This window comes from Bacillus sp. SJ-10 (genome assembly GCF_002843505.1).
Taxonomy (GTDB): Bacteria; Bacillota; Bacilli; order Bacillales; family Bacillaceae; genus Bacillus; species Bacillus velezensis.
This window is the reverse complement of sequence record NZ_CP025258.1, coordinates 174187-231857: the sequence shown is the minus strand read 5'-3', so window position 1 is coordinate 231857 and position 57671 is coordinate 174187. Positions and strand designations below refer to the sequence as shown.

The window sequence follows — 57671 nt, the reverse complement described above, 5'->3', positions numbered from 1 at the left end:
GGAAGCTTTACAAGTCAGCACAAGAACCGTTCACCGCGAGTTGAAAACAATCAAACCGATGATGGAATCATTCGGTCTGGCACTTGATAAACAGCCCGGCAAAGGACTGAAAGCGGTAGGAAACCCGGAGGACAAACAAAAACTCCTGTCAGACCTGTCCTATGAACAGCATGAATACAGCGCTGAGGAGCGGAAACTTTTAATTCTATGTTCACTATTAGAATCTCAAGAGCCGATCAAGCTCTACAGTCTGGCGAACGAACTGCAAGTGACAAACGCGACGATCAGCTATGACCTGGATGAGCTGGAGACTTGGATTGCGCCCTTCGGCTTGACGCTGATCCGAAAAAGGGGCTTCGGCATTCAGCTGACGGGGCCGGAAAATGCGAAACGGAAAATCGTCGGCAATCTCATCGTCAACCGCCTTGATATTCAAAGCTTTTTGGAAGCGGTTGAATTGAATATTAAAGGAAAACCGGACGATGCTGAAAAAATGTTCGGCGTCGTAAATAAAGCGGAACTTTTGAAAATGGACCGGCTCTTAATTCAGCTCAAGGAAAAAATCGCGATCGCCTTATCTGACAGCTCATACATGGCGCTTGCGGTTCATTTAACCTTTGCGATGGACCGGATCAGGCTCGGAGAAACCATCACGATGGAGGCTTCAGAACTAAAAGCGCTGCAGCAGACGAAGGAGTACGGCTCTGCGCTGGAAATGGCAAAAGAGCTTGAAAAAGCGTTCGGCGTTTCAATTCCGGAAGCTGAGATCGGTTATATCACCATTCATTTGCGGAGCGCCAACCGCAAATACAAAACGGAATTCAAACCGGAAGACATAGAGGTTGAAACGGCCTTGCAAACGAAGCAGCTGATCGGCTTCATTTCTGAAAAAATTAAAATTGATCTGACGGAAAACGGTTCTTTATACGACGGTTTAATCGCCCATCTGGAGCCTGCGATCAACCGGGTAAAAGAAAATATCGACATGTACAACCCGATGACCGAGCAAATTAAACGCGACTACTTTCTGCTGTACATGGCCGTAGAAGAAGGAATGGAAAAATTCTTTCCGGGGCTTCTTTTCTCTGATGATGAGATCGCTTTCATTGTTCTTCACTTCGGCTCCGCTCTGGAAATCAAACGGGAAGAAGCGAAGATCAAAGCGCTGATCGTCTGTTCTAGCGGCATCGGGTCGTCCAAAATGCTCGCATCCAGGCTGAAAAAAGAGCTTCCGGAAATCCGTTCCTTTGATATGTCTTCCCTCATCGAACTGAAGGACCGAGACACCGCTGCGTATGACATGATCGTATCCACTGTTCCGATCCCGTATGAAAACATTGATTACGTCATGGTCAGTCCGCTTTTAAACGAAGAAGACGCTGATCAGGTCAAGCAGTACATCAAAAGAAAAATTCCGCTGATTCTTGACAAAAAAAGAAACGGTAAAAGAGAAGAGAAGCAGCCGGAGACGCCTGATATGCTGGAAGCGGCCGGCCGTATGGCGCATTACGCGGCGGTTATCCAAAGCGTGCTGCGGAACTTTTCGGTCAAATCCATTGATTCAAACACGGCGTATGAGCTGTTTTTGAACCGTATGTTTGACATGCTGGAGCAAGAAGGATTGGTTCATAATGCCCAAAAAACCGCACAGCGCCTTGCTGAGCGTGAACGACAGGGCGGACTCGGCATTCCGGGAACGGCGATGGCCCTGTACCATCTCAAAAATGAAGAAATTGTCACGCCTTTTTTCAAAATTTATGATTTGACAGCTCCATGCAGTGTCAAAGGCATGGACGGAAATTCCCTGACCGCCGACCGCGCTTTGGTGATGATGGCGCCGGCTGATATGCCCGCTGAAGGGTCGGAAATACTAAGTGCGGTCAGCTCGGCCATTATCGAGTCTGAAGACAGTATAAAAGCCTTCCAGACTGAGGATGAGGCCGATTTATACAAACGTTTAAACAAGCTGTTTTATCATTTTATTCAGGAGAAAGGACAGCGGTAAACAGGAAGTGCACACCTCATGTGGGGTGTGTTTTTTTGTGCATGTATGAGGGTAAGGGGAAGGGAAGAAACTAAAAACACGGGACTATTGTATCATTCACTGATGGAATAGTTCTAAAACAAAATAGTTTTACAAGTTATATTTTTTGGTTTAAAATGGGTTGCGTGAGAAAGAAAATCTGACAGAGTTTTTTTGTGATTTATCATTATGGGAGATGAAAATATGGAGACATTACAGCATCTGATTCTGCATGACATTTCAAATAGCGAAGAGATCGAAGCTGTAAAAAGCGGTGCGTATACCCTGACCTACGCGGAATATCGAAAACGAATCAACCAGCTTGCACAAGCGCTTCTTGATAAAGGAATAAAAAAAGGCGACAGAGTGGCGATGCTTTGCAAAAACGGCCACGCGGCATCCATTGTCATGTTTGCGGCACTCGAAATCGGCGCGGTGGTTGTGCCGGTCAGCTGGCAATTAACACCTTACGAAATGAAAGGCATTTTAGCAGCCTGTGAACCGAAAGCTGTTTTTTACAGCACTGAATTTAAAGAGATCATGGAAGAAGTGCTTCCTGCGCTTGCATCTTCTCTTAAACTGAAGGTCGTAACAGGAACAGCTGCGGAGACAACGCCTGAGTTTGACGCTTTATTGACAGGCTCCGGTGATACACCGGATGTCGAAACGGTGTCTGAAAACGATACGGCATTGCTGATGTTTACCTCAGGTACAACCGGCAATCCGAAACGCTGCATGATCACTCACGGCGGCATATACAACTACGTAAACGCGACATTGGCATACACGGGGAGAATGCAGCATGTCCGCTTCTTAGCATGCCATCCGAATTACCATACGAGCGCGATTATCTGCCAGATGGTCGGCACGATGAGCGGAACGACATTCATTATGACAGACAATCAGGACCCTGTGGAAAACTTGAAGCTCATCGAAAAAGAGAAAATTCAAACCGTGATGGCGCTGCCTGTCTATTACACATACCTGCTGAAAGCATGGGAAACGCATCAGACTGACATGTCTTCTATCGTTTATATGATGACGGGAGGCACAAAGGTGCCAAGCAGTCTGATCCAGCAGTATCTCGACATCGGCATCCCGCTCATGCACGGATACGGAAGCACGGAAGCGTGGGGCATCAGCTCTTGGAATCCGCAAATGGGAATGGATAAAGCCGCTTCCGCGGGTAAACCGATGGAAGAAGTGGACGTCCGCGTTGTAGATCCGGAAACAGGCGAAGTCCTTCCGCAAGGCTCAATCGGAGAAGTCGTTGTGACAAGTCCGTTTTTATTCAAAGGCTATGAAGGTAACGAAGAAGCGACACGAAAAGTGCTGAAAGACGGCTGGTTCCATACCGGCGATTCCGGCTATGTGGATGAAGACGGATTTATCTTTATCACCGGACGTTATAAAGATGTCATCATCTACGGCGGCGACAATATTTATCCCGACCAGATTGAAGAGGTCATTCAGCAAGTGCCTGGAATTCTCGAAACGGCGGTTGTCGGTATCCCTGATCCGCTCTACGGCGAAAAGCCGAAAGCGTTCATCGTGACAAACGGCAGAGAAGGCCTGACAGAAGAAGAAGTGACCCGATTCCTTCAAGAACGTCTTGCCGCCTTTAAAATTCCGGAAATTGAGTTCGTCAGCGAACTTCCGAAAAACAACCTTGGAAAAGTGAGAAAAGACGTGCTCCGCAAACAAGCGGTACGTTCATAATAGAAAATAAAAACCCGGCTGCCAGCCGGGTTTTTTTCTTGCGTTCCATGTGAAACATTTTTCTCCGAAAACGTTTTGAACTGTCTCATTCATGTTTATCCAAAAGACAGCCGAGGTAGACAAGAAATATGAGATCGAACAAGAAGGAGGAACTTGACATGGAAAACTATCCGAAGGAATTCCCGGCGGAATCACAAAACCGCCAGCCGGGCATTGAGAGCGAAATGAATCCGGCGCCTGTTTATGAATACAAAGAATATAAAGGCGCTGATAAATTAAAAGGGAAAACCGCACTTATCACAGGGGGCGACAGCGGTATCGGACGCGCCGTAGCGGTTGCTTACGCGAAGGAAGGCGCAAATGTCGCGATCGTCTATTTTGATGAACACGATGATGCGAAAGATACAAAAAAACGAGTGGAAGAAGAAGGCGTAAAATGTCTGTTAATCCCCGGCGATGTCGGTGAGGAAGACTTTTGCAATGAAGCCGTTGAAAAAACGGTTGAAGAATTCGGGCGTCTTGATATTCTCGTGAATAACGCCGCGGAACAGCATCCGAAAGAAAGCATTAAAGACATCACAAGCGAGCAGCTTCACAGAACCTTTAAGACAAACTTTTACTCACAATTTTATTTGACTAAAAAAGCGATTGATTACATGAAGCCGGGCAGCGCGATCATCAATACGACATCCATTAATCCTTACACAGGCAATCCGCAGCTGATTGACTACACGGCTACGAAAGGCGCAATTAACGGTTTTACGAGATCCATGGCGCAAGCGCTCGTCAACGATGGTATCCGTGTCAATGCCGTGGCGCCGGGGCCGATCTGGACACCGCTCATTCCGGCGACATTCTCAGAAGAAACAGTCGCTTCCTTCGGTCAGACTACGCCGATGGGCCGGGCAGGCCAGCCTGTTGAACATGTCGGCTGCTATGTGCTCTTGGCCTCAGATGAATCATCTTATATGACCGGGCAGACGCTGCATGTCAATGGCGGCGGATTTGTAAACACATAAGGGGGCTGGAGCATGACGATATCGAAACATGACGTGAATGCATACTATCAAAAAGCGGGAATCGTTCTGACTGATGATGAAGTCGAAGACATTCAAATCATGGATTACGGCTTAGGCAAGCTTGAGGAAACCGGGCTTCAGCTGTTTATTTACGTGAATACCGACCGCTACTGTTCGAAAGAATTGGTGCTCTTCCCGCGCCAGACATGTCCCGAACACCGCCATCCGCCGGTCGGCAGCGAGAAGGGAAAACAAGAGACATTCCGCTGCCGCTGGGGGAAGGTGTATCTCTACGTGGAAGGCGAAAAGACAGAGAACCCAAGCGTCCTCCCGCCGGAAGAAGACAAGGAATACTACACCGTCTGGCATGAGATTGTGCTTGAGCCGGGCGGACAATACACCATTCCGCCGGATACGAAGCATTGGTTTCAAGCGGGAGAAGAAGGGGCGGTCATTACGGAAATGTCATCGCCAAGCACGGATGATCACGATGTTTTCACCGACCCGCGCATTTAAGGATGAGGCTGCACGCCTCATCTTTTTTTGTATGGAAAAAAGTGAATTTACCTGTATAATGGCTAATAAAGGAAAGAAGGTGCGGTCGTGTTTTCCTGTCAAATCCGGGAACATCTGACGATCAGATTGCTTGCCAAAGAAGATACGGACGAATTGTATTCTGTTATGAAGCGAAATCAAAACCATCTCAGCGAATGGCTCAGCTGGGCGGAAGAACTGGCTGATATCGATACGTACCGCGATGTGATCATCCCCGAATGGCGCTATAAATACGCGGAAGAGAATGGGTTTGACGCCGGAATTTTTGTGAAGGGCCGGTTTTGCGGCATGATCAGCATCCATAATGTTGATACAGCCAATCAAAAAGCCGAGATCGGCTACTGGCTGGATCGAGAGCATGAAGGATTCGGCATCATCACCGCAAGCTGCCGGGCGGTCATCACCCATGCATTTCAGGATCTCGGCCTGAACCGTATCATGATCAGCGCGGCTGAAAAAAACACGAAAAGCAGGGCGGTGGCGGAACGGCTCGGATTTCAGAAAGAAGGACTGACGAGAGAAGGCATTTTCGTACAGGGCGCCTATCATGACACGGTGACCTACAGCATGCTGAAGCGGGAATGGAGCGAAGATCGGCAGAAGAGCACATTTCTTGGTTTAAATGTCTCCCCAATGTGGAAAAGTAACAGCGGAGACGTTAAAAAGGAGTGATTCTTCATGAATCAAAATGAAATCAAAGAAAAAGTGCTTGAAGTACTGGATCATCATAAAGTCGGTTCGCTTGCGACGGTAGAGCAAGGCAAACCGCATTCACGCTACATGACATTTTTCCATGACGGCTTAACGATTTACACGCCGACGAGCAAAGACACTCATAAAGCGGAAGAAATTGAAAACAATCCGAATGTTCATATTCTGTTAGGGTATGACTGTGAAGGATTCGGAGACGCTTATGTGGAAGTGGCCGGAACCGCCAAACTGAACAACTCAGCCGATTTAAAAGAAAAGCTGTGGGATCCGAAACTGGAACGCTGGTTTGACGGAAAAGACGATCCGAACCTGGTGATTCTTGAAATTGAACCGAAGCAGATCAAGCTCATGAACGCGGGTGAAAAAACGCCGGCCGAGCTGGAACTTTAAAAATCATTTGATCATTCAGGGGCAATCTGTTATACTTAATTGCTAAGTGACAACATGCAAATAAAAAAGAAAGTAAACTTCTTTTTTCTGTTTTGATATAGAAGCTTCAGGCTTCAACGGACAGCTTGAAAAAAAGCTGAGCTTATTCTTTTCCTTCTGACATTCGCCCCTAACGAAGAGATGGAAAAAAGACTTTTTGTTTTACAATTCACACCGGCGCGGCTTCGGAGCCGCAGTGACGATTGAGAGGTAGGGCTTTCGTTGTCTTGTGTTCAAGAACTTCCATGGTGTTTACTTTCGAAGAATGATTCTGTCGGAACTGTTAATACGAATCACCCGCGGGCTAAGGCGGGCAACCATATATTATTTATTTGCGTAAGAAAAGAATAAGACAAGACCGCGCCGGACATCCGGGCGGTTTTTTTATGCAACCGGCCGAAACCTCGCCGCAGTCTGCAGAGTCTAATCAGTAGAAAAGATTTGGAGGAATCATACATTGCACGTTATTACTTCACAAGTACTGTTTATCTTCTGTTTTCTGCTGCTGATACATTCGATTGAAACGCTTGCCTATGCAACACGCCTTTCCGGCGCGAGAGTCGGTTTTATCGCGTCAGCGCTGTCATTATTTAATGTCATGGTCATCGTGTCGCGCATGTCAAACATGGTTCAGCAGCCGTTTACCGGACATCTGATTGATGCCGCCGGATCAAACGCCCTGTCTCTTGTGGGCGCCCAGTTTCGATTTTTAATATTCGGCTCCACGGTCGGAACGATACTCGGCATCTGTCTTTTGCCGACATTCGTCGCGTTATTCACCCGGGCGATTATACACTTGGCGGACGGAGGAGGCTCCGTTATGCAGGTATTTAAAAAAGGATTTTCACTGAACGGGCTGAAGCATGCGCGTTCTTATATCAGACTGCCGTCAGTCTCCTATTTAAAGGGGCTTCAATTCCGAATGATCCCGAAACGCTTGTTTGTCATTAATATGGTCATTACGTCTATTTACACGATCGGTGTTCTGTCCGCTCTGTACGCCGGCCTTCTGGCGCCTGAGCACAGCACGACGGCCGTGATGGCATCAGGCTTAATCAACGGAGTTGCGACTATGCTGTTGGCTGTGTTTGTTGATCCGAAAGTTTCCGTACTGGCAGACGATGTGGCGAAGGGCAAGCGCAGCTACGTCTCCTTAAAATGGACATCATTGACGATGGTCACATCAAGGGTCGCGGGCACGCTTCTCGCCCAGCTCGTATTCATCCCCGGCGCTTATTATATCGCCTGGGTGACGAAATGGATGTAACGCATGAAAAAAGCTCCTCTGCAGAAGAGGAGCTTTTTTATTGATAATGTCTCAGGCCGCGATCATAAATAAAATTACCGAACGGAATAAAGGCCGCGATAAAACCGGCGGCTGACCATTTCACATGCCATTTGACAGTAAACGCCGCATACGCCAGCACCGCCAGATAAATGATAAACAAACAGCCGTGAATGGAACCGGCAATGGTGACGGCGAGCGGATGATGAGCCCAATACTTCAGCGGCATCGCGATAAACAGCAGCACCAAAAGCGACATTCCTTCAATAAACCCCATCGTGCGAAGTCTGCCGATCGGCGTGTGTAACATACAGCTCCCTCCTGTCGGACATCTTTTTTCCTCTATACTATAAGCAAAGGGCAGTCCTAATATGACCATTTCGCGTCTGTTCCTAAAAAACCTGCATGATTTCAGCCTGTTGTTCTTGTCATTTTTCGGATTTCTCTTGATAATATAGCCAAAAGGGTAAGGAAGGACTACAGTCATGAAACTAGATAATGTTGATCTGAGCATCATTAAAGAGCTGCAGCGGGACAGCCGCCTGTCCATGCGGGAGCTTGGCAGAAAAATCAAATTGTCAGCCCCGTCCGTCACAGAGCGTGTCAGACAGCTTGAATCCTTCGGCGTTATTAAGCGCTATACATTGGACATTGATCAAAAAAAGATCGGACTTCCCGTTTCCTGCATTGTCGAAGCGACGGTGAAAAACGGAAAATACGATCAATTCAAAACCTACATTCAATCCATTCCCAACATTGAATTTTGTTTTCGGGTCGCCGGCGCGGCGTGTTATATGCTGAAGATGAACGCGGACAGCCTGGAAACGATCGAACAATTCATTAACCGCACCTCTCCGTATGCCCAAACCGTGACCCACGTCATTTTCTCAGAAATTGACACAAAAAACGTCCTCGATTAGAGAGAGCGTGAGGAAGTCTGTTATAATAACAGGATGATTGTGAAAGAAAGAGAAGTGAAAAGCATGTCAAAAACAGTTGTATTAGCTGAAAAACCTTCAGTCGGCCGGGACTTGGCCCGCGTGCTGAAGTGTCATAAAAAAGGAAACGGGTATCTTGAAGGCGACCGCTACATCGTCACATGGGCGCTCGGACATCTGGTAACGCTCGCTGACCCTGAAGGATACGGCAAAGAATTTCAATCATGGCGGCTTGAGGATCTGCCGATTATTCCGGAGCCTTTAAAGCTCGTCGTCATTAAAAAAACAGGAAAACAGTTCAATGCGGTCAAAGCTCAGCTTGTCCGGAAAGACGTCAGCCAGATCGTAATCGCTACAGACGCAGGACGGGAAGGGGAGCTTGTGGCCCGCTGGATCATCGAGAAGGCAAACGTCCGCAAACCGATTAAGCGGCTGTGGATTTCTTCTGTGACAGATAAGGCGATTAAAGAAGGATTCCAGAAGCTCCGCAGCGGCAAAGAGTACGAAAACCTGTATCATTCCGCGGTTGCCAGAGCGGAAGCGGATTGGATCGTCGGCATCAACGCGACCCGCGCCCTGACGACGAAATTTAACGCACAGCTGTCATGCGGACGCGTTCAGACTCCGACACTGGCGATGATCGCCAAGCGTGAAGCGGATATTCAGGCGTTCAAACCCGTTCCTTATTACGGTCTCCGCGCGGCGGCTGATCAGATGACGCTGACATGGCAGGATAAAAAAACAAAGCAGACAAGAACGTTCGATCAGACGGTGACCGGCCGTTTGACAAAAGATCTGCAAGGAAAGCCGGCAGTCATTTCAGAATTGAAAAAAACGGCGAAGAAAAGCTTCGCTCCCGGTCTTTACGACTTGACGGAATTGCAGCGGGACGCTCATAAGCGCTTCGGTTTCTCCGCAAAAGAGACGCTGTCCGTGCTTCAAAAGCTGTATGAACAGCATAAGCTTGTCACTTACCCGCGGACGGATTCCAGATTCCTTTCCGCAGACATCGTGCCGACTTTAAAAGACCGTTTAAACGGCATGGAAGTTAAGCCGTACGCACAGTACGTCAATCAAATACTGAAGCGGGGCGTCAAGGCGCATAAAGGATTCGTCAATGATGCGAAAGTATCGGATCACCATGCCATCATTCCGACAGAGGAGCCGCTGATCCTTTCAAGCCTCAGCGACAAAGAACGAAAACTTTACGATCTGATTGCCAAACGTTTTCTCGCCGTGTTAATGCCGGCGTTCGAATACGAAGAAACAAAGGTTACAGCCGATATCGGCGGCGAAACATTTACCGCAAAAGGGAAAACGGTTCAATCGCCGGGCTGGAAAGCCGTGTATGATATGTACGAGGATGACGACGATCATGAGGAAGACAAAGACCAGACGCTCCCGGATCTTCAGCAGGGTCAGCGCCTCACTGTCTCATCACTGAAAGAAACGAGCGGACAGACGAAACCGCCGGCGCGCTTTAATGAAGGCACGCTGTTATCCGCAATGGAGAACCCAAGCGCCTTTATGCAGGGAGAAGAGAAGAACCTTGTGAAAACATTGGGTGAAACCGGCGGACTCGGAACAGTCGCCACCCGCGCTGATATCATTGAAAAACTGTTCAACAGTTTCTTAATCGAGAAAAAAGAAAAAGATATTTTCATTACGTCAAAAGGGAAGCAGCTCTTACAGCTCGTCCCGGAAGATTTAAAATCGCCGGCCTTAACCGCTGAGTGGGAGCAAAAGCTCTCCGCCATCGCAGCGGGCAAACTGAAATCCGCCGTGTTCATTAAAGACATGAAAACATATGCGGGCAAAACGGTGAAGGAAATCAAAAACAGCAGCCAAACTTTCAGACATGACAACATTTCAGGCACCGCCTGCCCTGATTGCGGCAAAATGATGCTTAAAGTCAACGGCAAACGCGGCACGATGCTCGTATGTCAGGATCGTGAGTGCGGCAGCCGGAAAACGCTGGCAAGAAAAACAAACGCCCGCTGTCCGAACTGTCATAAGAAAATGGAGCTTCGCGGCCAGGGTGAAGGCCAAACCTTCGCATGTGTATGCGGCCACCGGGAGAAACTGTCCGTCTTTGAAAAGCGCAAGGCGAAAGATAAATCCGGACGCGCATCCAAGCGGGACATCAACTCTTATATGAAAAGCCAAAACAAAGAGGAGCCGATGAACAACGCGCTGGCAGAACAGCTGAAAAAACTCGGCCTGGATAAATAAATCAGAGAAAGGCAGCATTTGTAACGAAATGCTGCCTTTTTTTGTGTTTTTTACTGTAATGGGAATACGATCCTGTGAAGAGGGAAAAGGTGAGCAGGCGGCGCTCCCATTTAAAATTTCCCAATGTGAAAAAATGCTAGTATTCTTTTATCGTTTCCTATATAGTAAAAATACTTTGTGAAAAAATAAGATATGGGTCTAAAAAAGGATTTGTAAAATAGGAGGATAGACTGTGAAGCAATTCGTTTTTCGTCTGATTATCCTTTTGATTTCAATCGTTCTGACGGCAGGGTGCGCGGAGGCCGGCACTGAAAAACAGGCGGCGGCCGAATCGTCCGGACCGCTTCAGCCCGCAGAGCATTTTATTTATCATAAATTGATGAACGGGCGGGGGATGATCCGGACGAACATATCCGGTGAGCCGGAATATTTATCTGAGTCTCTCGGACTATGGATGGCATTTTTGCTGAACAGGAAAGATGAACGGCAGTTTCAAGCGCAATATCAGCTTCTCACCGATTCGTTTCTGACGAAAAACGGGCTCGTGTCGTGGAAGATTGACGGGAATAAAGCGAGCGGCATCAATGCCTTAATTGATGATTTCAGAATCATGAACTGTCTGAATGAGGCCGGAACCCTGTGGGGTAACAGTGAATACGGGAAAACAGCGGTGCAGATCGGGAAGGCGCTGGAAAAATACAATACGAATGACGGGTATTTTACGGATTATTATGATGCCGCTTCAAATGCCGCATCAAAGACCGTGACGTTGTCCTATGTCGACCCCGGCGCCTTACAGATGCTCAGAGAAAAGGGGATTATCGATGAGAAAACGGAAAACCGGAACCTTGATGTTCTCAATCTTGCGCCCCTGAAAAATGGTTTTCTGCCGAAATCGTTCAATACTGAAACAAAGGAATACAAATATGACAGCGAAGTGAATGTCATCGACCAGCTGTACGCCGCCGTGAATCTGAAGCGGGGCGATGACAAAGCCGCCGTGCTGTCAAAATGGATCATAGAAGAATGGAAGTCGCGCGGACAGCTGTACGGACGGTACATCGCAGACACGAAGGAGCCGGCGGTTCAATACGAATCACCGTCCGTTTACGCCCTGGCCGTTCTTTTTTTAGCAGAACAAAAAGCTGATCCGGCTGTCATCAAGCCGCTTTATGAAAGAATGACTTCATTTGAAACACTGGACACGCTGAAACCTGATTACGGCGGCTATATGAGCGGGGGCGATACACATTCTTTCGATAACCTGCTGCCGCTTCTGGCTGAAAGGAAATTGTTTAATGAAAATATCATTCAATGAATCACAAAAACTGTGCAGCTACACAGCAGTTATGCTGGTGCTGCTGTCTTTTTTTATTTACTATGCGTCTCAGCAATCCGCAGGGCTTCTGATAACCTGCATCACATTGCTTGTCACGGGAGCCGGCATATGGTTCGGGGCAATCTACGCGCTCGTCATCACCTTACTCGTCTTATTTGTTCTCGGCAGCCTGCTCCTGTGGTTTCAGACCGGGGGCTTTATGGCGTCTGCCGGTGCCGAAAGTCTGCAGGTGCTGGTCATTTGGGGGATTGCGCTGCTGCTCTTTTCTTACATAGCGGGAAGGATTCACGAGTTGGCGAAGGGGCTTGAGCGCTCAGTGAAACAGCTGCGTGAAGAGATTACGAGCTTTGTCGCCGTCGACAGGGTGACCGGCTTTGACAACCATCTGCGGATGAAGCTGGAGCTTTCTGAGGAAATCAAGCGGGCGGAACGCTACGGCAATTCCTTCGTCTTTTTGCTGCTGCACATGCATTATTTCAAGGAATTCAAATCCCTCTACGGAGAAAAAGAGACCGACCGCCTGCTGGCATTTATCAGCCGCCAAATCCGGTCAAGCGTTCGGGAAACAGACAAAAAATTCAGGCCGTCCGCCGAACGGTTCGGCATCGTGCTGACCCATACGCCTGAAGAAAACATGCCAGCCGTTCTGGCGAAGCTGAAAAAGGAATTGGATACGTACCGGCTGCAAAACGGTAAATACGTCTCCATCACCTTCCGTGTATGTTACTTGGCGTACCGAAAGGATTTACAAACGGCCGAGCAATTTTTAAATGAACTGGAAAACGAGATGATGATGAATGAACTCTAAATGGATACGTCTCTTACTCTCGGCGCTCTTCATGATTTCGGCGGTTTATGTTCCCCTTACGGCGGAAGCAAAAGACAAAAAGGACGGCATTCTCATTATTTATACAAGCACGGACGGCAAAGAAACCGCTGAGGTCAAAATGCTTGATCTGACCGCGGGCCATTTCTCATCAGCCGTCACCGTGAAAAGCGACGGAGACATCACAGCCGCGGACCTCAAAAAGAATCGGCGCGTCATCTATTACGGCGTCACGAAAAAAAAGCTCAGCACATCATTTGTGTCTCTGATCAGCAGCATGCCGCAGCAGCTTATCAGCATCGGCTATAACGCCGGACAGTTCCGCCAATTTGCGGGTTTGTCCCTGACAGAGAAAGAAACTGTATACCGCATTTACAGCAAGAAAGAAAAAATAGACATGCCGCTTGAAAAAGGAATGTCCGTGCTCGGCGTATCGGGAGTAAAAGGAAAGCCCCTTTATACATACCGGTCCGGTGACGGCAGCACCCGCCCTTTTATGTGGAAAACGGCGCGCTCTGACTATTATTTCGGTGTGACGAGCCTGTTAAATGATTCGTTTCTGACGGCGAAAGCGCTGCGCAGCGCTTTCGGAGAATCAGAAGGCGGCACCCTCCTTTACTTGCGGCTTGAAGACATCAGTCCGATGTCAGATGAAACATTGCTTTACGAAGCGGGCGCTTACCTGCATAAAAGACACATTCCGTTTATTCTGGCGGTCATTCCGGTCTATCTCAATCCGGAAAACGGAGAAAAAGTATACCTGGCGGACAAGCCGAAAATGGTCAGCGTCCTGAAAAAACTTCAGCAAATGGGCGGCAGCATCATTATTCACGGCTACACGCACGCATACCGATACAGCGAAACGGGAGAAGGCTTTGAATTTTGGGATGCCAAAGCGGATCAGCCGATTACGTCAGAAAATGCGGATGATACTCCGGTCAAGCTTGAAAAGGAACAGGATTTTCCGAATGAAAAAGCGTACCGGGCGTATGTGAAGCCTTTCCGTGAAAAAGAAAACATCTACACGAGAACGAAGCTGGAGCAGGCGATTGACGATCTGACAGAGCTCGGCCTTTACCCGCTGTCATTCGAAGCGCCGCACTATACGATGTCTGAAGAAGGCTACAAAATCGCATCTTCTTATTTCTCCAGCATTTTCGGACAAGTGCAGCTCAGCGGCACGACGTGGAAAACCTCGGGCGCCCCTCCGTTCGTCTCAAAGCCGGCTATGCTGGACGGGATGACGCTGTACCCTGAAACAATCGGTTATGCCGATAACTCAAAGGAAAATCCGCTCGGAGATATGGAGAATCATATTTCGCAGATGATTGATTTCGGCGGCGGAACGGCGGGCGGTTTCTACCATCCGTATCTCGGCATGAAATACCTCCCCGAGCTCGTCAATCAGATGGAGCGGATTCCCGGCGGCGAGTGGCTCGATCTGAAGAAAACGAAGCAAACGGTAACGTCGGACAGCGTCAGGATCAAAACGGACGGGGACGGAACCATTCATGTGGAAAACAAGATTCATCCGATAACGGCCTTTTTCAATCACCATCAGCAGACGCCTCTGGAAAAAGCGCTTTGGATTCTCTCCGGCGTGGTGTTATTGTTTATCATCATGTTCGCCTGCTACGTTCTTTATTTGCGCGCCACATTAAAAAAACGAATCTTTAAGGAGAGAAGAAGCCTTGAGTAACATTCTGTTTTTTATCTCATTAAGTTTAATATGGGTGATGCTTCTCTATCATATGTTTCTGATGCAGGGCGGATTCAGGCATTATATGACCTTCGAACGGAACATTCCGAAATGGCGCGCAAAGATGGGGGAGCTCCCGAAGGTCAGCGTGCTCATTCCCGCGCATAATGAGGAGGTCGTCATCAGGCAGACGCTGAAGGCGATGGTGAACCTGTATTATCCGAAAGACAGGCTTGAGATCATCGTCGTTAATGATAATTCCTCCGACCGGACGGGAGACATCGTCAATGAATTTTCCCGTCAGTATGACTTCATTAAAATGGTCATCACAAAGCCCCCGAACGCCGGAAAAGGAAAATCTTCGGCGCTGAACTCAGGGTTCGCGGAATCGAACGGAGACGTGATCTGCGTGTATGATGCGGACAATACGCCGGAAAAAATGGCGGTGTACTACCTGGTTCTCGGTCTGATGAATGATGAGAAAGCGGGAGCGGTTGTCGGGAAATTCCGTGTCATCAACGCGGCCAAAACGATCCTGACGAAGTTTATCAATATTGAAACCATCTGCTTTCAGTGGATGGCGCAGAGCGGCAGATGGAAATGGTTCAAAATCGCCACCATCCCGGGGACAAACTTCGCGATCAGGCGGAGCATTATCGAACAGCTCGGCGGCTGGGATGATAAGGCGCTGGCGGAGGATACCGAGCTGACCATCCGCGTGTATAATCTCGGCTACCATATCCGCTTTTTCCCGGCGGCCGTGACATGGGAGCAGGAGCCTGAGACATGGAAGGTCTGGTGGCGTCAGCGGACAAGATGGGCGCGGGGCAACCAATACGTGGTTCTCAAGTTTTTATCCCAATTTTTCAAGCTGAAACGCAAGCGGATCATCTTCGATCTGTTTTATTTCTTTTTTACGTATTTTTTGTTTTTCTTCGGTGTGATCATGTCAAACACGATTTTTATCATCAATCTTTTTTACGACCTGCATCTGGCAGTCGGGTTTTTGGCGATGATTTTGTGGATACTGGCCTTTTTCCTGTTTATGACTGAGGTCATGATTACTTTAAGCATTGAAAAAACAGAAATGAACAAACAAAACTTCTTTATCGTATTTCTGATGTACTTTACATACTCTCAGGCTTGGATCGTGCTCGTCATCTGGTCATTATTCACAGAGATCAAGCACCGCTTGTTCAAGCAGGAAGTCAGGTGGTACAAAACGGAGCGATACAATCAAAATAAAAGCGGGTGACCTTTTTGAAAAAAGCGATCATATTGATAACTGGCCTTTTGCTATTGATGTATAACGGGCAGGCGGCCGCGGCCCGGGAACTGAAAACGGACGGTTCCGCCCTCGGAACAAGCGCCGGCGCAAAAGAGCAGCAGGCGCTGACTGGCGATCTGATGACACTGTACGGGGCGAAAGACAGCGCAGAGCTGACCTATCAGATTCCTGCGGGAGCTTCGAATGCCGATCAGTCGCTTCTGATTGATTACGAGGCGTCAAACTTATTAATTGCCCCGTCTTCTTTAACCATCGCCATTGATGATGAACCCGTCAAATCTATAAAGCTTGACGGCAGTTCCAAGCGGAAAACGGTGAAGCTCAATCTCAGCAAAAGCCAATCCGCCCAAGGCTATCACAATGTATCATTACGATTTTACGGCGTATTAAAAGAGGGCGTCTGCGTCAGGCAGGATACGTCAGGCAACTGGATAAAAATTTATCCGGACAGCCGCCTTGTACTTTCAGAAGCAAGCAAGTCAAAGGGAGCGGATCTCGGCCATTTCCCGTATCCGTTTGCCCAATCAGGCAATACGGGTGAAGAAACCGATATTATTCTTCCTGACAAACCGACCTCGGCGGAAGCTGAAGCCGCAGTCAAAACAGAAGCATTTCTGAAAACGGCAGACAGCAGGCTGAAGGTATCCTATGTAAAAGAATCCGACGCCGGCAAAATCAGCAATCCGTCAATTGTCATCGGCGCTGATCAGCATTGGAACGGGAAAATAAAAGAACTTTTCGAACAGGGGAACATCAAAGCGGAAGACAACAAACTTCTTCTCGCTGAACGGGTTCTGACATCAGGGGACAAACGGCAGCCCGTCCTGTTTGTCACGGCGCAATCAGACAAAACGCTGGCGGATAAAATCCGCGTCATCACAGACAGCGCTTATTCAGCTCAGCTGGGCGGAGATACTTTGACAATCGGCCGCCTTCAGCCCGCTGCGGAAAAGACAGGCAATAAACTGACATTAGAGGACTTCGGCGCGGGAAATGTAACGATCGGATCAAACAAAACGGCGTCAGAGCACTTCTTTTACCCTGCGGCGGCCGCTGTTGATAAAGACGGTAAGGTCAAGCTTTCACTTACATTAAAAACGTCGGAATCGATCCGGACGAAGGCGGATTCAGCAAATGACGCCGAGAGAGCGGAGCTGAACGTCATGGTCAACGGACAGCCGAATGCGGTGCGTCTTGATGATCTCGGCAATAAAGATAAAGACGGCTTTTACCACGTCTCAATCCCGATTGATCCGAAGCTTTTGCGAAGCAGCAGGTACATTGATCTGCAATTTGTCACATCAGGCTTGAAACATAACAATCCGTGTATCGACCGTGACGAAAACAAATGGGTCTATATTGATAAAAGCAGCACGCTGACGTATCCGGTAAGCGATGCGGCGCAGAAAGCTGATTTCGGGCAATGGCCGCTCCCGTTTGCGGGCGGCGGGAAAGAGAAAACAGTGATCGTCATCCCGGATGACGTAAACATGCAGACACTGAAAGAGCTTTCTCTGGTGGCGGATTCATTCGGAAACGGCTTTACCGTAAAGACGGCATCAGACATGAAGGAAGCGGATGCCAAAGGCCGGAATGTTGTGTTTATCGGAGGCCTGCCGCAAATTCCGCTTTTGAAATCAAACGCCTCTAAGCTTCTCGTGCCCTCAGACCGCAGCGGAGCTTACGATGTCTCTTCGTTTCAAATGCTGAATGAGACAACGAAACAAGTCGCGTTTACACAGGAATCACCTTGGGACTCCGGCCGGAGCATCGCTGTTTTTGCTCCGTTATCAGGAAGCGGCGCGTCTGTCACAAAAGAGCTGATCAGCTTTTTAGACAGCACAAGCGATGCCGCAACCGTCATTAACGAAACGGCCGGCCGGCAGCTGTTTTCGAATCATCAGCAAATCAAGTCCGATGACAGCAGTCCGGCGGCTGATACGAAAAGCCGTTCCGCAGCACTGAACGTTACGTATATTGCTGTGTTCGCGGCGCTTATGATCATTGCGGCCGGTCTGATCTGGCTGACGGCAAGAAGGAAAAAAAGAAAAACGGATCATGAAAAAAGCGAAGAGTAATGAAGGAAAAAGAGGCCGTTAACAGGCCTCTTTTTTTGTATTTTCATTTCCATTTTTGGCGGTGATTTTTTTATTTTTGAAACAGCATAAAAGCCCCTTTACAACTGAACGGGACGGGAGTATGATCTCTTTTATAATCTATATCGCTTAATCTGTAATCAGAGCGGGGGAACCAATTTGCGGCGCGTGATGCCGCTTGGGGTGAATCCTTTTTCAGGTAGGGCCAACTCTCATCAGCCCGAATCCGACAGCTAACCTCGTAAGCGTTCATGAGAGGAGATGAATGAAACCTGTGCACGATTATGGCGCAGGGGCATCCGTTTGCCTCTGTGTCTTTTTGCTGTGCTGAAATATGGCATGCAATCGTTATTCGGAGACATCATAGCAGTAAGGGTTTGTAAATCAAACGGAAAATGAAAAAAAGGGGAAAACAACAAATGTACCATTCAATCAAAAGATTTTTGATTGGGAAACCGCTGAAATCACAGGCGGCCGGAGAGCAGAAACTCACGAAACTCAAGGCGCTCGCCATGCTTTCTTCAGACGCGCTGTCATCAGTTGCTTACGGAACGGAACAGATTCTGATCATTTTGGCTGCGGTAAGCGCGGCCGCGTTTTGGTATTCCATTCCGATCGCAGCCGGTGTTCTCATTTTGCTGCTAGCTTTGATTCTGTCCTACAGACAGATTATTTACGCTTATCCGCAAGGCGGGGGCGCTTATATGGTTTCAAAAGAAAACCTTGGTGAGAAGCCGGGTCTGATTGCGGGCGGCTCATTGCTTGTTGATTATATTCTGACGGTGGCGGTAAGCATTTCTGCCGGAACTGACGCCATTACATCGGCATTTCCGGCCCTGCACCCGTATCATTTGCTCATTGCTGTTTTGCTTGTAATTCTGATTATGATTTTAAATTTGAGAGGACTGTCAGAGTCGGCGTCCATTTTGGCGTATCCCGTCTATCTGTTTGTGGCGGCGCTTGTCCTTTTGATCGTCGTCGGACTGTTTAAGCTCATGACGGGCCAGGTTCATCCGGCCGAACACACGCCGATCGGCACACCCGTGGCGGGCATCACGCTGTTTTTGCTGCTGAAGGCCTTTTCATCCGGCTGTTCGGCACTGACCGGTGTGGAAGCCATTTCAAACGCGATCCCGGCCTTTAAAAATCCTCCGGCAAAAAACGCGGCCCGCACTTTGGCCATGATGGGGATTCTGCTGGCGATCTTATTTACGGGGATTACGGTGCTGGCGTACGGATACGGCACGGGACCGAAGCATGACGAGACCGTTATTTCGCAAATCGCCGCGGAAACTTTCGGACGGCATACGGTGTATTATTTCATTCAAGGCGTTACATCCTTGATTCTCGTGCTTGCGGCGAATACGGGCTTTTCCGCTTTTCCGCAGCTGGCGTTTAATTTAGCGCGCGATCAGTATATGCCGAGAATGTTTACGGTACGAGGCGACCGATTAGGATTTTCAAACGGAATCATCTTTCTCGGTATCGCGTCCATCTTGCTCATTCTTTTATTCGGCGGCCGAACGGAACATTTAATTCCGCTTTATGCCGTCGGCGTGTTCATTCCGTTTACGCTGTCGCAGACGGGAATGTGCATCAAGTGGATCAGGCAGAAGCCGAAGGGCTGGGCGGTAAAAATGCTGATCAACTCATGCGGCGCCGCCATTTCATTTATGGTGCTGTGTATTTTATTCGCGACGAAGTTCAATCTTGTCTGGCCGGTGCTGTTATTCATGCCTGCTGTCGTCATGCTGTTTTTCGTCATTAAAAATCACTACACCGCGGTCGGCGAACAGCTGCGGGTCGTTGATCAGCAGCCTGAGGAAATCAGGGGAACCGTCGTCATCGTGCCTGTCGCTGGTGTCACCACCGTCGTCCAAAAATCGATTCAGTATGCGAAATCATTATCGGATCAGGTCATTGCGGTTCATGTTTCCTTTGACAAAGAAAACGAAAAAAAGGTGGAAAAGCGCTGGGAAGAGCTTCATAACGGCGTCCGCCTCGTCACCCTGCATTCCTCATACCGCAGTTTGGTTCACCCGTTTGATAAGTTTTTAGAAACGGTCGAACAAAAAGCGAAAAAAGAACAGTTCTCCGTGATGGTGCTGTTTCCGCAATTCATTACGAAAAAACGCTGGCAGACCATCCTTCACAACCAATCAGCCTTTTTACTCCGAGTCCGGCTGTTTTGGAAGAAGGACATCATCGTCGCCACCCTGCCGTATCATTTTAAAAAGTAACGGCAAAGACCGCAGGCTTTAATGCCGCGGTCTTTTTTGTAAAGGAGGACGCCATGGCTCAAGGCGCTTTTGTCATCATTCAAAATGACGGGCGGGACATATTGCTCGTAAAACGAAAAGACATTCCCTTATGGGATTTGCCCGGGGGCAGGATCGCAGAAGGTGAAACACCTGAATCCGCAGCCGTAAGAGAGGCCTTCGAAGAAACCGGTTATAACGTGACCATCATAAAAAAAGCCGGTGAGTATGAAAGGCCGGCATTTGAAGATACACAACATGTCTTCATCGGAGCCATTACCGGAGGAACACCGCTGATGAACGGGCCGGAAACCGCCGCATTACGCTGGTTTTCCCCAAACCGGCTGCCGCTGTTCATGGTGCCGAACAGAAAACGGCAAATAAAAGACGGACTCAATGGGGCGGCAAATCGTAAGGAAGTCCTTAAAGACCGAAATCTGTTATCCATCCTTGATCTGCTGAGAAAAAAGCTGAGAGTATAGCCTGTGTTTCAACCCGTATGAAAAAGGGGATGAATACAGGTAAAAGGAGGATGCAGTATGCCAAGTAAAACAGCAGGACACGTAATGACGGAGCTGCTTGAACAATGGGGAGTCGGTCATATATACGGCATTCCCGGAGACAGCATTAATGAATTTATCGAAGAACTGAGACATGAACGAAATAACCTGACATTCATCCAAACCCGGCACGAAGAAGTCGCAGCCCTGGCTGCCGCGGCTGAGGCAAAACTGACCGGGCAGATCGGTGTCTGCCTTTCAATCGCAGGACCGGGGGCCGTTCATCTGCTGAACGGTTTATACGACGCCAAAGCGGACGGCGTTCCGGTGCTGGCGATTGCGGGACAGGTGGCTTCCGATGAAATCGGCCGTGACAGCTTTCAGGAAATCAAATTAGAGCAAATGTTTGAGGACGTGGCGGTATTCAACCAGCAAGTACATACGGCAGAAGCGCTGCCCGATCTTCTGAATCAGGCGATCCGCACGGCTTACAGCAAAAAAGGCGTTGCCGTTTTAACCGTTTCTGATGATTTATTCGCGCAAAAAATCAAACGGGAGCCGGTTTACACATCGCCGATATACCTCAAAGCCGATATAGAGCCGAAAAAAGAACATCTCGTGACATGCGCGCAATATATTAACAACGCAAAAAAACCGGTCATTCTCGCCGGCCAAGGGTTAAAATCGGCAAAAGAGGAGCTGCTCGCATTCGCCGATAAAGCGGCCGCTCCGATTGTCATTACCCTTCCGGCAAAAGGCGTCGTGCCTGACAGCCATCCCCACTTTCTCGGGAATCTCGGGCAAATCGGCACAAAGCCCGCCTACGAAGCAATGGAGGAATGCGATCTGCTGATCATGCTCGGTACGTCGTTCCCATACAGGGATTATCTCCCGGATGATACGCCTGCTATTCAGCTTGATTCGGATCCGGCGAAAATCGGGAAGCGCTATCCCGTCAATGCGGGAATCGTCAGTGATGCGGCTCTGGGGCTGAAAGAGCTGACGGAATACATTGAATATAAAGAAGACAGAAGATTTTTGGACGCCTGCACCGAGCACATGAAGCATTGGTGGAAGGAAATCGAAAAGGATGAAACTGAAGCGACTCATCCGCTCAAGCCGCAGCAGGTCATTGCCCGGCTTCAGGATGCCGCCGCAGAGGACGCCGTCCTGTCGGTGGATGTCGGAACGGTTACGGTGTGGATGGCCCGCCATTTTAAGATGAAGAAGCAGGACTTTATCGTCTCAAGCTGGCTCGCCACGATGGGATGCGGGCTTCCGGGAGCCATTGCCGCAAGCCTTGCCGAACCTGAGCGGCAGTCCATCGCCATTTGCGGAGACGGCGGATTTTCAATGGTGATGCAGGACCTGCCGACGGCTGTTAAATATAAACTGCCGATTACGGTTGTCATATTAAACAACGAAAATTTAGGCATGATTGAATATGAACAGCGGGTCAAAGGCAACATTGACTACGTCACCCAGCTGCAAAATATGGATTACGCCGCTTTTGCAGAAAGCTGCGGGGCAAAAGGCATCAAAGTGACGAAACACGAGGAATTGGCTCCCGCTTTTCATGAAGCGCTCAACTCAAATGAGCCGGTCGTCATCGACGCCGTCATCGGCGACGAGCCGCCGCTTCCGGGAAAAATCACTTACGGCCAAGCGAAGGGCTTCAGCAAATACATGCTGAAAAACTTCTTTGAAAACCAAAAAATCGAAATGCCGTCACTCAAGAAAAGCTTAAAACGGCTGTTTTAAGAAGCCGGCGCTTATAAAACGATGGCTGATTAAAAAACTCGTGAAGAATCAATGCAGTTTCATCTCAAGAACAGCCAGAGAGCGGTCACAACAGCGATCATAAAGTAATCTCCATCATTCAGTGTAGTTCCATTTTTGACAAACACAAGTGCCGTCCGGTTTGTACTTTGTCCCTTTGGGGATTTTAAGCGCGCAATGTTCTTCCCTATATTGTAATAAACAATTTTAAACAAATAATATGCCAGCGAACAGAGTAAAAAGAGCAACATGAACTTGCCAATAAACAATATCATGTTTCATTACTCCCTTTTGCAGTTTTTTCGTTTGAATATATGACGGAAAAGTCAGGATGTTATATAAAAGGAGAAGTATTTTACAGAGGCTGGTGTTATTCATTAATGAACGGTTCGCCGCAACATCCCCAGATCCGGAATCATTTCAAAACGAAAGAGAAGCCCGAGGATTATTAAAAAACAGTCCCTAAGTTGTCCGCTTTTTTTTGAAAATTTGATCTAAGATGAACATAAAGAGGGTGAATAAGAAGGACACCGTAATCATATCTATCAGAAATATATTAGGAGTATCTTTTATTAATAGCAGCCATACCACCTGCAAAACTAAAGAAATAGAAAAATAGAATATATATGTCATGATCCTCATATCAGTTACCTCCTTAGCCTAATTTCTCTTTTGTGATCTTATCCAAATTAGTGAAAAGGATATCCAATCCCGAAAATAAGAAAGTGATGAACAATGAAAGAAGAATTTCTCCACCTTGAAATATAGATATGTTCTCAATGATATGATTGGAAACGTATTGAATTGAGAAGTAAACAGCAGCCCATGCAAAAATGAATTCAAGGATATAGGCTGACCAAGCAGGCAATGTCAAAACATGAGTCATTCCTTTTACAATTGCCGTAAGGATTAGCATATAAACTAAAGCTAAAATACTGACGACGACAGAAAATATGTATAAGTCTGAAAGTGAACCATATATGATGTAATCCCCGAAAAAATGATGTATTGTTACAGCTGCAAAACAAATAATCATGCTGGGGACAGTCACAGCGAAGAACAGAGAGAATCCAATAAGTACGATGAATGCTGCATGAGCTAAGCGGTTTGGCGGTGTATCCACGATCTCTTTTTTTAATAGGATCATAAAAATAAGAGATGAAATCACAAGGCAGCATAAGAAAGTGAGCAAAACAGTAAAAAAGACAGTCATGTGACATCTCCAATGAAAAAGTGCTATTAGAGTGAATCTAACAGCACTTTGCATTTACTTCATACGTATTTTCCTGACGATCATTTATGAATGATTTTAAAATGCTTTCATTGCTAAAGTTGTCAAATGAGCGAGGTTTTTAGCCTGGCTGTCAGAAAGTCCGGACTTTTTAAGTGAAAGATAAAGATTCTTTTCCACGTCAGTCCAGCTTAAGGCGACATACTCGTTCAGCATTTTCTTTAAAACCGGTTCTATGTGTTGATTGAAAACGGATTCAAGTTCATTTCTTATTTTCTTTCCTGCTAATTTTTCAACAAGATTGAATAATTTTGTTTTATTTTTCAGCACTTCTCTGATTACATCTTTGACTGGTTTTGACACAGATGCATCGCTTTGTGCTTTAAGTCCGTAGGAAAATTGCGTATCAGTCTGATAAAAAAATGATTTGGTCGTTCCAGTGGCATTGGCAGTATTATTATGATTTTCTTTAGCTAAGGATGCGGGGACAAAAGTAGTAGTTACAAGGGCTAAAGATGCGGCAAACAGAATGCCTTTAGCTGCGTGTCTAATGGGAAATCCTCCTTTAGAAATGTAGTGTAGAGAGAAATGAAAGACTATGTATTTAGGCGGGACCGATATGATCCGCTTTGAACATTTTCCCCTCTCAGATACCATTCTATCAATAGGTATTTTTGGGGTAAATAGGATTTTCATACAGTATTTTTCTTATAATTCAAAATCTTCTTTAGCAGGATTCATTTTGGCTGCAGTTTCGATGATGGGACATGGGCTGAAGCCTATATAACACATGTACAGGCTGATTGAGGCGGAATCACATTATCGGAGCGGTTTATAATTCAGGGTTAATGAATAAAAATAAACAGGCGGCATGCCTGTTTATTTTCGTTTGCGTGAAAGAGCGAAGAAAAACGGGAAGGCGGAGCCGGCCAATAACGTACCGAATAAAAACATGCCCCCGATGAACACATGATAGTTCACCCCGCCGATCCAAAGCCCCGTGATTAAGGAAACGATGCTTAATGCGATCATCAAAAAGCCGGGAATCAGACGTTTCTTACCCGTTGTCCGATAAGCAAAAAGAGAACAGAAGATGCCGATGACAATCGGCACAATCCACAGATAAAAAAGGATAAATACTGACATAAGCAAAACTCCGATTTTTCTTCTATCATACCAAAAACGCCCGGAAAAAGATACGAACGGCACCCGGCGCCAAAAGAAAAACCGGCCGCTATGGCCGGTTTTTTTCTAACGGAATGAATCGTAGATCACAAACAGATTAAGCGCGATCACCAAAACCGCAATCAGCCAGGCGAGAGCCGTCACCCATTTTCGGTTCGTCAGGGCGCCCATCAGGCGTTTGTTGCTTGTAAACATAATCAGCGGCACGAGCGCAAAGGCGATGCCGAATGAAAGAACGACCTGGCTCCATACGAGCGCTTCTGTGGCGTTGACCCCCGAGATAATGATGATCATCGGCGGAATGATGGTAATGAAACGCCGCAAATAAAGCGGGATACGGTAACGGATGAAGCCCTGCATGATAATATCGCCTGACAATGTGCCGACAGAAGAGCTTGAAAGCCCTGCGGCCAGCAGCCCGATCCCGAAGAGAATGGCTGAAGCCGGTCCGATATAGTGGCCGAATTGCTGATAAGCCACGTCTAAATCTTCTACATACAGCCCGTTCTTGAAGAAAAGCGCGGCAGCGACGATGAGCATGCTTGCGTTAATCGCCCCGGCGATCACCATCGCGATAAGTATGTCAATCGTCTCGAATCTAAAAATCTTTTTCCGCTCACTATCCGTTTTTCCGACGACACGGCGCTGTGTCAGTGCGGAATGTAAGTAAATGGCATGCGGCATCACGGTTGCGCCGAGTATCCCGGTTGCCAAGAGCACACTGTCCATTCCGTCAATTTTCGGGATAAACAGCCCTTCGAGAACGGAGGCGGCGTCAGGTTTGGCAAAGAAGGTTTGCAGAGCGAAGGCGATCACCACAACAAACAGAAGTCCGGCGATGCCCGCTTCCAGCGCCCGGTAACCCCTGCGCTGCAGCTCTAAAATCGCGAATGATCCGATCGCCGCGATAATGGCCGCTTCAACCATCGGTATGCCGAACAGCAGGTTGAGCCCGAGCGCCGCCCCGATAAATTCTGCCAGATCAGTTGCCATAATCACCAGTTCACCCTGTATCCACAGCCCGGCGGATACCCATTTCGGATACCGGTCTCTGGCGATTTCCGGAAGGTTTTTACCCGTGGCAATGCCGAGCTTCGCGGAAAGAACTTGAATTAAAAAAGCCATCAAGTTTGAAAAGAGGATGACCCACAGCAGCATATACCCATATTTCGAACCAGCTGAGATATTCGTAGCGAAGTTTCCCGGATCAATGTAGGCAATCGCCGCGATAAAGGCGGGGCCTAAAAAAGGCAGAAGCCGTTTGAATCCCTTGCTTTTGCCGTCAAGTGCATCCTGCACGGCTTTTGATTGCAGTGATTGTGCTGAGATGTCTTTGCTCATTATGTCTCACCTAAATTCCGATAGATTTTTAGCTAAATAACAAAAAGTTTCCTAGATGCAAATTATTTTATCTACATCATAAATCCGCTATTATGAGATGTCAAGTTCTTTATGTTCAATAAACAGGTACATTGATGCCCTGTTTTATCTATGATATGTATCCCGCCGAAGAAAGGTCCGAAAATGAAAACGGCATCGTTCCGGGAAAGAAGCGATGCCGTTCGCAAAGCGTGTTTCCGCGTCCGATCATGCGCGGATGCGTGGAGCGTTTTTTTAAAAAGGTGAAAAGAGGACACTTGCCCATATCACTTCACAACTTTCTGTCCGGTGCAACTGATCCTGAGAAAAAGACGCTGTATTTCCTCCGTTTTCCCGGGTAAATAGAATAATAATGTTTCTTTCCATTGGAAGATAAAACCTTTCTGTACCATTCAAATGACCTCCGGAAAAACTCCGGCCGCTCTGAATAAACGTTTGAATCAACGATATATCAGTGATTCCAGTCCAATAAACCGCTGTTATCTATCAATTAAAGAATCGGCATGGCCACTTGCGAAGAAAAGAAGTTGGAGCATTAGACTTATTTCAGTCTCCCGGGCAAAAAAGTATAATAACGTCAGGAAAGCTTTCCAGCCATATGATAAAAGAGGGGGAATTTTCTTGGTACGTCGTTTGTCGATCATTTCTTTAGCCATGATTTTTGCTGTTTCTTTATTCGCTTTTGGCGGCTCTGCATCAGCAGCAGCTTTCAAACCTAAAGCTGAACCGGACGTTTCCATTTTAGCCAGCGGGGGTACAGTCGGTATTTACGGTGCTAATATGCGCTCATGCTCTAAGGTCAGCTGTTCAACGATCACAACATTCTCAAGCGGTAAAAAAATTACAGGTTCTTGGGTAACCGGAGAATATGTTCAAGGCCACTACACCAATTCTAATAAATGGCTGAAAGTCACGTATGCAGGAGCGACAGGCTACGTTTCAGTCACCACACTATCTTATTATTACGGTTTATAATCAGAAAAACCTCGTTCTCTTGAGAGCGGGGTTTTTCCTTTATTCCGATTCAATTTCCGCGTTTCGTTTCATCATCGTGTTTCATCAGCTGATCGATTTCTTCCTTAGAAGCGTTTTTTTTCCACTCTTTCGCCTGACTTGTCGCAATGGGAATGGCCCGTCCTTCTTCATAACCCTCATCTATCATCGCATTCGCGATTTCGATCGCTTTTTTCTTCACAGGTTCCTCGAGATTCTTCAATGATTGCGGATAATCCTTCATAGACCAAGGCATGTCTATCACTCCTTTATGAAAAGTGTTTCCCGCCTGAAGAAAAAGAAAACCGCCTTATCAAAAAGAATGACAGCTATTTTTATGAGAGACCAGCAATTTCCGAATAAAATATAAAGGATAAAGAAGCAAGTACAGATTGAATGCCCACCACATAAAATCAAAATCGCCGATAAATACCCAAAAGGCAATCGCTTGCAGGCCTGAACAAAAGGTCAGCACAAGTGATATTAATGTGAAAGAGCGCCATAATGCATGTTTCCGTTTATAAAGAAACAAGCTGTACAGCCCGGTTATCGAAATGAAAATATCTAAGGGAAAGAATGACCAGTTCCAGGCCATGATCATGGCGTTATCATAATCTTTAAACACCATGTTTTTTGGAATCCACTCAAAAAAAGTAACAATCCAATAAACGATAAATCCAATATCTGTAATGAGGAAGAGAACCTTTAACCCTTTCATCATCTGTTTCTATCCGTATGAACGCTGATGCCGTTTGATGACGTTTCACTTTCAGAAATAAAGTTTAAGGAAACGACACCGATGATGATCAGAAGAACAGAGACAGCTTTTATGACAGAGAACTGTTCATGAAAGAAAAAAATTCCGATCATGGAAATCAGCACGATCCCCATTCCCGACCAGACCGCATACGCGATGGAGACACTTATATATTTCAAAGTCAAAGTAAGAAAACAAAGGCTGCCGATATAAAACAATAATAATAAAATACTTGGGACAAGTTTTGTAAATCCATTTGATAATTTCATGCTGACCGTACCCAATACTTCAAAAATGATCGCTAAACTTAAATAAATCCATTGCATTCAACATTCTCCTTCAATCGTATTATTCAGAATTATACAATATATAGAATTTGAAGGAAATTAAACAATGAAATGTTTTCCGGATAAAAAATCCGGCCGGGTGTAAAAAGAAAACGCCATAAAGGTATACTATGAACAAAGAAATCAGAAAGGACGTGCAGGACGGGTGACAGAAGAGCGGACAGACCTGGAAAGACAACTGAGAGACATTCAAAAATGGGAAAAGGCGCAGCAGAGGGTGATGTTCTGGCAAACATTCACCCGCTTGCCGTTTCAGCTTTTGGACAAGCTGACACCGCAATTTATTCAGAGGAAAATCGGACTCATTCTCGATGAAACGGGAACGTTTATTCAGTCAGGCGGACAGTACCTTACATCAGAAAAGCGCATCATGAAAAAGTTTCAAAAACGGCTGCCGCACGGTACATGTCAAACGCTTCACGACATCCGCAATGCGCCGCTTGCCGTCATGGACGAAATCGCAGAAGCCATAGCGCGTACAAGCGTAAAGGCCGCGACGGTGCAGGGAGCCGCAACGGGAGTCGGCGGTGTATTCACGCTGGCGGCAGACATTCCGGCGATGCTCGGCCTGTCCTTAAAGACGCTGCAAGATATCGCGGTTGCTTACGGCTTTGATCCGAAAGACAAAAAAGAACGCGTGTTTATCGTCAAATTGCTTCAGCTTGCATCCAGTGACGTCATCGGAAAAAAAGCGATCCTGCAAGATTTACGGCAATATGATCAAAACGACCGCGCCTATCAGCGCGTCGCCTCGCAGATCCAAGGCTGGCGGGAAGTCGTTTACAGCTACCGCGATACGTTCGCCGCGAAAAAACTGCTGCAAATGGTTCCGGCCGCAGGCATCATCTTCGGCGCGTCCGCCAACCGTTCAGCTTTAGAAAGCATCGCGGAAACAGGCATCATGCTTTATAAAAAACGCCGGATTCTAAAACGCATGAAGGATACAGAATAATAAAAAACCACCCGAAAACACATTCAATGTGTTTTCTTTGTTTAGCAGTTCTGAAATCGGGAAACCAACAACCAACACCAATTAAAGGAGGAATTCAAAAATGGCACAAGATAATAACAAAATGAGCAGAGAAGAAGCAGGTAAAAAAGGCGGAGAAGCGACAAGCAATAACCATGACAAAGAATTCTATCAGGAAATTGGTCAAAAAGGCGGAGAAGCCACAAGCAAAAATCACGACAAAGAATTCTATCAGGAAATCGGTGAAAAAGGCGGAGAAGCCACAAGCAAAAATCACGACAAAGAATTCTATCAGGAAATCGGTGAAAAAGGCGGAGAAGCCACTAGCAATAACCATGACAAGGAATTCTATCAAGAAATCGGCCAAAAAGGCGGAGAAGCCACAAGCAAAAATCATGACAAAGATTTTTATAAAGAAATCGGCCAAAAAGGCGGAAACAGACGAAGCAGCTAATAAAAGCATAAAGGCAGAGAACCTGCAGATCAAAAGCGATCCGGCGCATCAGCTGGATCGCTTTTTATTTTGGGAAAATCTTGATCTGAGCCGCCGTTGCGATACAATTAAATGAAAAAGGGGTTTTTCACTCGTGTCTGACATGCTGAATTTGCTCGCTATCGCCAATAAAGTCAAAGAAAAACACGACAATTTTTCAATCGCGGAGATCAATGACCACTGTGTGCGCCTCGCAGTGTTTACGGGAGAATATGACTGGCACCATCACCCTGACTCAGATGAATGGTTCATCGTTCTGGAAGGGGAGCTGCTGATTGATTTTAAGGACAAAGAAACCGCAGTGCTCAAAGCAAATGACAGCCTGCTCATCCCGAAAGGCACGATTCACCGCACCCGCTCTTACGTCAGAACCGTGAATCTCTGTGTCGAGCATGCGCATGCGAAAACAGTCATCACAGAGGAACGGTCATGCTGATCAAAAAGATTGTATGTGAAACAGACGCTGCAAACGCTGAAGCATTTGCGCAAGCACAGTCACAGTGGGGAGCATTATCATGTGTAAATGGCTTCGTCAAACAGGCCGGCGGCTGGCGGAAAAACGCAGACGGCCTGTTCATCGCAGAGATCATCAGCGTTTGGGAGAACAGACAGGCCTATGATGATTTTATGGAGAACGAACATGACCGCATATACGAAGAAAACGAGCAGAAGGCTGCGATTCTTTCAATAGAAGTGATGCTGTACGAAGAGGATGAACCTGTCATTTATAAGCTGTTACATCATCCGGACATCCGATACGAACCGGACTGGACGGTTCTGAAGGCATAATGAAAGCCCAAAACAGTTTGTTTTGGGCTTGTGTCTTTACTCGCGTCCGGGAAGCGTGTTATGGACATACGGCGGGACGGGATCCAGCTTAGCTATTTCGCCGTGCGCTTTCGGTTCCTTTTCGTATTCGAATGGTTCTCCGTCCGGCGCTGTTTCCTTCAGCCAATTTTGTTCAGCGCTTTCTGCTCCATCTGAGAAATGAATAAGCTTATGGGAGAATGACTGTTTTTCCAGCGCCTTCGGGAATGTGGAAGGAACGATCGGACCTTCCTGTTCTTCTAATTCTTTAATGGCCGCAAGCCATTGGTTTTGATGCATGGTATCGCGGGCCAATAAAAAGCTGAGCATATCTTTCACGCCTTTATCATCGGTCATTTCATACAGGCGTGCGACTTGAAGCCTTCCTTGTGATTCGGCGTTCAGATTGGCGCGGAAGTCTGCCAGAAGGTTTCCGCTTGCGACGATATAGCCTGCGCTCCACGGAACGCCCGTGCTGCTCTCCGGCATTGCGCCGAGTCCTGACACGATCGCATGATGCGGATTCATGCCGCCTAAAATGGACCCGATGACCGGATCATCAGCCGCTTTTTCCTGCTCTGCCAGCGGGGCGTCTTCTAACAGTCTCGCAATCATCGTCGCGATCATTTCGACATGGCCGATTTCTTCCGTCGCGGTATCCATCAGAAGATCCTTATATTTTTCATTGCCCCGTGTATTCCATCCTTGGAACAAATATTGCATGGCGACGGATATTTCCCCGTATTGTCCCCCTAAAATTTCCTGCATCTTTTTTGCGAACAGCGGATCAGGACGATCCGGTTTAGCCGGATGCTGCAGTTTTTTCGTATGTGTAAACATGTCTCCATCTCCTTTTTTGATCTGTCCCTATTTACTTCCCCGGCGGGAAAAGGGATGAAACGGAGATGGGCGTATTGGTCCTGCTAAGGCTCGCGGCGCAAGGATAACAAATCCTGCACAAGCCCGCGGCCGATCACCTGTTCATATTGTCCGTAAATCGGGTCGAGGCGTTTCATCCATGTGTTCTTTTCCGCTTTACTCAGCACATGAATATGAATGGATGAATTCTTCTTTATCTCTTCAAGCTGGTCTTTATTCATTTTCTCAGCGGAGGCTTCGTTCCATTCCGTCGTTTCTCTCATCGCCTCCGTTAAGATGGTTCTCGTTTTTTCTGTCTGCGAATTCCAGAAATGCTCGTCGGTCATCACGGCATAACCGAGGTACCCGTGATTGCTGATTGTCAAATAATCTTGAACATTATAAAATTTTTTAGAATAGATATTTGAAATCGTATTTTCTTCTCCGTCTACGAGATTGCTTTCCAAGAGCTGAAACGTGGAATTAAAGGAATCCTGCCGCGGGTGCGCGCCGAGCAGACGGTACTGGTCTTCGATCACGCTGCTCGGCATGATCCTGAGCGCCTGTCCTTTCAAATCGTCCGGAGTGAAGATCGGCCCTTTATTTGACGTGAGCTGCTTAAACCCGTTCGTCCAGTACGCCAGTCCTTTCAAATGATGCTTTTCTAATGAAGCGAACAGGCGTGTGCCGATTTTGCCGTTGAGGCCTTCTTGCACGGCTTTATAGTTTGTAAACGCGTACGGCAGATCCAAAATACCCCATTCGGGAGACAGTGATCCGAGCTTTGAGGTGGAGGGAGCGATGAATTGCACGTCCCCGTTTTGGAGGGCGTTTATTTCTTCATTATCTGAATAGAGGCTCCCGTTTGGAAACACCTCTACTTTAATGGTGCCGCCGGACTTTTGATAGACAAGGTCGGCAAACTTATTCGCCGCCCGCCCTTTTGGCGTGTTTTCAGCAACGACATGGCTGAATTTGAAAACGATTTGATCTTTCAGGCCTTCCTGTTCGTCATCATAATACGGTTCTTCCGTTGAGAAACGATCATGAAAGCCGATGAATAAAGCGGTTCCGATACCGAGTACCATCAGGCTGAGACAAGTCAGCAAGCTTTTCATCGAAAACCCCCTCCGCCATTTTCTATAACAAGCATAATCGGGCGGGCCGTTTTCGTAAAGAGACGGAAAGGAAGAGGCCAATGACGAAAAAAAAGCTCACCATCCGCTGGAAAATCACCATACTTTCGTATATCGTCGTGCTTTTTACCTTTTTGATCGTCGGCATCGTGCTGATCGGCAATATTCAGCATACAGAGGAGCGCGAGCTGAAAAAACGGCTGATGAATACCGCGCGGACGGTATCTGAGATGACCGATGTCAAACGCGCCCTCGAGCAGAAAAAACAAAGGGAAGACGTGCGCCATGCGGTCGAAGAAATAAGGATCATCAATGAAGCGGACTACATCGTCGTTATGGATATGGATCATATCCGCTATTCACATCCCGTCAGCACAATGATCGGAAAGCGTTCAAGGGGTGAGGACGAAGCCGCGGCGTTCGCCGAGCACATTTATTTTTCCGAAGCAAAGGGAGAGATCGGCACCGCCGTTCGCGCTTTTTATCCCATCAAAGACCGGGATTTGAATCAGATCGGCGTCGTTCTGGCCGGTAAAACGCTGCCCGGATTCGGTGAAATTCTTCTTCAGCTGAAACATGAAATACTGTTTATCGTTCTGCTGGCGCTAGGGTTCGGACTGGCCGGCTCCTTTTTGCTGGCCCGCCACATCAAAAAACAGATGTTTTGGCTGGAGCCCCATGAGATCGTGAGAATGTATGAGGAACGGACCGCTACGTTTCATTCGATGAATGAGGGCGTCATCGCGATCGATAATCAGCATCACATCACCATTTTTAATGAAAAAGCGAAGCAGATATTCAATGTAAGACAAGAGACCGATGGCAGGCTGATCTGGGACGTGTTAAAAGATTCGCGGCTCCCTGAGATCGTCGAGCGGAACCGAGCCGTATATAATGAAGAAATCCAAGTCAGCGGAAAGGTGATCATGAGCAGCAGAATTCCGATCGTCATGAAAAAGAAGGTCATCGGAGCCGTCGCCATTTTTCAGGACAGGACGGAAGCGGCGAAAATGGCGGAAGAACTGACAGGTGTGAAAAATTTTGTCGATGCGCTCAGAGTCCAAAATCATGAACATATGAACAAGCTTCACACCATCGCGGGACTCATTCAGCTCGGAAAATCAGAAAAAGCGCTCCAGCTTGCTTTTAAGGAATCATCAGAACAAGAAAGCGTCACCGATTTTCTTCATCAGGCCATTCAGAATGACGCTGCGGCGGGGCTGCTGTTAAGCAAAATCAAAAGAGGAAAAGAGCTTGGCATTTCTGTGAAAATTGATGAAAACAGCAGTTTCTCGGCATTTCCGGAGCATGTCGACCAGCATGACATTGTCGTCCTGCTCGGCAATTTAATTGAAAATGCGTTCGGCGCATTCGAAACAGCGGACACGGAGGACAAACATATTGACATCAGTATCGAGCAAAATGATGAAGTGCTTGCTATATTAATAGAAGACAACGGAAGCGGGATTTCCGATCAGCACATCCCGCGCCTTTATGAAAAAGGGTTTACCGTCAATAAAACGGGAGGAACGGGATACGGCTTGTACCTCGTCAAACAAATCGTCGACAAAGGGATGGGCGTTATTGAAGTCGACACACGGCAGGGACAGGGAACGGCATTTTCTATTTTATTTCCGATGAAGGGGGAGGAATCATTCGATGGACATCAAGGTGCTGCTTATTGAAGATGATCCGATGGTGCAGGAGGTGAATAAAGAATTTATCACCGGTGTTTCGGGGTTCAGCGTCATCGCCACAGCCGCTGACGGAGACGAGGGAATCAGGCTTATTAAAGATCTGCGGCCCGGGCTCGTGGTATTAGACGTATATATGCCGAAAAAAGACGGAATTAAAACGCTCCAGGAAATCAGAAAACAAAAGCTCGAAGTGGACGTCATCATCGTCTCGGCCGCAAAAGACAAAGAAACAATCCAGCTTATGCTGCAAAACGGTGCGGCCGACTATATTTTGAAGCCGTTTAAGCTGGAGCGGATGAGACAGGCGCTCGAAAACTATAAACAATATAAACGGAAAATTGAAGAGCATGACACCATGTCGCAAGAGCAGCTTGACATGCTGCTTAAAATTCCGCAAAATCCGTCCCGGGATCTGCCGAAGGGGTTAAATCATTTTACGATGAATGAAATTTTGACCTATATGAAACAGCAGACGGAGCCGCTTTCAGCTGAAGAAGCCGCCAAAGCGCTCGGAATCGCCAGGGTGACGGCGCGGCGTTATCTTGATTTTCTTGAGAAAGACGGCCAGATTAAGCTCGACATTCAATACGGGGGAGTGGGCCGGCCGGTTAACCGCTACAAATTCGTCCGCTAGCCGAGACCAAAAAGACCAAAATGTCCGTTATGATCATAAGCTTCCCATCTTCGTTTGAAAACGCTATCATTTTCGTATAGACGCAGCGAGAAGCAAGGGGGAGCAGGGATGAAAATTTTTAAAAATCTTACGGTGCAGGTCATCACGGCGGTGATCATCGGCGTCATTGTCGGACTCGTTTGGCCTGAGGCCGGGAAGCAGATGAAGCCGCTCGGCGATACATTTATCAATGCGGTAAAAATGATTATCGCACCGATCATATTCCTGACGATCGTGCTTGGCATCGCCAAGATGGGAGACATGAAAAAAGTCGGCAAAGTCGGGGGAAAAGCATTTATTTATTTTGAAGTCGTGACCACCATCGCCCTTATTATCGGACTTCTGGTCGTCAATATCATGAAACCCGGTGAGGGGCTTGATTACAGCAAGCTTGAAAAAGGGGATGTCTCTCAGTATACGCAAAACGGGGGACAGGGGATTGACTGGATTGAATTTATCACTCACATCGTTCCGTCAAATATGGTTGACGCTTTCGCAAAAGGCGACATTCTTCAGGTCTTATTCTTTTCTGTTTTATTCGGTGTCGGCTTGGCGGCGCTCGGTGAAAGAGGCAAAAGCATTATTGATTTCTTTGATAAACTGTCGCATGTTTTTTTCAAAATCATCGGCTACATCATGCGCGCGGCGCCGATCGGCGCATTCGGGGCCATGGCCTATACGATCGGGCACTTCGGCCTTGATTCCATCAAGCCGCTGGCGAGTCTGATGCTGTCTGTGTACGTTACGATGTTCCTGTTTGTATTTGTCGCTTTGAATATCATTTGCAAACTATTCGGTTTCAGCTTGTGGAACTATCTCCGTTTTATTAAAGATGAACTGCTCATCGTTCTCGGCACAAGCTCTTCTGAGTCCGTCCTTCCGCGGATGATGGATAAAATGGAGCGCTACGGCTGTTCCAAATCGGTTGTCGGCCTTGTCATTCCGACGGGATATTCTTTTAACCTGGACGGCACCTCGATTTATCTTTCCATGGCGACGGTTTTTCTGGCGCAGGTGTTCGGCGTTGACCTTACCATCGGCCAGCAGGTTACGATCATTCTCGTGCTGATGCTGACATCAAAAGGCGCGGCGGGCGTAACCGGAAGCGGATTTATCGTGCTCGCCTCCACTTTATCGGCGCTTCAGGTTATTCCGCTGGAGGGGCTGGCGCTGCTCCTCGGCGTCGACCGCTTTATGAGTGAAGGAAGGGCGATCGTCAACCTGATCGGAAACGGAATCGCCACCATCATCGTAGCCAAGAGCGAAAATGAGTTTGACGAAGTGAAAAGCACACAGGCCGTAAAAGAAATGAAAACGGCGGTATAAAAGGAAAGGAACGGCATGCATCGGGCATGCCGTTCTTTTTTTCGGCCGCCATGAGTAAAAAAGATAAATTTGTTTAAATTTATTAGGAGGTGGACAAAGACCTTAGCGTCATTTTGTTATATAATTTACAATTAGAGAGTGAAAGATGAAATCTAAGGGCTTTTTGTCCTAGCAGGAGTGTATAAATGGCGGCTATTTTTAAATTTTTTCAGCATCCGGGTGTCAGACGTTTTTCGGTTTTTCTTGTTTTGACTGGGGTGTTAGTTGTATTCCGAAGTATGATTAATTTGATTTTGCTTACGTTTATTTTTACTTTTCTGATGGATCGGCTGGAGACTGTCATCCGGCACGTGTTGAACCATTTTTTCCGGATCAGCCAGAGGGTGGTCATCACCGTTTTATATATTGCGCTGGCTGTCGGGGCGACTGTCGGAGGCTTTGTCTTTTACCCGATTGTTGCCAAGCAGATTGAACAGCTGATTAAGCAGATCAAGCACATCGCGTATCATCCCGATGTCATTCCGTTTTATGATGAGATATCGAGCGTGTTCGGCGATATCAATATCGGTTCCTATGTAAAAGAAGGTTTTAATGTACTGTATACATACTTGGCCGATATCAGCACTTTCGGTTTGCAGGTCGTGATGTCACTGATTCTCAGCATGTTTTTCCTGTTCGAGAAAAAGCGGCTCACGGAGTTTATGAAAAAATTTCAGCACAGCAAGCTGTCTGTTTTTTACTACGAACTTGCTTTTTTCGGCAGCAAATTTGCGAGAACATTCGGCAAAGTGCTTGAAGCCCAATTTATTATCGCGCTGGTGAACTGTATCCTCACCTTGATCGCATTGGCGATTCTGCATTTTCCGCAGCTGTTCGGCCTGTCAATCATGGTCTTTTTCCTCGGGCTCATTCCCGTGGCGGGTGTGGTGATTTCGCTCATTCCGCTCAGCATCATCGCGTATACGACGGGCGGCGCTGCGTATGTCATCTACATCGTGCTGGTCATTTTCGTCATCCATGCGATTGAGACGTACTTCCTTAATCCGAAACTGATGTCAGCGAAAACGGAACTGCCGATCTTTTTTACCTTTACGGTTCTGATTTTCTCGGAACATTTCTTCGGCATTTGGGGCTTGATTATCGGAATTCCGATTTTTGTGTTCCTGCTTGATATTCTGGATGTCGTCAATAATGAAGAGAAGGAAAAAAACGGACCGGTCCCGGATAAGACATAACGTCGGCTCCGGCTCTTCACGAATATATGACTAATGTTATAATGCAGACAGTGCCTATGTACGGGCACTGTTTATTTTTTGTGAAAAAGGAGGAAGGCTGTATGACTGAGCCGATTTTACATATTGAAGGCCTTGACAAAACAATAGGCAAGAAGCACATTTTAAAAAACATCAGCATGGATGTCAGGCAGGGCGAGATCATCGGTTTGCTCGGTCCGAACGGGTCGGGAAAAACCACACTTATCCGAATCATCGTCGGTCTTTTAAAGAAAAACAGCGGCACGATTACAATTAACGGCTTTCAGCACGATGCTGATTTCGAAAAAGCGCTTGAATCCGTCGGAGCGATCGTGGAAAATCCTGAATTCTACCCATACCTGACGGGGTGGGAGAATCTGAAGCACTTTGCCAACATGCACAAAAACATCAAAGAGGACAGGCTTCAGGAAGTCATCGAGCGGGTCGGGCTCACAAATGCCGTTCATGACAAAGTTAAAACGTATTCCCTTGGTATGCGTCAGCGTCTCGGGATTGCACAGGCCATTCTTCACCGTCCGAATCTGCTCATTTTAGATGAACCGACAAACGGGCTTGATCCCGGCGGAATGAAGGATTTCCGCGATCACTTAAAGGAACTCGCGGAGCTTGAAGGGACGAGCATCCTTTTTGCGACGCATTTATTGCGTGAAGTGGAGGACCTTTGCGACCGTGTCATCATCATTCAAAAAGGTGAGATCAAAACAGAGGTTGTTCTGCGCGGCGCTGAGGAAAAAGAAGAAAAAGCCGTCCTCGACATTCAGCCGGCTGACGAAGCATTCGAATGGCTGTCCCAACAGCAATTTGCTCCGGAGAAAAACGGCGGGGGCATTACCGTCACCGTAGCGAAGAAGGACATCCCGGCATTAAACCGTGCGCTCGTCGGACAAGACTTTCTCGTGTATTCCATCATGCCGTATGCGGAATCGCTGGAGGATGAATTCATGAAAGTGACGACGGCGCTTCAAGAGGAGGGGGAGACGAATGTTTAAATTGACAGCGAATGAGCATATGAAACTCTTTAACCGAAAAGTCTCATTAGTGGCGCTGATTCTGATGGCCGTTCTCCAATTTATTATGGCGCTTGTCATTAAACGGCTTGTCATCAGTTCCGGAACGGATGAGAATTTCATCGGCTATATGGCGTACGCGCCCGGGCTGAATATTCTGCTTGAGGCATTAACGATCGTGATCGCGGCAACGATCATTTCCGCTGAATTTGATAAGAAAACGATCAAATTTCTGTTAATCCGCCCGGTAAAGCGGGAGCGGATTTTTGTATCTAAACTCATTACCGTATTTTTGGTCAGCTTGTACCTGTATGCGGCGTACTATATTCTGTCTCTGCTGTTCGGCATGGCTTTCTTCGGCGTGTCGGTGACATCTGAATCAGGGACGCTTCTGATGAACACCCTGAAAGTAATCGGCACGAACTGGGTCGAGGCGTTTGCGATGGCATGCTTTGGCTTATTGTGTTCTTCTGTATTCCGAAACAGCGCAACGGCCGTCATTTTGTCATTTATCGTGCTGTACGGCGCAAAATCACTCGTGACGATTATGTCGCTCTTCCAAAACAAATGGGGAAGTTTTCTGCTGTTCGCAAATACTGACCTGACGCAATATATGAGCGGGGCGAAACCGCTGTTTGCGGGAATGACGCCGTTATTTTCCGCAGGCATTATCATTATCCATATCGTATTCTTCTTAGCCGTCGCTTGGTGGAGCTTTTGCAAACGCGATGTTCGGGTATAAAGTAAAGGAATGACATTTTTGTGAAAAAGATCACGATAAATCAATAATTTATGCTATTTTGATTTATAATAAAGGTAATGACGGAGGTGCTCACTTGAGAAATTTTATTACCGCATTACCGATTGTGTTATTGCTTGGTTTTTCCTTTGTGTCATTCATGTTCCAATTCGAACATCTTGTTTATTTCAGGCTTGCGCTGGGTTTGTTTTCTACAGTGGGGCTGTTTCTCTTATATAAAATGAAGTCGGGATTCCGTTATTTCATCATCTACCTGTATGCAAGCTGGATCGTGCTTGCGGCGGTTACCGCGTTTGAAGAGCCGATTTTTTCAAGCTTTTTCTTTGGCGGGCTTGTGATGACGATGGGTTATCTCACATATATGCTGATTTATCTCGGGCTCAAGCAGGACCGCGGCCCGGAAGCAGTCTGAACGCGCTATTCCATGGAATAGCGTGTTTTTTTGTACAGCCTCACAGTTGCGAAACGAGACTTGAATCTCTATAATACTTATTAACTTTATCGGAATTATAATGGGGGGATTCCAGTGTCTTTATGGATACAGAATGAACGGCAGAGGGAATGGGTGGAAAAAATCGGCCTGCTTGCAGACGAATTTCAAAAAACAGCCGCGCTTGATGATGAGGCGGGCCGTTTTCCCGCGGAGAAAATTCAAAGACTGCGCGACGCGGGATATACGGCGTTAACGGTACCTGAGGCATTCGGCGGTGCAGGCATTTCCGTTTATGATATGGTGCTGTTTCAGGAACGGCTGGCGCGGGGAGACGCGGCCGTTGCTCTCGGAATCGGCTGGCATTTATCCGTCATGGGTGAGCTCGGAGAAGGAAACAGCTGGGATGAAGGTGTCTTTTCATTTATCACAGAAGAGGTGAAAAAGGGAGCTGTCCTGAACAGGGCAGCGACGGAACGGCAGACCGGCAGTCCGACGAGGGGAGGAAGACCCGGCACCTCCGCTGTCAAAAAAGACGGAAAATGGGTGCTGAACGGCCGAAAAACCTTTACAACCCTTTCGCTGACTTTGGATTATATGCTTGTGACGGCATGGATTGAAGAAAAACAAACGACCGGTGTTTTTCTCATTCATAAAGATCAGGCAGGCGTTTCAGTCGAAGAAACATGGGATATGATTGCCATGAAGGCGACCGGAAGCCATGATCTCCTTTTAGATCATGTCACGGTCAGTGATGAGCGGCTTGTGGAGCTTATCAGCGGGCCGAGAGCGGCGAAAGTGAATGGCTGGCTGCTTCACATTCCCGCTGCTTATCTGGGTATCGCTCAAGCGGCAAGGGACTATGCCGTCCAGTTTGCATCCGAATATTCGCCGAACAGCCTGAACGGACCGATTAAAGACGTGCCGGCCGTTGGGCAGCGTGTCGGGGAAATGGAGCTTGAATTGTTAAAAGCGAGACAGTTTCTCTTCACGGCGGCGCAAATGTATGATGACCCGAAACGCCGCCCTTTCATCAAAAGCGAGCTCGGCGCCGCAAAACATATTGTGACAAATGCCGTCCTTTCTGTTGTTGATAAAGCAATGAGAATCACCGGCGCAAAAAGCCTGGAGCGAAATAATCCGCTTCAGCGGTATTATCGGGATGCCCGGGCCGGCCTTCACAATCCGCCGATGGACGATGCGGTCATCGGCAAATTAGCGGCGGAAGCCTTTGAGCAATAAAAAAAGAGCCTGAAAAAGGCTCTTTTTATGTATGGCTGTTGTGCCGGAGCAGTTTTTGATGCTTGCGGTCAATTCTGTCATAGATCACATTCATCAGCTTTTGATTATTCATAATGGCCGCCTTGTTTTCTTTTATCAGCTGTTCGTATGTTTTTATTTTACGTTTCGCCATGAGCCCGCACCTTCCTTACATATTTGTATTCGCTTTCTAATTCTCCGAGCGATAATTCATATAAATGCCGTTCCGACTTTTTGTATATTCCGTTATTGATCAGCAAATGGATCAGATGTTTTTTTCGTCCTTCAACTGATGATCTGAGCTGAGGAGAAGACCTCATGATTACCCTCCTAATCAAATGATATTGAGAATCATTATCAGTTAATGAAAGTATACAATGGGCATATTCATATGTAAAGGAAAAATACCGCCAATTTTTCGACAAAAAGTTTCCCGGGGAATAATGCTGTCGAATTGATTGTGTTTCTGTCAGATCAAAGCTGCTATTTTTCCGCTTTTCCATCCATACTATGAATGAGAATGGAGGAGTCCTTACATGAATGATCAAACGGCAAACTTAAAACGGGGCGAAAAAGGCGCGATTCTTAATATCGCCGCGTACCTCATCCTTGCCGCCGTCAAACTGGTGATCGGTCTTATTTATCATTCCGAAGCGCTCAGAGCGGACGGGTTAAATAATGCCACGGATATTGTCGCATCACTGGCTGTGCTGATCGGGCTCCGGATTTCCCAGCGCCCCGCGGACAGTGATCATGCTTACGGACATTATCGGGCTGAAACAATTTCTTCATTAATTGCGTCTTTTATTATGATGGCGGTCGGTATTGAAGTGCTGATCGGAGGAGCAAAGGCGATTGTCAGCGGAACGGAGGCCGAGCCGAGCTTCATTGCGGCATGGACGGCGCTCGGAAGCGCGATTGTAATGTACGGCATGTATGTATATAACAGCCGACTTGCGGATCGGGTTAAAAGTTCTGCCCTTCATGCGGCGGCGAAAGACAGCCGTTCTGACGCCTATGTCAGTATTGGGGCGTTTATAGGCGTCTTAACGGCCCGGCTTCATCTGCCGTGGATTGATCCGGTTATTGCTTTTCTGATCGGAATCATCATCTGTAAGACGGCATGGGACATCTTCAAAGATGCATCCCACTCATTGACGGACGGATTTGATCTGAAAGATTTGGAGCCGTATAAACACACAGTGAAAGAAATAAAAGAGGTCAGCAGGCTGAAGGATGTGAAAGCAAGGTATTTGGGGAGCACGGTTCATGTGGAAATGGTCATTACGGTAGATCCGGGACTGTCTGTGAAAGAAGGCCACGAAGTAGCCGATGAGGTCGAATATGCAATAAAACATGAACATGATGTGACTCATGTCCATGTTCATGTAGAGCCTGAAGTCATAAACAAAGATCGTGAAACGAATTAAATATGCTGTGATAAAAATTCTGTGACTTCTTCGGGCGTTTTCGCGTTTGCGCTGTGAAGATGCGCTTTCTTTTCGCCGTTTTTAAAGATCAGAAGGCTCGGTATGCCCATTACCTGATATTTGTCGGCAAGCTCAGGGAGCTCGTCTCTGTTCAGCTCATACCAATCATTTTGATTATATTCTTCCAAAATATCGCCGATGAACATATTCATGCGCGTGCAGTCAGGGCACCAGTCAGCGAAAAATTTCACGATGATTTCCTTGTCGGATTGAATAAGTTCATTAAATTGTTCTGTTGTACTGATTTTTTTCATATGACACATCTCCTTTTCCATGCCATTTTAATATAAAATAAAAAGGAATTACATACAAATGCTTTCATATTCAGAATGCCCAAAAATAATTAGATCATTTTCTGAGGAAAGTGATAAGATAGTAAAGATGAATTGTTGTGGGGGGAATATCCATTGAAAACAAGTCTAGGATTGGTGTACGGCGGAAAGTCAGCCGAACACAATGTATCGCTGCAGACAGCATTAGCTGTAACAAAAGCGCTTAATACTGAGAAGTTTGATATACATCCGATTTACATCACTGAAAAAGGAGAATGGCAAAGAGGCCCGCTGCTGACTGAGCCGGTTTCCAACGTGAAAATGCTTCAGCTGGAACAAAACGGTGAAAGTTTCGCTCTATCAGCATTGAACCGGGAAATGTTTCCTGAAGCGTCGCCTGACGAAAAGGCGCCGATCGATGTCGTATTTCCGCTTCTCCACGGACCGAACGGTGAAGACGGCACCATTCAGGGTCTGCTGGAATTGCTGAACGTTCCTTATGTCGGCAACGGGGTGCTTGCATCATCAGCCGGCATGGATAAAGTCATCATGAAGCATTTGTTCGCTCAAGCGGGGCTTCCGCAGGCGAAGTATGCCGCTTTCTTAAAAAAGGACTGGAAACAGACGCCGGACAGCTGCTTACAGCAGGTTGAAGAGGAGCTTGGGTATCCATGCTTCGTCAAACCGGCGAACCTCGGATCAAGCGTCGGAATCAGCAAATGCAGAAACCGTGAAGAGCTTGAAAAAGCCTTCGAACTGGCTTTTGAGTATGACCGGAAAATTGTGGTGGAAGAAGGAATCGCCGGCAGAGAAATCGAAATCGGCGTACTCGGAAATGACGAACCGAAATGCTCCGCCGTCGGTGAAATCGCGCCGAAAACCGACTTTTACGATTACAAGGCGAAATATGAAGACGGCGACACGGATTTAATGATTCCCGCGCAAGTGACGGATGAACAATATGCGGAAATCAGCGAGATGGCGATTAAAGCCTTCAAAGCGATTGACGGATCAGGCCTTGTCCGCGCCGATTTCTTCCTGACCAATGACGGTCAAGTGCTCATTAACGAAGTGAACACAATGCCGGGCTTTACGCCATTCAGCATGTTCCCGCTGCTTTGGAAAGAAGCAGGCGTAGATTACAGTGATCTGATCGAACAGCTGGTTGAGCTGGCAAAAGAACGCCATGCCGAAAAACAGCTGATTAAACATACATTTTAATGAAGACGGACACTGCCTGAAGGGGCAGTGTCTTTTCCCGTAACAGACAACATTTTCAGAAAGCGAGGTGCCACCTTTGATAAAGCGAACTGTAAAACGAATCGCAGATATGGTCAAAGGCACACTGACAAATCCCGTATTTGAACAAACAATGATTGAGGGCGCCGCAACCGATACGCGGACTTTGGAAAAAAATCAGCTGTTCATTCCTTTAAAAGGCGAGCATTTTAACGGCCACACCTTTGTGCCGCAAGCATTTGAAAAAGGCGTTTCCGCGGTGTTGTGGGACCGCTCTGAACCGAATCCGCCGGAAGAGCGTGCTGTCATCCTGGTCGATGACACGCTGGAGGCGCTGCAAACATTGGCAAAAGCTTATTTGAAAGAGCTCGGCACACGGGTTATCGGTGTGACCGGGAGCAACGGAAAAACGACAACGAAAGACATGCTTCACGCCGTTCTCGGCACGCAGTACCGCGTTCACAAAACCGCCGGCAATTTCAACAACCATATCGGCCTGCCGCTGACCGTGCTTGCCATGCCTGAAGATACAGAAATCGCCGTTTTAGAAATGGGAATGAGCGCGAGAGGCGAAATTGATTTTCTGAGCCGTCTTGCTGAACCGGAAGCTGCCGTCATTACCAATATCGGCGAATCCCACATGCAGGATTTAGGCTCAAGAGAAGGAATTGCGGAGGCAAAACTTGAAATTATAAACGGACTTCGGGAAGACGGCGTTCTGTTTTATTTCGGGGATGAGCCGCTGCTTCGCGAAAAGACGTACACTTGCCGGACAACGACATACGGCGCAGGCGCGGACAATGATCTCCGCCTGAAAGAAATAAAACAGGCGGAAGAAGGCACGTACTTTAATATCGACGGGATCGGCCGTTCTTTCTTTATTCCCGTTCTCGGCAGACATAATGTCATGAATGCCATGGCCGCATACGCCGCCGGCATCTATTTCGGCATTACGCCGGAAAATGCCGCTCTGGGACTGAGCCGCCTGAAGGTGACGGGGATGAGATTGGAACTGGTCAAAACGGACAACGGCATCTCGATCGTAAACGACGCATATAATGCGAGCCCGACGTCAATGAAAGCGGCGGTCGAATTAATCGAAACGATGAAAGGCTATCGGAAGAAAATGCTCGTGCTCGGTGATATGCTTGAACTTGGTGATGAAGAAAAAGCATTCCACGAAGAATGCGGAGCTGCGGTCAATCCGGCGGAAATCGACCATGTATTTACTTACGGCACACTCGGCGCATTCATCGCTGACGGAGCGCGCCGGCATTTTGAAGAAGGGCGCGTCAGCCATTATCTTGACAAAAAAGAACTGCTTCACGCCATACAGGATATGGCCGCTTCCGGCGATCTCCTTCTGTTTAAAGCATCGAGAGGTATGAAGCTCGAAGAAATCGTTAAAGATTTATTAGAGAAGCACTGAAAAAATAATGATCAGCATCATAAAAATATACAAAAATGAAGAAACTAATTCAGGGTGAAATAATTCTGTCCGTATGAAAAAGAAAGACCGCCGGCTGGGAAATCCCGTCCGGCGCGGGGTCCGGCCCCGTTCGCGGGAAGAATCCGGTCAGGCCGCTTCCGGCCGCCTGACCATCTCGCCTTATTGAAAAACACATAGTGTAATGGTAAGATTAAACGTAAAGTAATTCGGGCTTTGTATACGTATGATCCTGTCCTTTGGATGAAAGGGCGGTTTTTAGTGGTAAATCACGACATTACTGAAACAGCAATCAGAAGGAGTTTGAATAATTTGACTATAACGTTTCAAGATTTCCAATTAAGTTCTGATCTCATGAAATCAATCAATCGTATGGGATTTGAAGAAGCAACACCGATCCAGGCACAAACGATTCCGCTCGGACTTTTAAATAAAGATGTCATCGGACAAGCGCAAACAGGTACAGGTAAAACAGCTGCGTTCGGTATACCCCTTGTTGAAAAAATGAACCCCGAGTCTCCTAATATTCAAGCAATCGTAATCGCGCCAACCCGTGAATTAGCCATTCAAGTATCTGAAGAGTTATATAAAATCGGACAAGATAAGCGTGCGAAAGTACTGCCTATTTACGGCGGCCAGGATATCGGACGTCAGATCCGCGCATTGAAGAAAAACCCGCATATCATCGTAGGTACGCCGGGGCGTCTTCTTGACCATATCAACCGCCGCACGATCCGTTTAAACAACGTGAACACGGTTGTCATGGATGAGGCTGATGAAATGCTGAACATGGGATTCATTGATGACATTGAATCCATTCTCTCAAACGTGCCGAGCGACCACCAAACGCTCTTATTCTCAGCAACAATGCCTGCGCCGATCAAACGGATCGCAGAGCGTTTCATGACTGAGCCGAAACACGTAAAAGTAAAAGCGAAAGAAATGACTGTGTCCAACATTCAGCAGTTCTACTTGGAAGTGCAGGAGCGCAAAAAATTCGATACGCTGACTCGTCTTCTTGACATTCAGTCTCCGGAACTTGCGATCGTATTCGGACGTACGAAACGCCGTGTCGATGAGCTTGCTGAAGCCCTGAACCTTCGCGGATATGCGGCTGAAGGAATTCACGGCGACTTAACGCAGGCGAAACGTATGGTTGCGCTTCGCAAGTTTAAAGAAGGTGCGATCGAAGTGCTTGTAGCGACTGACGTTGCCGCCCGCGGACTTGATATCTCAGGCGTTACCCACGTTTACAACTTTGACGTGCCTCAAGATCCTGAAAGTTACGTTCACCGTATCGGAAGAACGGGCCGTGCAGGAAAAACGGGTATGGCGATGACGTTTATCACACCGCGTGAGAAAAGCATGCTTCGCGCGATTGAACAAACGACAAAACGCAAAATGGACCGCATGAAAGAGCCGACGCTTGACGAAGCATTAGAAGGACAGCAGCAGGTGACGGTTGACCGTCTGCGCACGGCGATCAGCGAAAACAACCTGAACTTCTACATGACGGCAGCTGCGGAATTGTTAGAAGATCATGATGCAGTGACAGTTGTGGCTGCAGCCATTAAAATGGCGACAAAAGAGCCGGACAGCACGCCTGTACGCCTCACTGATGAAGCGCCTATGGTCAGCAAACGCTATAAAAACCAGCGTACTTCTAAGCGCAGAGACGGCCAAGGCGGCGGCTACCGCGGCGGCAAAGGGAAAAACAACAACCGTTCTTCCTACGATAAAAAACGCTCAAGCGACCGCCGTTCTTCAGGTGACAGACGCCAGAAAAAATCATACTAAAACACAGGAAGCGGACCCTTTTACGGGGTCCGCTTTTTTTTTGATATGCCGGAAAGTGAATCTTTTTTGCAAATCAGCCGTATTTGTATGTATGATAAAAAATGGGAGGTAGGTATGTTGAGAGCACAGCCAAAAAATCGAATCAGTCCAAGCGGCTTAAAAGTCTGGCGTCTTCAGGAAATCATCCTGTCCGCCTTCTGTCTTCTGGCCGTTATAGCAGCAGCTGTTTTAAGCCATTTCTTCCATTGGCCGTATTGGATCACCGGAGTCCTCGGCATCATTTGGGTTATCGGTTCAGTAATATCCGTCTATGCCATACCGAAAATCAGGCACAGGATCTGGCGCTATGAAGTCCATGAAAATGAAATTGATATTCAATCCGGCATTTTTATTGTCAAACGGGTCATTGTGCCGATGGTGAGGGTGCAGCACGTAGATACTTCACAAGGCCCGCTCCTCAGAAAGTACCGTCTGGCCTCAGTCAAAATCTCCACGGCGGCAACCGTTCATTCCATTCCGGCGCTTGATATGGAGGAAGCTGACCGGCTGAGGGATTCCATTTCCCGTCTGGCAAGGGTGACGGAAGATGATGTCTGAGCCGAAACGTCTGCATCCGGCGGCCGTGATTTTGAACTTATTCCATATTATTATCGAAACCATTAAAAACATTATTCTGCCATTTTTTCTCGTCTATATTGTAAACTCCAACCACTTCATCCGCTTTTACGGAGGCATTGCGCTCGCCGTCCTGCTTATCTGGCTGATTACGGCTAGTGTGATTGAGTGGAGAAAATTTACATACCGGATTGAGGACGGAGAATTCAGAATTGAAGAAGGCTTGTTTTTTACGAAAAAGAGATACATCTCCATTGACCGGATTCAATCAATGAATACGAGTGCCGGCATCATTCAGCAGCTTTTTAAGCTTGTTAAGCTTCAAATCGAAACGGCCGGCGACGGGAAAAACGCTGAAGCCGTCTTATCCGCCATTACTGTGGAAGAGGCGGAACGGATCAGAGCGGCTGTTTTTCAGCAAAAAGCGGAGCAAGAAGAACGAGGGGAGACCGCAGCGGAGCAGGAACCGATGCGCGGGGAAGATGTGCAATCCGTTTACCGCCTGTCTGTAGGTGAGCTGCTTATGGCCGCCTCAACATCCGGGGGAATCGGTGTCATCATCTCAGCGGTATTCGCCCTCTTTTCTCAGATTGATGAAGTACTTCCGATGGACTGGCTCTATGACAGGTTTTCCTTTCTCAAGCATGCGAGCATCGGCATATACGCCGTGATCATTTTCATAGGATTGTTCATCGCCTGGCTGTTAAGCATCGCCGGTATGATGATCAAGCATGCCAACTTTAAAATAGAAAAAAAGGAACACGAATTGGTCATTACCAGAGGAATTATTGAAAAGCATCAAGTGACAATCCCGCTCCGTAAAATCCAAGCCATTAAAATGAAAGAAAATGTGATCAGGCAATTATTCGGATACGCGACGGTTGCGATTGTCAGCGCCGGCAGTGCGGGGAATGAGAAAGAAGGAGCACAGACGATTCTGTTTCCGATCATCCGCAAATCAAAGCTCGGAGTGATGCTGAACGGTTTCACACCGGATTACGTGCTGGAAGAAAACCGGAATCATTTGCCGAAAAGGGCGCTGCGCCGGTATTTATTCCGATCCATAATCTTCTCGGTTTTCGTGATCATCCCGCTTTGTATTCTGTTTAAGCCGTGGGGATATGCATCGCTCCTCGTGCTTCCTGTCGAACTGGTGCTAGGATATGCCTCGTTTAGGACAGCGTCATGGTGCATAAACGGCGGCAGGCTTCAGATCACCACGAGGCTGATCGGGAAGACGACCACGATTATGCTGAGAAGAAGAATGCAGATGTTTGAAGTCAGCCGCTCCTTTCTGCAAAAAAGAAGGCGGCTCGCATCTGTGGCTACCGCAGTGAAATCAGCTCACCACATGGAGCATGTCATGCTGAAGGATGTCAGCGAGGAAGATGCCGAACGCATCGGGCGCTGGTATTCATATGAAAAAGCGGACGGTTAATACCGCCGCTTTTTTTGCTGCACGCATAAAAAGGAAAGCAAAAATCCGCCTGCCAGTCCGAACAAATGCGCCATAATGTTAATATTAGAGTTGATAAACGTCGACAGCACCGCGATGATAAGCAGGGTCATAATCATTTTCGACTGATCCCGGCCGATCAGCTCCTTGCGGAAAACAGTCAGAAACACATACACGCCGAAAAGTCCGAAGATCGCGCCGGATGCGCCGACATGCACATAATCAAGCGGTTCGGCAAGATACGTGCCGATATTGCCGATAATGCCCGATGCGATGTACACAATCAGAAAACGGACTTTTCCGAGCATCTGCTCAAGCGGGGGCGCGAATAAAAAGAGAGACATGGAGTTAAACAAAAGGTGAGTGAAATTCGCGTGTAAAAACATCGGTGTCACCAGCCGCCACCATTCTCCCGAGGAAACGCCGTAATTATAGCCGGTCACAGCATCTGACCACATCATGACGGAATGAAGCGGCATACTGAAAAACAGCCACAAGAACGCCTGCAGCGCCAAAATACAGCTGACGGCCGGATAACGTCTGATAAAAGTCTGGAAATTTTCCGTTCGTATAAACATCGCAAGCCCCTTTGCATCTGATTTGTTACATATATAGTAACACGTTTATGACATTAACCGTTTTTTAGTACGGACTTTTAGGAGGAATTCACATGATTTTCGGAATCGGAATCGACATCGTTGAACTGCACAGAATTGAAAACATGCTCAGCCGGCAGGCGAGGTTTCCGCAAAGAATATTGACGGAGGCTGAATACGCCCGTTTTACATTGCTGTCGGACAAAAGGAAAATTGAATTTCTCGCGGGAAGATTTGCGGCAAAAGAAGCCTTTTCGAAAGCATACGGCACAGGTATCGGCAAAGAGCTCAGCTTTCAGGATATTGAAACCGGAAACGACACGGCGGGAAAACCAGTGCTGACCTGCGCCAAGCTTGACGGTGCGGCGGTTCACGTCTCCATTACCCATACAAAAGAATACGCCGCGGCACAGGTCGTGATTGAAAGGTTGTCACGCTAGTCTGCATATTAGCCGGAACCCCTTCATATATTTGATAGTGCATTAAGGGAGACAAGTTGTTTGAGGCTTTTATGGTACGCGTCCGTCCGCTCAGGGCGTACCGTTAAAGTCAAACAAGCGATTTCTTCCCTTTACATCAATTGAGAAGAAGGGGTTGAAAAAAGGTGAGAAAAAGCTTTGTTTTGCTTTTAACGGGACTGCTTGCCGTCCTTATTCTTTCGGCCTGCGGCCAAAAATCACAGGAAGATATCGTGAACGGTTTAGATAAGAAGGCGAAAGAATACACCTCGTACAAAGCGAAAGCCAAAATGACCATCGAAACGGGGAGTGATCCGCAAGTATACAATGTGGAAATCTGGCATAAAAAACCTTCCCTGTACCGGGTCTATTTGGAAAATCCGAAAAAAGACCAAAACCAAGTCATTTTACGGAACGCCAACGGAGTCTTTGTCCTCACGCCGTCTTTAAATAAGAGCTTCAGATTCCAAAGCGACTGGCCGAATAACAGCAGCCAAGTATATTTGTTTGAGTCACTTGTAAAGGACGTGCAGCATGACAAAGACGCCGTCTATTCCGCCAAAGATAAAAAGTACACGTTTGAAACAAAAACAAACTATCAGCACAACAAAATGCTGCCGACTCAGGAAATCACTTTCAACAAAAAGGACATGAGCCCGTCGCTCGTTAAAGTGATGGATACAGACCGGAAAGTGATGGTAAAAGTCGAATTCAAAAGCTTTGAATTCAACAAACCGTTTGATAAAGACTCTTTTGACGAGAAGAAAAATATGACGCTTTCCCAGATGGACGTCGCCACAAGCGCCAAGCCGTCTGATTCATTTGCGGTCAAAACACCGCTTCAAGTGCCGGCCGGCGTCAAAAAACTTGAAGAGAAAGATATTTCAACGGCGGACGGCAAACGAATCGTCATGACTTACGGCGGAGAAAAATCCTTCACCCTTATTCAAGAAAAAGCCCATATCGCAAAAGCCGCCTCTGCCGTCACGCTGAATGGCGAACCGGTTAATCTCGGCTTCACGGTGGCCGCATTGTCTGATACGTCTTTAACGTGGACATATGACGGAGTGGATTATCTTCTGTCATCACAGGATCTGACAAAAGATGAAATGGTGGCCGCCGCCAAAAGCATGCAGGGACAGTCGTCAAAATAACGTCAAAAAAGAGGCCGCCGCTGTCGGTCTCTTTTTTGATTCCATTTCACTTTACAGAATAATTTTAGTATGATAATAAAAATATGAATTGAAAATAATGCTAGGAAGTGTATCGAATGAACACAGCATCCTTTTACAGAGAAACGTGGGCGGAAATCAACCTGTCCGCGATTAAAGAAAATGTCACGCATATGAAAAAACACATCGGGCAAAACGTCCATCTCATGGCGGTTGTAAAGGCGAACGCTTACGGCCACGGAGATTTGGAAGTTGGGAAAGCCGCGCTTGAAGCGGGTGCCTCTTGTCTTGCCGTAGCCATACTGGATGAAGCGATTTCATTGAGAAAACGGGGCATTACAGCGCCGATTCTCGTGCTTGGCGCCGTGCCGCCCGAATATGTACAAGCAGCTGCCGAGTATGACGTAACACTCACGGGATATTCTGTTGAATGGCTTCAGGAAGCCGCGCGCCACCTCGGAAGTGCAACAGTGCCGTTCCACCTGAAAGTCGACACCGGCATGAACAGACTCGGAGTCAAAACGGAGGAAGAAATCCAAAGTGTGTTAAAAATCCTCGGTCAAAATCCCGGTTTAGTCTGTAAAGGCGTATTCACCCATTTTGCTACCGCGGATGAGAAAAACAGAGATTATTTCCTCTTCCAGTTTGACCGCTTTAAAAAATTGATCGCTCCGCTTCCTTTAAAAGAATTGATGGTGCACTGCGCGAACAGCGCTGCCGGACTTCGTCTTAAAAAAGGCTTTTTTAACGCGGTTCGTTTCGGCATCAGTATGTACGGGCTTCGTCCTTCTGCTGACATCCAAAGCGAAATTCCGTTTCAATTAAAACCGGCTTTTGCGCTGCACTCTGTTTTATCCCATGTGAAAAAGATCCGCAAAGGGGAAAGCGTCAGCTACGGCGCAACATATACGGCAGAGAAGGATCAATGGATCGGAACGGTTCCCATCGGCTATGCAGACGGGTGGCTCCGCAAGCTGAGCGGCACGTCTGTGCTGATCGGCGGCAAACGGATGAACATCGCGGGAAGAATCTGCATGGATCAATTGATGGTCGAATTAGATCAATCTTATCCGCCGGGCACCAAAGTCACCCTGATCGGCAGCCAGAAGGGAGAAACGATCACGATGGATGAAATCGCCGGGCGGCTTGGGACGATTAATTACGAGGTCCCTTGTACCATTAGTTCCCGCGTTCCCCGTATGTTTTTGGAAAATGAGAGTATAATGGAAGTAAGAAATCCTTTACTGCAAGATAATACAAGCAAGTAGCCGTCATCCGGAAAAAGAGAATTTATAAAACAGCTTTGCTTGACGTTTGAATAATGGTATCATTATGTCTGGATGGATGAATTGGTCGTATCCGTAAGTTTGGTGGAGGTGTATGTTTTTTGTCTGAATCCAGCGCAAGAACCGAAATGAAAATCAGCTTGCCCGAAAACTTAGTAGCTGAATTGGATGGTGTAGCGATGCGGGAGAAACGAAGCAGAAACGAACTGATATCACAAGCAGTGAGAGCGTATGTCAGCGAACGGACAACTCGCCATAACCGTGATTTGATGAGACGCGGGTATATGGAAATGGCGAAAATCAACTTGAATATCTCTTCTGAGGCTCACTATGCTGAGTGCGAAGCAGAAACGACCGTTGAGCGCTTAGTCAGCGGAGGATAATCATTTTGATTGTAAAGCGCGGCGATGTTTATTTTGCTGATTTATCTCCTGTTGTTGGCTCAGAGCAAGGCGGCGTACGCCCGGTTTTAGTGATCCAAAATGATATCGGAAATCGCTTTAGCCCGACTGCTATTGTTGCAGCCATAACAGCCCAAATACAGAAAGCGAAATTACCAACCCACGTCGAAATTGATGCAAAACGCTACGGTTTTGAAAGAGATTCCGTTATTTTGCTGGAGCAAATTCGGACGATTGACAAGCAAAGATTAACGGATAAAATAACTCATCTGGATGATGAAATGATGGATAAGGTTGATGAAGCCCTGCAAATCAGTTTGGCACTCATTGATTTTTAGTCATATTTTGGTTGCTCATATAGAGCAACTTTTTTTGTTTTCGAAAAACATAAGCGCTATAATAAAGAGATAATCAAACAAAATTTGTTGTTTTGTGTCGGGAGGTCAGTGAAACCCATGTCGAATCAGAAAGTGTATCAGTTCATCATTGATCAGCATGATGAACTGCTTGATACTTGGACAGCCAAACTAAAAGAAGTAGGCAATCAGGAAGACTATCAGCTTACGAATCACATATGTGAAAATATTTGTAAAGACTATATAGACATTCTTTTATTATCGACTAAAAATGACGAGGCTACGGAAGAGCAGATCAGTGAGCTCGCACTGCGCGCCGTTCAGCTCGGTCTGTCACTGAAACTTCTTTCAGCTACTCTGTCAGAGTTTTGGAAACTGCTTTACGAAACGATGGTCGACCTTAATATGGCCGATCAGGACAGAGCAGATTTGATTTTGGAAATAGACAGCTTTTTCAATCCGATCAACACGGAAATTTTAAATCAGTATTCTATCTCCTGGGAAAAAACGGTTACTTTGCAAAAAATCGCGCTTCAGGAATTGTCGGCTCCGCTGATCCCGGTATTTGAGCATGTAACGGTCATGCCGCTTGTCGGGACGATTGATACGGAGCGTGCAAAGCACATTATGGAAAATCTGTTAAACGGCGTCGTAAAGCACCGTTCACAGGTTGTATTAATTGATATCACGGGCGTGCCGGTCGTTGATACGATGGTGGCGCACCATATTATTCAGGCATCAGAAGCGGTGCGGCTTGTCGGCGCGAAATGCCTGCTCGTCGGAATCCGTCCGGAGATTGCGCAGACGATCGTTAATCTGGGAATTGATTTGTCGCAGGTTATTACGAAGAATACCCTTCAAAAAGGAATTCAAACAGCGCTTGAAATGACAAATCGAAAAATCGTTTCATTGGGGGAATAACATTGTGAGACATCCAAAAATCCCGATCCTGAAACTGTATAACTGCTTATTGGTATCCATCCAATGGGAACTTGACGACCAGACAGCTTTGCATTTTCAAGAAGATCTGCTGAACAAAATCTATGAAACCGGCGCAAACGGGGTCGTCATTGACCTGACATCCGTTGACATGATCGATTCATTTATCGCGAAAGTGCTCGGCGATGTCATCACCATGTCTAAATTGATGGGCGCAAATGTCGTATTGACGGGAATTCAGCCGGCTGTGGCGGTCACATTGATTGAACTCGGAATCTCACTTGAGGAAATCGAAACAGCGCTCGATTTAGAGCAAGGGCTTGAGACATTGAAGCGGGAATTGGGGGAATAGCGATGAACGACCAATCCTGTGTGAAAATCATGACAGAATGGGATATCGTAGCCGCCAGACAGCTTGGCCGCAACGTTGCGAAGGAATTAGGCTTCGGCACGGTGGACCAGGCCAGAATCACGACGGCTATCTCAGAATTGGCCAGAAACATTTACTTATATGCAGGCAAGGGCCAGGTCAGCATAGAACAAGTAAACGACAGAGGGAAAAAAGGCCTTAAAATTATAGCAGAAGACAAAGGACCCGGAATCCCCGACATCCGTAAAGTGATGGAAGACGGCTTTTCAACGTCAGGCGGACTGGGAGCGGGACTTCCGGGCGTCAAAAGGCTGATGGACGAATTCAGCCTGCAATCTGTTGCAGAGGAAGGAACAGAGATTCAAGCCGTGAAATGGCTTCGGTAGGAGGTTAGAACGTGGATTTCAGGGAGGTTATAGAGCAGCGGTATCATCAGCTGCTTAGCCGATATATAGCCGAATTAACAGAAACATCTTTATATCAAGCCCAAAAATTCAGCCGAAAAACGATTGAACATCAGGTTCCTCCGGAGGAGATCATCAGCATCCACCGAAAAGTAGTAAAGGAACTGTATCCGGATCTGCCGGAAGATGTTTTTCATTCGCTGGATTTTTTAATAGAAGTCATGATTGGCTACGGGATGGCTTATCAGGAACATCAAAGTCTGAGAGATATCCAGCAGGAGCTTCGTTCAGAAATTGAAATTGCCGCAAATGTTCAGCAGACGCTGCTTGGCACAAAAATTCCTGAAGAAGAAGATCTGGATATCGGGGCAATCAGCGTCCCCGCCAAACAGATGAGCGGGGATTATTATCACTTTGTCAAAGACAAGGAATCGATTAACATCGCGATAGCCGATGTCATCGGAAAAGGAATACCCGCCGCATTGTGCATGTCGATGATCAAGTATGCCATGGACTCTCTTCCGGAGACCGGCATTCACCCCTCCCAAGTGCTGAAAAATCTTAACCGCGTTGTAGAACAGAACGTGGACTCAAGCATGTTTATCACCATGTTTTACGCAAACTACAATACGAAAAATCACCAATTTACATATGCTTCTGCGGGGCATGAACCGGGCTTCTACTACTCTGAAAAAGAAAAAAAGTTTTATGATCTGGAGGCAAAAGGATTGGTGCTGGGAATTTCTCAGGATTTTGATTACAGCCAATATGAACAGCACATGGACGAAGGAGACATGATCGTTCTTTTTTCTGACGGCGTCACCGAATGCCGTACCGAAAACGGTTTCTTAGAACGCAGCGACATTCAGCGCATGCTGGAAGAACATATGGACTGCTCCGCGCAGGATATGGTCAAAAATATTTACGACAGCCTGCTGAGACTCCAGGACTTTCAGCTTCATGACGATTTTACGTTAATTGTTTTGAAAAGAAAGGTTTAAAAAAACAGCAGCACGGGTAAAAAGCCATTAGCACGAGTAAGGATAACTTTCAGAGGTGATACGATGAATTTAACGGTAGATATGAAGGAGAATCTTTCAGATATACAAATCAATATCGCTGGAGAAATCGATGTATACTCAGCTCCGGTGGTTCGTGAAAAGCTGATGCCCCTGGCAAACGAGGGGAAGGACATGAGAATCTGCTTAAAAGATGTAAACTATATGGACAGTACGGGTTTAGGCGTTTTTGTAGGCGTGTTTAAAACGGTGAGCAAGGAAGGCGGCTCTCTGAAGCTTGAGAATCTTTCCGACCGGCTCGTCCGTCTGTTTGAAATTACGGGGCTTAAGGACATCATCGACATTTCGGCAAAGTCAGAAGGTGGCGTGCAATGAGTACATCAGTTGATTATATAGAGATGAAAATTCCGGCCGAACCGGAATATGTAGGAATCGTCAGGCTTACGTTATCAGGGGTCGCAAGCAGAATGGGCTATACCTATGATGACATTGAAGATTTGAAAATCGCTGTCAGCGAAGCTTGTACAAACGCTGTCCAGCATGCATACAACGATGAAAATAAGGGAGAAGTATCCGTGCGGTTCGGTGTGTTTGAGGATCGGCTGGAGGTCATTGTCGCCGATCAGGGAGACAGCTTTGATTTTGATCAGAAGCAGCAGGATCTCGGGCCGTACACACCTTCGCACACAGTCGATCAATTGTCAGAAGGAGGGCTCGGTCTGTATTTAATGGAAACGCTCATGGATGAAGTCAAAGTTCAAAGCAACTCTGGCGTAACCGTGGCGATGACAAAGTATTTAAATGGGGAGCGAGTTGATCATGGCACAACCATCAAAAACTACGAAACTAACTAAAGATGAAGTTGATCGGCTCATACGCGACTTTCAAACACATGATAATAAAGAAGCCCAGGAAACACTCGTCGAGGTGTATACCAATCTCGTCGAAATGCTGGCAAAGAAATATTCAAAAGGAAAAAGCTTTCACGAAGACCTCCGCCAGGTCGGAATGATCGGACTTCTCGGAGCCATTAAACGGTATGATCCCGAGGTCGGCAAATCCTTTGAAGCATTT

62 protein-coding genes, 1 pseudogene and 1 riboswitch (2 of these 64 only partly in view) are annotated in these 57671 nt (G+C 47.0%); of the genes and pseudogenes, 48 read left to right on the top strand and 15 right to left on the bottom strand.

The genetic code is table 11. The annotated features are described in order from the left end of the window. The 7 genes from CXL14_RS01260 to CXL14_RS01230 form a co-directional block, all read left to right on the top strand. Window positions 1-2005: the 3' portion of a BglG family transcription antiterminator gene (locus CXL14_RS01260; RefSeq protein ID WP_014416928.1), read on the top strand. The gene continues 80 nt to the left of window position 1, outside the view; only the last 2005 of its 2085 coding nucleotides appear in the window; its start codon lies off the left edge, out of view; the stop codon is at window positions 2003-2005. A 222-nt stretch (window positions 2006-2227) separates the two neighbouring features. Continuing rightward, window positions 2228-3742 (top strand): class I adenylate-forming enzyme family protein, encoded by a 1515-nt coding sequence (locus CXL14_RS01255; protein WP_014416929.1) that lies wholly within the window; start codon window positions 2228-2230, stop codon window positions 3740-3742. A gap of 158 nt (window positions 3743-3900) precedes the next feature. Next, a complete protein-coding gene (locus CXL14_RS01250; protein WP_014720729.1) occupies window positions 3901-4761 on the top strand; it encodes an SDR family oxidoreductase in 861 nt (286 codons plus the stop codon). A gap of 12 nt (window positions 4762-4773) precedes the next feature. Next, complete coding sequence (locus tag CXL14_RS01245; RefSeq protein ID WP_014416931.1) at window positions 4774-5277, top strand: D-lyxose/D-mannose family sugar isomerase; 504 nt, start codon at window positions 4774-4776, stop codon at window positions 5275-5277. 87 nt (window positions 5278-5364) lie between these two features. Next, window positions 5365-5988 carry a GNAT family N-acetyltransferase gene (locus CXL14_RS01240; RefSeq protein ID WP_014416932.1) on the top strand — a complete coding sequence of 208 codons (624 nt, stop codon included), beginning with the start codon at window positions 5365-5367 and terminating at the stop codon, window positions 5986-5988. A 6-nt stretch (window positions 5989-5994) separates the two neighbouring features. Continuing rightward, on the top strand, window positions 5995-6417 hold the full coding sequence (locus CXL14_RS01235; protein WP_003156270.1) for a pyridoxamine 5'-phosphate oxidase family protein: 423 nt from the start codon (window positions 5995-5997) through the stop codon (window positions 6415-6417). Between the two features lie 496 nt (window positions 6418-6913). After that, window positions 6914-7723, top strand: coding sequence for a lipid II flippase Amj (locus CXL14_RS01230; RefSeq protein WP_014416933.1), 810 nt, complete (start codon window positions 6914-6916; stop codon window positions 7721-7723). Between the two features lie 37 nt (window positions 7724-7760). Here CXL14_RS01230 and CXL14_RS01225 read toward each other — a convergent pair whose 3' ends face one another. Further along, window positions 7761-8051: a DUF3817 domain-containing protein gene (locus CXL14_RS01225; RefSeq protein ID WP_014416934.1), complete on the bottom strand. Its 291-nt coding sequence runs from the start codon at window positions 8049-8051 to the stop codon at window positions 7761-7763. Window positions 8052-8226: 175 nt separating this feature from the next. Here CXL14_RS01225 and CXL14_RS01220 point away from each other — a divergent pair, with 175 nt between their 5' ends. The 10 genes from CXL14_RS01220 (at window position 8227) to CXL14_RS01175 (ending at window position 22678) form a co-directional block, all read left to right on the top strand. After that, complete coding sequence (locus tag CXL14_RS01220) at window positions 8227-8661, top strand: transcriptional regulator LrpC (RefSeq protein WP_094296386.1); 435 nt, start codon at window positions 8227-8229, stop codon at window positions 8659-8661. A gap of 63 nt (window positions 8662-8724) precedes the next feature. Next, window positions 8725-10911 carry a DNA topoisomerase III gene (locus tag CXL14_RS01215; RefSeq protein WP_094296448.1) on the top strand — a complete coding sequence of 729 codons (2187 nt, stop codon included), beginning with the start codon at window positions 8725-8727 and terminating at the stop codon, window positions 10909-10911. Between the two features lie 232 nt (window positions 10912-11143). Beyond that, the gene (locus CXL14_RS01210) at window positions 11144-12229 is read left to right on the top strand and encodes a hypothetical protein (RefSeq protein WP_014416936.1); all 1086 of its coding nucleotides are present in this window, start codon (window positions 11144-11146) and stop codon (window positions 12227-12229) included. After that, entirely contained in the window at window positions 12210-13058 is an 849-nt protein-coding gene (locus CXL14_RS01205) for a diguanylate cyclase domain-containing protein (protein ID WP_014416937.1), read from the top strand. Before CXL14_RS01210 ends, CXL14_RS01205 begins: the two co-directional genes overlap by 20 nt. Further along, window positions 13048-14775 (top strand): DUF2334 domain-containing protein, encoded by a 1728-nt coding sequence (locus CXL14_RS01200; RefSeq protein ID WP_014416938.1) that lies wholly within the window; start codon window positions 13048-13050, stop codon window positions 14773-14775. Before CXL14_RS01205 ends, CXL14_RS01200 begins: the two co-directional genes overlap by 11 nt. After that, complete coding sequence (locus tag CXL14_RS01195) at window positions 14768-16030, top strand: glycosyltransferase family 2 protein (protein ID WP_014416939.1); 1263 nt, start codon at window positions 14768-14770, stop codon at window positions 16028-16030. Before CXL14_RS01200 ends, CXL14_RS01195 begins: the two co-directional genes overlap by 8 nt. Window positions 16031-16035: 5 nt before the next feature. Then, complete coding sequence (locus CXL14_RS01190) at window positions 16036-18141, top strand: cellulose biosynthesis cyclic di-GMP-binding regulatory protein BcsB (protein ID WP_014416940.1); 2106 nt, start codon at window positions 16036-16038, stop codon at window positions 18139-18141. 134 nt (window positions 18142-18275) lie between these two features. After that, a riboswitch (cyclic di-AMP (ydaO/yuaA leader) is annotated at window positions 18276-18422 on the top strand. A gap of 156 nt (window positions 18423-18578) precedes the next feature. Further along, the gene (locus tag CXL14_RS01185; RefSeq protein WP_014416941.1) at window positions 18579-20399 is read left to right on the top strand and encodes an APC family permease; all 1821 of its coding nucleotides are present in this window, start codon (window positions 18579-18581) and stop codon (window positions 20397-20399) included. A 53-nt stretch (window positions 20400-20452) separates the two neighbouring features. Further along, window positions 20453-20899 (top strand): NUDIX hydrolase, encoded by a 447-nt coding sequence (locus CXL14_RS01180; protein ID WP_014416942.1) that lies wholly within the window; start codon window positions 20453-20455, stop codon window positions 20897-20899. A gap of 57 nt (window positions 20900-20956) precedes the next feature. Then, window positions 20957-22678 (top strand): pyruvate oxidase, encoded by a 1722-nt coding sequence (locus CXL14_RS01175; RefSeq protein ID WP_014416943.1) that lies wholly within the window; start codon window positions 20957-20959, stop codon window positions 22676-22678. Between the two features lie 59 nt (window positions 22679-22737). Here CXL14_RS01175 and CXL14_RS20610 read toward each other — a convergent pair whose 3' ends face one another. From CXL14_RS20610 to CXL14_RS01145, 5 genes are all read right to left on the bottom strand, one after another. Then, window positions 22738-22971 carry a hypothetical protein gene (locus CXL14_RS20610; RefSeq protein ID WP_032863956.1) on the bottom strand — a complete coding sequence of 78 codons (234 nt, stop codon included), beginning with the start codon at window positions 22969-22971 and terminating at the stop codon, window positions 22738-22740. A gap of 380 nt (window positions 22972-23351) precedes the next feature. Next, window positions 23352-23909: a hypothetical protein gene (locus CXL14_RS01160; RefSeq protein WP_014720742.1), complete on the bottom strand. Its 558-nt coding sequence runs from the start codon at window positions 23907-23909 to the stop codon at window positions 23352-23354. Window positions 23910-24005: 96 nt separating this feature from the next. Beyond that, window positions 24006-24623, bottom strand: a complete 618-nt coding sequence (locus CXL14_RS20310) for a hypothetical protein (RefSeq protein ID WP_014416945.1) — start codon at window positions 24621-24623, stop codon at window positions 24006-24008. A gap of 183 nt (window positions 24624-24806) precedes the next feature. Next, window positions 24807-25073 carry a hypothetical protein gene (locus CXL14_RS01150; RefSeq protein ID WP_014416946.1) on the bottom strand — a complete coding sequence of 89 codons (267 nt, stop codon included), beginning with the start codon at window positions 25071-25073 and terminating at the stop codon, window positions 24807-24809. A gap of 105 nt (window positions 25074-25178) precedes the next feature. Then, complete coding sequence (locus CXL14_RS01145) at window positions 25179-26456, bottom strand: Nramp family divalent metal transporter (RefSeq protein ID WP_088056325.1); 1278 nt, start codon at window positions 26454-26456, stop codon at window positions 25179-25181. Between the two features lie 657 nt (window positions 26457-27113). Here CXL14_RS01145 and CXL14_RS01135 point away from each other — a divergent pair. Then, the gene (locus CXL14_RS01135) at window positions 27114-27467 is read left to right on the top strand and encodes a hypothetical protein (RefSeq protein ID WP_007410203.1); all 354 of its coding nucleotides are present in this window, start codon (window positions 27114-27116) and stop codon (window positions 27465-27467) included. Between the two features lie 58 nt (window positions 27468-27525). Here CXL14_RS01135 and CXL14_RS01130 read toward each other — a convergent pair. The 3 genes and pseudogenes from CXL14_RS01130 to CXL14_RS01120 all read right to left on the bottom strand — a co-directional run. Then, window positions 27526-27741 (bottom strand): annotated as a pseudogene (locus tag CXL14_RS01130) (DUF2188 domain-containing protein); the annotation flags it as partial. Window positions 27742-27798: 57 nt separating this feature from the next. Continuing rightward, window positions 27799-28206: a DUF5360 family protein gene (locus CXL14_RS01125; RefSeq protein WP_029974088.1), complete on the bottom strand. Its 408-nt coding sequence runs from the start codon at window positions 28204-28206 to the stop codon at window positions 27799-27801. Beyond that, entirely contained in the window at window positions 28203-28568 is a 366-nt protein-coding gene (locus CXL14_RS01120; protein ID WP_017419236.1) for a DMT family transporter, read from the bottom strand. The genes CXL14_RS01125 and CXL14_RS01120 overlap by 4 nt, the downstream gene beginning before the upstream one ends. A 166-nt stretch (window positions 28569-28734) precedes the next feature. On the opposite strand from CXL14_RS01120, the gene CXL14_RS01115 reads away from it, so the two are divergent. From CXL14_RS01115 to CXL14_RS01100, 4 genes are all read left to right on the top strand, one after another. Then, window positions 28735-29541: an EcsC family protein gene (locus CXL14_RS01115; protein ID WP_012116852.1), complete on the top strand. Its 807-nt coding sequence runs from the start codon at window positions 28735-28737 to the stop codon at window positions 29539-29541. Window positions 29542-29641: 100 nt separating this feature from the next. Then, entirely contained in the window at window positions 29642-30013 is a 372-nt protein-coding gene (gene gsiB, locus CXL14_RS01110; protein ID WP_012116853.1) for a glucose starvation-inducible protein GsiB, read from the top strand. A gap of 133 nt (window positions 30014-30146) precedes the next feature. Next, complete coding sequence (locus CXL14_RS01105; protein WP_017419234.1) at window positions 30147-30488, top strand: cupin domain-containing protein; 342 nt, start codon at window positions 30147-30149, stop codon at window positions 30486-30488. Then, entirely contained in the window at window positions 30482-30841 is a 360-nt protein-coding gene (locus CXL14_RS01100) for a DUF4937 domain-containing protein (protein ID WP_095284645.1), read from the top strand. The genes CXL14_RS01105 and CXL14_RS01100 overlap by 7 nt, the downstream gene beginning before the upstream one ends. A 36-nt stretch (window positions 30842-30877) precedes the next feature. On the opposite strand, the gene CXL14_RS01095 is transcribed toward CXL14_RS01100, so the two are convergent. Next, window positions 30878-31699: a manganese catalase gene (locus CXL14_RS01095; RefSeq protein ID WP_014416954.1), complete on the bottom strand. Its 822-nt coding sequence runs from the start codon at window positions 31697-31699 to the stop codon at window positions 30878-30880. An 83-nt stretch (window positions 31700-31782) separates the two neighbouring features. Continuing rightward, entirely contained in the window at window positions 31783-32835 is a 1053-nt protein-coding gene (locus CXL14_RS01090; protein WP_101287636.1) for a TRAP transporter substrate-binding protein, read from the bottom strand. Window positions 32836-32915: 80 nt separating this feature from the next. Here CXL14_RS01090 and CXL14_RS01085 point away from each other — a divergent pair, with 80 nt between their 5' ends. The 8 genes from CXL14_RS01085 to CXL14_RS01050 all read left to right on the top strand — a co-directional run bounded on the left by CXL14_RS01085 (window position 32916) and on the right by CXL14_RS01050 (window position 41262). Next, a complete protein-coding gene (locus CXL14_RS01085; protein ID WP_021495084.1) occupies window positions 32916-34538 on the top strand; it encodes a two-component system sensor histidine kinase DctS in 1623 nt (540 codons plus the stop codon). Continuing rightward, on the top strand, window positions 34513-35184 hold the full coding sequence (locus CXL14_RS01080) for a two-component system response regulator DctR (RefSeq protein WP_003156219.1): 672 nt from the start codon (window positions 34513-34515) through the stop codon (window positions 35182-35184). The genes CXL14_RS01085 and CXL14_RS01080 overlap by 26 nt, the downstream gene beginning before the upstream one ends. Window positions 35185-35292: 108 nt before the next feature. Continuing rightward, window positions 35293-36549 (top strand): C4-dicarboxylate transporter DctP, encoded by a 1257-nt coding sequence (dctP, locus tag CXL14_RS01075; RefSeq protein ID WP_007410214.1) that lies wholly within the window; start codon window positions 35293-35295, stop codon window positions 36547-36549. A gap of 185 nt (window positions 36550-36734) precedes the next feature. Further along, complete coding sequence (locus CXL14_RS01070) at window positions 36735-37784, top strand: AI-2E family transporter (protein ID WP_053285484.1); 1050 nt, start codon at window positions 36735-36737, stop codon at window positions 37782-37784. A gap of 101 nt (window positions 37785-37885) precedes the next feature. After that, window positions 37886-38812, top strand: coding sequence for an ABC transporter ATP-binding protein (locus tag CXL14_RS01065; protein ID WP_012116860.1), 927 nt, complete (start codon window positions 37886-37888; stop codon window positions 38810-38812). After that, window positions 38805-39572, top strand: coding sequence for an ABC transporter permease (locus CXL14_RS01060; RefSeq protein ID WP_007410217.1), 768 nt, complete (start codon window positions 38805-38807; stop codon window positions 39570-39572). The genes CXL14_RS01065 and CXL14_RS01060 overlap by 8 nt, the downstream gene beginning before the upstream one ends. A gap of 94 nt (window positions 39573-39666) precedes the next feature. Beyond that, complete coding sequence (locus CXL14_RS01055; RefSeq protein WP_007410218.1) at window positions 39667-40002, top strand: hypothetical protein; 336 nt, start codon at window positions 39667-39669, stop codon at window positions 40000-40002. A gap of 114 nt (window positions 40003-40116) precedes the next feature. Further along, entirely contained in the window at window positions 40117-41262 is a 1146-nt protein-coding gene (locus CXL14_RS01050; protein ID WP_021495083.1) for an acyl-CoA dehydrogenase family protein, read from the top strand. Between the two features lie 25 nt (window positions 41263-41287). Here the strand turns inward: CXL14_RS01050 and fbpB are convergent, their stop codons facing one another. After that, complete coding sequence (gene fbpB / locus CXL14_RS01045; RefSeq protein WP_003156206.1) at window positions 41288-41434, bottom strand: Fur-regulated basic protein FbpB; 147 nt, start codon at window positions 41432-41434, stop codon at window positions 41288-41290. Next, the gene (locus tag CXL14_RS01040) at window positions 41421-41600 is read right to left on the bottom strand and encodes a Fur-regulated basic protein FbpA (RefSeq protein WP_003156203.1); all 180 of its coding nucleotides are present in this window, start codon (window positions 41598-41600) and stop codon (window positions 41421-41423) included. Before CXL14_RS01040 ends, fbpB begins: the two co-directional genes overlap by 14 nt. A gap of 216 nt (window positions 41601-41816) precedes the next feature. On the opposite strand from CXL14_RS01040, the gene CXL14_RS01035 reads away from it, so the two are divergent. Next, on the top strand, window positions 41817-42710 hold the full coding sequence (locus CXL14_RS01035) for a cation diffusion facilitator family transporter (RefSeq protein WP_007410221.1): 894 nt from the start codon (window positions 41817-41819) through the stop codon (window positions 42708-42710). Here CXL14_RS01035 and CXL14_RS01030 read toward each other — a convergent pair. Then, on the bottom strand, window positions 42707-43024 hold the full coding sequence (locus CXL14_RS01030; RefSeq protein ID WP_003156200.1) for a thioredoxin family protein: 318 nt from the start codon (window positions 43022-43024) through the stop codon (window positions 42707-42709). The genes CXL14_RS01035 and CXL14_RS01030 overlap by 4 nt on opposite strands. Window positions 43025-43177: 153 nt before the next feature. Here CXL14_RS01030 and CXL14_RS01025 point away from each other — a divergent pair, with 153 nt between their 5' ends. The 5 genes from CXL14_RS01025 (at window position 43178) to CXL14_RS01005 (ending at window position 49578) form a co-directional block, all read left to right on the top strand. Next, window positions 43178-44263 carry a D-alanine--D-alanine ligase gene (locus CXL14_RS01025; protein ID WP_003156199.1) on the top strand — a complete coding sequence of 362 codons (1086 nt, stop codon included), beginning with the start codon at window positions 43178-43180 and terminating at the stop codon, window positions 44261-44263. A 76-nt stretch (window positions 44264-44339) separates the two neighbouring features. Further along, window positions 44340-45710, top strand: coding sequence for a UDP-N-acetylmuramoyl-tripeptide--D-alanyl-D-alanine ligase (locus tag CXL14_RS01020; RefSeq protein WP_053285485.1), 1371 nt, complete (start codon window positions 44340-44342; stop codon window positions 45708-45710). Window positions 45711-46040: 330 nt separating this feature from the next. Then, the gene (gene cshA, locus CXL14_RS01015; protein ID WP_157830844.1) at window positions 46041-47525 is read left to right on the top strand and encodes a degradosome RNA helicase CshA; all 1485 of its coding nucleotides are present in this window, start codon (window positions 46041-46043) and stop codon (window positions 47523-47525) included. Window positions 47526-47642: 117 nt separating this feature from the next. Continuing rightward, window positions 47643-48122, top strand: coding sequence for a PH domain-containing protein (locus CXL14_RS01010; protein ID WP_025649968.1), 480 nt, complete (start codon window positions 47643-47645; stop codon window positions 48120-48122). Next, window positions 48112-49578 (top strand): PH domain-containing protein, encoded by a 1467-nt coding sequence (locus tag CXL14_RS01005; protein ID WP_021495081.1) that lies wholly within the window; start codon window positions 48112-48114, stop codon window positions 49576-49578. The genes CXL14_RS01010 and CXL14_RS01005 overlap by 11 nt, the downstream gene beginning before the upstream one ends. Here the strand turns inward: CXL14_RS01005 and CXL14_RS01000 are convergent. Next, a complete protein-coding gene (locus CXL14_RS01000; RefSeq protein ID WP_003156193.1) occupies window positions 49575-50174 on the bottom strand; it encodes a rhomboid family intramembrane serine protease in 600 nt (199 codons plus the stop codon). The two genes, CXL14_RS01005 and CXL14_RS01000, sit on opposite strands and share 4 nt — an antisense overlap. Window positions 50175-50266: 92 nt before the next feature. On the opposite strand from CXL14_RS01000, the gene acpS reads away from it, so the two are divergent. The 12 genes from acpS to sigB all read left to right on the top strand — a co-directional run. Then, window positions 50267-50632 (top strand): holo-ACP synthase, encoded by a 366-nt coding sequence (gene acpS, locus CXL14_RS00995; protein WP_014304402.1) that lies wholly within the window; start codon window positions 50267-50269, stop codon window positions 50630-50632. A gap of 164 nt (window positions 50633-50796) precedes the next feature. Then, window positions 50797-51804, top strand: a complete 1008-nt coding sequence (locus CXL14_RS00990) for a LolA family protein (RefSeq protein ID WP_021495080.1) — start codon at window positions 50797-50799, stop codon at window positions 51802-51804. A 116-nt stretch (window positions 51805-51920) separates the two neighbouring features. Further along, on the top strand, window positions 51921-53090 hold the full coding sequence (alr, locus tag CXL14_RS00985) for an alanine racemase (RefSeq protein ID WP_053285486.1): 1170 nt from the start codon (window positions 51921-51923) through the stop codon (window positions 53088-53090). Window positions 53091-53209: 119 nt separating this feature from the next. Further along, window positions 53210-53491: a type II toxin-antitoxin system antitoxin EndoAI gene (endB, locus tag CXL14_RS00980; protein WP_003156188.1), complete on the top strand. Its 282-nt coding sequence runs from the start codon at window positions 53210-53212 to the stop codon at window positions 53489-53491. A 5-nt stretch (window positions 53492-53496) separates the two neighbouring features. Next, window positions 53497-53847: a type II toxin-antitoxin system endoribonuclease NdoA gene (ndoA, locus tag CXL14_RS00975; protein WP_003156187.1), complete on the top strand. Its 351-nt coding sequence runs from the start codon at window positions 53497-53499 to the stop codon at window positions 53845-53847. Between the two features lie 117 nt (window positions 53848-53964). Further along, window positions 53965-54786 carry an STAS domain-containing protein gene (locus tag CXL14_RS00970; protein ID WP_003156182.1) on the top strand — a complete coding sequence of 274 codons (822 nt, stop codon included), beginning with the start codon at window positions 53965-53967 and terminating at the stop codon, window positions 54784-54786. A 4-nt stretch (window positions 54787-54790) separates the two neighbouring features. After that, the gene (rsbS, locus tag CXL14_RS00965; RefSeq protein WP_007609584.1) at window positions 54791-55156 is read left to right on the top strand and encodes an RsbT antagonist protein RsbS; all 366 of its coding nucleotides are present in this window, start codon (window positions 54791-54793) and stop codon (window positions 55154-55156) included. Between the two features lie 2 nt (window positions 55157-55158). Beyond that, window positions 55159-55560 carry an anti-sigma regulatory factor gene (locus tag CXL14_RS00960; protein ID WP_003156178.1) on the top strand — a complete coding sequence of 134 codons (402 nt, stop codon included), beginning with the start codon at window positions 55159-55161 and terminating at the stop codon, window positions 55558-55560. A gap of 11 nt (window positions 55561-55571) precedes the next feature. Then, window positions 55572-56579, top strand: a complete 1008-nt coding sequence (locus CXL14_RS00955) for a PP2C family protein-serine/threonine phosphatase (protein ID WP_007609589.1) — start codon at window positions 55572-55574, stop codon at window positions 56577-56579. Window positions 56580-56642: 63 nt separating this feature from the next. Then, complete coding sequence (gene rsbV / locus CXL14_RS00950) at window positions 56643-56972, top strand: anti-sigma factor antagonist RsbV (protein WP_003156176.1); 330 nt, start codon at window positions 56643-56645, stop codon at window positions 56970-56972. Next, entirely contained in the window at window positions 56969-57451 is a 483-nt protein-coding gene (rsbW, locus tag CXL14_RS00945; RefSeq protein WP_007609591.1) for an anti-sigma B factor RsbW, read from the top strand. The genes rsbV and rsbW overlap by 4 nt, the downstream gene beginning before the upstream one ends. After that, window positions 57417-57671 carry the 5' portion of an RNA polymerase sigma factor SigB gene (sigB, locus tag CXL14_RS00940; protein WP_003156171.1) on the top strand. 534 nt of this gene lie beyond the right edge of the window, so only the first 255 of its 789 coding nucleotides appear in the window; its start codon is at window positions 57417-57419; its stop codon lies beyond the right edge, outside the window. Before rsbW ends, sigB begins: the two co-directional genes overlap by 35 nt.

Excerpts from the sequence above, each read along its gene's own strand:
- CXL14_RS01255 (WP_014416929.1), top strand. The coding sequence starts at position 2,228 with ATGGAGACATTACAGCATCTGATTCTGCATGACATTTCAAATAGCGAA.
- CXL14_RS01250 (WP_014720729.1), top strand. The coding sequence starts at position 3,901 with ATGGAAAACTATCCGAAGGAATTCCCGGCGGAATCACAAAACCGCCAG.
- CXL14_RS01245 (WP_014416931.1), top strand. The coding sequence starts at position 4,774 with ATGACGATATCGAAACATGACGTGAATGCATACTATCAAAAAGCGGGA.
- CXL14_RS01235 (WP_003156270.1), top strand. The coding sequence starts at position 5,995 with ATGAATCAAAATGAAATCAAAGAAAAAGTGCTTGAAGTACTGGATCAT.
- CXL14_RS01225 (WP_014416934.1), bottom strand. The coding sequence starts at position 8,051 with ATGTTACACACGCCGATCGGCAGACTTCGCACGATGGGGTTTATTGAA.
- CXL14_RS01220 (WP_094296386.1), top strand. The coding sequence starts at position 8,227 with ATGAAACTAGATAATGTTGATCTGAGCATCATTAAAGAGCTGCAGCGG.
- CXL14_RS01215 (WP_094296448.1), top strand. The coding sequence starts at position 8,725 with ATGTCAAAAACAGTTGTATTAGCTGAAAAACCTTCAGTCGGCCGGGAC.
- CXL14_RS01205 (WP_014416937.1), top strand. The coding sequence starts at position 12,210 with ATGAAAATATCATTCAATGAATCACAAAAACTGTGCAGCTACACAGCA.
- CXL14_RS01200 (WP_014416938.1), top strand. The coding sequence starts at position 13,048 with ATGAACTCTAAATGGATACGTCTCTTACTCTCGGCGCTCTTCATGATT.
- CXL14_RS01185 (WP_014416941.1), top strand. The coding sequence starts at position 18,579 with ATGTACCATTCAATCAAAAGATTTTTGATTGGGAAACCGCTGAAATCA.
- CXL14_RS01180 (WP_014416942.1), top strand. The coding sequence starts at position 20,453 with ATGGCTCAAGGCGCTTTTGTCATCATTCAAAATGACGGGCGGGACATA.
- CXL14_RS01175 (WP_014416943.1), top strand. The coding sequence starts at position 20,957 with ATGCCAAGTAAAACAGCAGGACACGTAATGACGGAGCTGCTTGAACAA.
- CXL14_RS20610 (WP_032863956.1), bottom strand. The coding sequence starts at position 22,971 with ATGATATTGTTTATTGGCAAGTTCATGTTGCTCTTTTTACTCTGTTCG.
- CXL14_RS01160 (WP_014720742.1), bottom strand. The coding sequence starts at position 23,909 with ATGACTGTCTTTTTTACTGTTTTGCTCACTTTCTTATGCTGCCTTGTG.
- CXL14_RS20310 (WP_014416945.1), bottom strand. The coding sequence starts at position 24,623 with ATGAAAATCCTATTTACCCCAAAAATACCTATTGATAGAATGGTATCT.
- CXL14_RS01150 (WP_014416946.1), bottom strand. The coding sequence starts at position 25,073 with ATGTCAGTATTTATCCTTTTTTATCTGTGGATTGTGCCGATTGTCATC.
- CXL14_RS01125 (WP_029974088.1), bottom strand. The coding sequence starts at position 28,206 with ATGATGAAAGGGTTAAAGGTTCTCTTCCTCATTACAGATATTGGATTT.
- CXL14_RS01120 (WP_017419236.1), bottom strand. The coding sequence starts at position 28,568 with ATGCAATGGATTTATTTAAGTTTAGCGATCATTTTTGAAGTATTGGGT.
- gsiB (WP_012116853.1), top strand. The coding sequence starts at position 29,642 with ATGGCACAAGATAATAACAAAATGAGCAGAGAAGAAGCAGGTAAAAAA.
- CXL14_RS01100 (WP_095284645.1), top strand. The coding sequence starts at position 30,482 with ATGCTGATCAAAAAGATTGTATGTGAAACAGACGCTGCAAACGCTGAA.
- CXL14_RS01095 (WP_014416954.1), bottom strand. The coding sequence starts at position 31,699 with ATGTTTACACATACGAAAAAACTGCAGCATCCGGCTAAACCGGATCGT.
- CXL14_RS01090 (WP_101287636.1), bottom strand. The coding sequence starts at position 32,835 with ATGAAAAGCTTGCTGACTTGTCTCAGCCTGATGGTACTCGGTATCGGA.
- CXL14_RS01085 (WP_021495084.1), top strand. The coding sequence starts at position 32,916 with ATGACGAAAAAAAAGCTCACCATCCGCTGGAAAATCACCATACTTTCG.
- CXL14_RS01080 (WP_003156219.1), top strand. The coding sequence starts at position 34,513 with ATGGACATCAAGGTGCTGCTTATTGAAGATGATCCGATGGTGCAGGAG.
- dctP (WP_007410214.1), top strand. The coding sequence starts at position 35,293 with ATGAAAATTTTTAAAAATCTTACGGTGCAGGTCATCACGGCGGTGATC.
- CXL14_RS01070 (WP_053285484.1), top strand. The coding sequence starts at position 36,735 with ATGGCGGCTATTTTTAAATTTTTTCAGCATCCGGGTGTCAGACGTTTT.
- CXL14_RS01065 (WP_012116860.1), top strand. The coding sequence starts at position 37,886 with ATGACTGAGCCGATTTTACATATTGAAGGCCTTGACAAAACAATAGGC.
- CXL14_RS01060 (WP_007410217.1), top strand. The coding sequence starts at position 38,805 with ATGTTTAAATTGACAGCGAATGAGCATATGAAACTCTTTAACCGAAAA.
- fbpB (WP_003156206.1), bottom strand. The coding sequence starts at position 41,434 with ATGGCGAAACGTAAAATAAAAACATACGAACAGCTGATAAAAGAAAAC.
- CXL14_RS01040 (WP_003156203.1), bottom strand. The coding sequence starts at position 41,600 with ATGAGGTCTTCTCCTCAGCTCAGATCATCAGTTGAAGGACGAAAAAAA.
- CXL14_RS01035 (WP_007410221.1), top strand. The coding sequence starts at position 41,817 with ATGAATGATCAAACGGCAAACTTAAAACGGGGCGAAAAAGGCGCGATT.
- CXL14_RS01030 (WP_003156200.1), bottom strand. The coding sequence starts at position 43,024 with ATGAAAAAAATCAGTACAACAGAACAATTTAATGAACTTATTCAATCC.
- CXL14_RS01005 (WP_021495081.1), top strand. The coding sequence starts at position 48,112 with ATGATGTCTGAGCCGAAACGTCTGCATCCGGCGGCCGTGATTTTGAAC.
- CXL14_RS01000 (WP_003156193.1), bottom strand. The coding sequence starts at position 50,174 with ATGTTTATACGAACGGAAAATTTCCAGACTTTTATCAGACGTTATCCG.
- acpS (WP_014304402.1), top strand. The coding sequence starts at position 50,267 with ATGATTTTCGGAATCGGAATCGACATCGTTGAACTGCACAGAATTGAA.
- alr (WP_053285486.1), top strand. The coding sequence starts at position 51,921 with ATGAACACAGCATCCTTTTACAGAGAAACGTGGGCGGAAATCAACCTG.
- CXL14_RS00970 (WP_003156182.1), top strand. The coding sequence starts at position 53,965 with ATGTCGAATCAGAAAGTGTATCAGTTCATCATTGATCAGCATGATGAA.
- CXL14_RS00960 (WP_003156178.1), top strand. The coding sequence starts at position 55,159 with ATGAACGACCAATCCTGTGTGAAAATCATGACAGAATGGGATATCGTA.
- rsbV (WP_003156176.1), top strand. The coding sequence starts at position 56,643 with ATGAATTTAACGGTAGATATGAAGGAGAATCTTTCAGATATACAAATC.
- rsbW (WP_007609591.1), top strand. The coding sequence starts at position 56,969 with ATGAGTACATCAGTTGATTATATAGAGATGAAAATTCCGGCCGAACCG.